Origin of the sequence: Pseudoalteromonas sp. S4492, from assembly GCF_005886115.1 — a bacterium.
In the GTDB taxonomy this organism is placed as follows: domain Bacteria; phylum Pseudomonadota; class Gammaproteobacteria; order Enterobacterales; family Alteromonadaceae; genus Pseudoalteromonas; species Pseudoalteromonas gelatinilytica.
In genome coordinates this window covers 1-57,671 of the sequence record NZ_PNCP01000019.1, presented here as the reverse complement: position 1 = coordinate 57,671, position 57,671 = coordinate 1, and the positions used below count along the sequence as shown (strand labels likewise).

At 41.3% G+C, this 57,671-nt stretch carries 48 protein-coding genes and 1 tRNA gene; 15 read left to right on the top strand and 34 right to left on the bottom strand.

Annotation, left to right across the window (positions count from 1 at the left end):
• Positions 1-249: 249 nt before the first annotated feature.
• The 4 genes from CWC28_RS05740 to CWC28_RS05725 all read right to left on the bottom strand — a co-directional run bounded on the left by CWC28_RS05740 (position 250) and on the right by CWC28_RS05725 (position 4,659).
• Positions 250-2,700, bottom strand: a complete 2,451-nt coding sequence (locus CWC28_RS05740; protein WP_138624863.1) for a carbohydrate-binding domain-containing protein — start codon at positions 2,698-2,700, stop codon at positions 250-252.
• A gap of 151 nt (positions 2,701-2,851) precedes the next feature.
• Positions 2,852-3,421, bottom strand: a complete 570-nt coding sequence (locus CWC28_RS05735) for a hypothetical protein (protein ID WP_138624862.1) — start codon at positions 3,419-3,421, stop codon at positions 2,852-2,854.
• Between the two features lie 5 nt (positions 3,422-3,426).
• Positions 3,427-3,930: an RNA polymerase sigma factor gene (locus CWC28_RS05730; protein ID WP_063529221.1), complete on the bottom strand. Its 504-nt coding sequence runs from the start codon at positions 3,928-3,930 to the stop codon at positions 3,427-3,429.
• Positions 3,931-3,951: 21 nt separating this feature from the next.
• Positions 3,952-4,659: a hypothetical protein gene (locus CWC28_RS05725; protein ID WP_138624861.1), complete on the bottom strand. Its 708-nt coding sequence runs from the start codon at positions 4,657-4,659 to the stop codon at positions 3,952-3,954.
• A 445-nt stretch (positions 4,660-5,104) separates the two neighbouring features.
• On the opposite strand from CWC28_RS05725, the gene CWC28_RS05720 reads away from it, so the two are divergent.
• Positions 5,105-6,421, top strand: a complete 1,317-nt coding sequence (locus CWC28_RS05720; RefSeq protein ID WP_138624860.1) for a tyrosine-type recombinase/integrase — start codon at positions 5,105-5,107, stop codon at positions 6,419-6,421.
• A gap of 66 nt (positions 6,422-6,487) precedes the next feature.
• Here CWC28_RS05720 and CWC28_RS05715 read toward each other — a convergent pair whose 3' ends face one another.
• The 5 genes from CWC28_RS05715 to CWC28_RS05695 form a co-directional block, all read right to left on the bottom strand.
• Positions 6,488-7,237 carry an NYN domain-containing protein gene (locus CWC28_RS05715; RefSeq protein WP_054561141.1) on the bottom strand — a complete coding sequence of 250 codons (750 nt, stop codon included), beginning with the start codon at positions 7,235-7,237 and terminating at the stop codon, positions 6,488-6,490.
• Positions 7,238-7,823: 586 nt separating this feature from the next.
• Positions 7,824-8,585 (bottom strand): replication initiator protein A, encoded by a 762-nt coding sequence (locus CWC28_RS05710; RefSeq protein WP_283206519.1) that lies wholly within the window; start codon positions 8,583-8,585, stop codon positions 7,824-7,826.
• 56 nt (positions 8,586-8,641) lie between these two features.
• Entirely contained in the window at positions 8,642-8,842 is a 201-nt protein-coding gene (locus CWC28_RS05705; RefSeq protein ID WP_033032042.1) for a helix-turn-helix transcriptional regulator, read from the bottom strand.
• A 517-nt stretch (positions 8,843-9,359) separates the two neighbouring features.
• The gene (locus CWC28_RS05700) at positions 9,360-9,737 is read right to left on the bottom strand and encodes a hypothetical protein (RefSeq protein ID WP_138624858.1); all 378 of its coding nucleotides are present in this window, start codon (positions 9,735-9,737) and stop codon (positions 9,360-9,362) included.
• 59 nt (positions 9,738-9,796) lie between these two features.
• Positions 9,797-10,006 (bottom strand): hypothetical protein, encoded by a 210-nt coding sequence (locus CWC28_RS05695; protein ID WP_090493660.1) that lies wholly within the window; start codon positions 10,004-10,006, stop codon positions 9,797-9,799.
• Positions 10,007-10,118: 112 nt separating this feature from the next.
• On the opposite strand from CWC28_RS05695, the gene CWC28_RS05690 reads away from it, so the two are divergent.
• The 4 genes from CWC28_RS05690 (at position 10,119) to CWC28_RS05675 (ending at position 13,486) form a co-directional block, all read left to right on the top strand.
• On the top strand, positions 10,119-10,382 hold the full coding sequence (locus CWC28_RS05690; protein ID WP_138624857.1) for a helix-turn-helix domain-containing protein: 264 nt from the start codon (positions 10,119-10,121) through the stop codon (positions 10,380-10,382).
• A 28-nt stretch (positions 10,383-10,410) separates the two neighbouring features.
• On the top strand, positions 10,411-11,952 hold the full coding sequence (locus tag CWC28_RS05685; RefSeq protein ID WP_138624856.1) for a hypothetical protein: 1,542 nt from the start codon (positions 10,411-10,413) through the stop codon (positions 11,950-11,952).
• A gap of 438 nt (positions 11,953-12,390) precedes the next feature.
• Positions 12,391-12,612 carry a hypothetical protein gene (locus CWC28_RS05680; protein ID WP_138624855.1) on the top strand — a complete coding sequence of 74 codons (222 nt, stop codon included), beginning with the start codon at positions 12,391-12,393 and terminating at the stop codon, positions 12,610-12,612.
• Positions 12,605-13,486 (top strand): site-specific integrase, encoded by an 882-nt coding sequence (locus tag CWC28_RS05675; protein ID WP_138624854.1) that lies wholly within the window; start codon positions 12,605-12,607, stop codon positions 13,484-13,486. The genes CWC28_RS05680 and CWC28_RS05675 overlap by 8 nt, the downstream gene beginning before the upstream one ends.
• A 5-nt stretch (positions 13,487-13,491) precedes the next feature.
• Here CWC28_RS05675 and CWC28_RS05670 read toward each other — a convergent pair whose 3' ends face one another.
• Together CWC28_RS05670 and CWC28_RS05665 are read right to left on the bottom strand one after the other, a co-directional pair.
• Complete coding sequence (locus CWC28_RS05670; RefSeq protein ID WP_138624853.1) at positions 13,492-14,778, bottom strand: hypothetical protein; 1,287 nt, start codon at positions 14,776-14,778, stop codon at positions 13,492-13,494.
• Positions 14,779-14,994: 216 nt separating this feature from the next.
• Positions 14,995-15,071 (bottom strand) — tRNA-Ile (locus tag CWC28_RS05665).
• 273 nt (positions 15,072-15,344) lie between these two features.
• Between CWC28_RS05665 and hemN the strand changes: the two genes are divergently transcribed.
• Complete coding sequence (gene hemN / locus CWC28_RS05660) at positions 15,345-16,718, top strand: oxygen-independent coproporphyrinogen III oxidase (protein ID WP_063702820.1); 1,374 nt, start codon at positions 15,345-15,347, stop codon at positions 16,716-16,718.
• Positions 16,719-16,779: 61 nt separating this feature from the next.
• Here the strand turns inward: hemN and CWC28_RS05655 are convergent, their stop codons facing one another.
• The 3 genes from CWC28_RS05655 to CWC28_RS05645 form a co-directional block, all read right to left on the bottom strand.
• The gene (locus CWC28_RS05655) at positions 16,780-17,295 is read right to left on the bottom strand and encodes a DUF2489 domain-containing protein (RefSeq protein ID WP_063702822.1); all 516 of its coding nucleotides are present in this window, start codon (positions 17,293-17,295) and stop codon (positions 16,780-16,782) included.
• The gene (yihI, locus tag CWC28_RS05650; protein WP_105180098.1) at positions 17,292-17,894 is read right to left on the bottom strand and encodes a Der GTPase-activating protein YihI; all 603 of its coding nucleotides are present in this window, start codon (positions 17,892-17,894) and stop codon (positions 17,292-17,294) included. The genes CWC28_RS05655 and yihI overlap by 4 nt, the downstream gene beginning before the upstream one ends.
• Positions 17,895-18,645: 751 nt before the next feature.
• On the bottom strand, positions 18,646-19,278 hold the full coding sequence (locus CWC28_RS05645) for a c-type cytochrome (RefSeq protein ID WP_063702826.1): 633 nt from the start codon (positions 19,276-19,278) through the stop codon (positions 18,646-18,648).
• A gap of 283 nt (positions 19,279-19,561) precedes the next feature.
• Here CWC28_RS05645 and yihA point away from each other — a divergent pair, with 283 nt between their 5' ends.
• A complete protein-coding gene (gene yihA, locus CWC28_RS05640; protein ID WP_063702828.1) occupies positions 19,562-20,212 on the top strand; it encodes a ribosome biogenesis GTP-binding protein YihA/YsxC in 651 nt (216 codons plus the stop codon).
• A gap of 4 nt (positions 20,213-20,216) precedes the next feature.
• On the opposite strand, the gene CWC28_RS05635 is transcribed toward yihA, so the two are convergent.
• Both CWC28_RS05635 and CWC28_RS05630 read right to left on the bottom strand, forming a co-directional pair.
• Complete coding sequence (locus CWC28_RS05635; RefSeq protein WP_063702830.1) at positions 20,217-20,735, bottom strand: DUF1285 domain-containing protein; 519 nt, start codon at positions 20,733-20,735, stop codon at positions 20,217-20,219.
• On the bottom strand, positions 20,735-21,322 hold the full coding sequence (locus tag CWC28_RS05630) for a YceI family protein (RefSeq protein WP_119853893.1): 588 nt from the start codon (positions 21,320-21,322) through the stop codon (positions 20,735-20,737). The genes CWC28_RS05635 and CWC28_RS05630 overlap by 1 nt, the downstream gene beginning before the upstream one ends.
• A gap of 424 nt (positions 21,323-21,746) precedes the next feature.
• Here CWC28_RS05630 and CWC28_RS05625 point away from each other — a divergent pair, with 424 nt between their 5' ends.
• On the top strand, positions 21,747-22,667 hold the full coding sequence (locus CWC28_RS05625) for a lipase family alpha/beta hydrolase (RefSeq protein ID WP_063702834.1): 921 nt from the start codon (positions 21,747-21,749) through the stop codon (positions 22,665-22,667).
• A gap of 186 nt (positions 22,668-22,853) precedes the next feature.
• On the opposite strand, the gene polA is transcribed toward CWC28_RS05625, so the two are convergent.
• Entirely contained in the window at positions 22,854-25,589 is a 2,736-nt protein-coding gene (gene polA / locus CWC28_RS05620; protein WP_063702836.1) for a DNA polymerase I, read from the bottom strand.
• Positions 25,590-26,099: 510 nt separating this feature from the next.
• On the opposite strand from polA, the gene elbB reads away from it, so the two are divergent.
• The 3 genes from elbB to CWC28_RS05605 all read left to right on the top strand — a co-directional run bounded on the left by elbB (position 26,100) and on the right by CWC28_RS05605 (position 30,091).
• A complete protein-coding gene (gene elbB / locus CWC28_RS05615) occupies positions 26,100-26,750 on the top strand; it encodes an isoprenoid biosynthesis glyoxalase ElbB (RefSeq protein WP_063702837.1) in 651 nt (216 codons plus the stop codon).
• 182 nt (positions 26,751-26,932) lie between these two features.
• Complete coding sequence (locus CWC28_RS05610; RefSeq protein ID WP_063702839.1) at positions 26,933-27,325, top strand: c-type cytochrome; 393 nt, start codon at positions 26,933-26,935, stop codon at positions 27,323-27,325.
• Between the two features lie 201 nt (positions 27,326-27,526).
• Positions 27,527-30,091: a bifunctional diguanylate cyclase/phosphodiesterase gene (locus CWC28_RS05605; RefSeq protein ID WP_063702841.1), complete on the top strand. Its 2,565-nt coding sequence runs from the start codon at positions 27,527-27,529 to the stop codon at positions 30,089-30,091.
• Here the strand turns inward: CWC28_RS05605 and rep are convergent.
• A complete protein-coding gene (rep, locus tag CWC28_RS05600; protein WP_063702843.1) occupies positions 30,081-32,093 on the bottom strand; it encodes a DNA helicase Rep in 2,013 nt (670 codons plus the stop codon). The two genes, CWC28_RS05605 and rep, sit on opposite strands and share 11 nt — an antisense overlap.
• Positions 32,094-32,204: 111 nt before the next feature.
• Here rep and ubiK point away from each other — a divergent pair, with 111 nt between their 5' ends.
• Positions 32,205-32,468, top strand: coding sequence for a ubiquinone biosynthesis accessory factor UbiK (gene ubiK, locus CWC28_RS05595; RefSeq protein WP_036971505.1), 264 nt, complete (start codon positions 32,205-32,207; stop codon positions 32,466-32,468).
• A gap of 45 nt (positions 32,469-32,513) precedes the next feature.
• On the opposite strand, the gene can is transcribed toward ubiK, so the two are convergent.
• The 7 genes from can to ilvG all read right to left on the bottom strand — a co-directional run bounded on the left by can (position 32,514) and on the right by ilvG (position 40,965).
• Positions 32,514-33,176, bottom strand: coding sequence for a carbonate dehydratase (gene can, locus CWC28_RS05590; RefSeq protein WP_063702845.1), 663 nt, complete (start codon positions 33,174-33,176; stop codon positions 32,514-32,516).
• 18 nt (positions 33,177-33,194) lie between these two features.
• Complete coding sequence (locus CWC28_RS05585; protein ID WP_063702847.1) at positions 33,195-34,373, bottom strand: methyltransferase; 1,179 nt, start codon at positions 34,371-34,373, stop codon at positions 33,195-33,197.
• A 50-nt stretch (positions 34,374-34,423) separates the two neighbouring features.
• A complete protein-coding gene (locus tag CWC28_RS05580; RefSeq protein WP_171038292.1) occupies positions 34,424-35,428 on the bottom strand; it encodes an ABC transporter substrate-binding protein in 1,005 nt (334 codons plus the stop codon).
• 128 nt (positions 35,429-35,556) lie between these two features.
• Positions 35,557-37,110, bottom strand: a complete 1,554-nt coding sequence (gene ilvA / locus CWC28_RS05575; protein ID WP_063702849.1) for a threonine ammonia-lyase, biosynthetic — start codon at positions 37,108-37,110, stop codon at positions 35,557-35,559.
• 2 nt (positions 37,111-37,112) lie between these two features.
• Positions 37,113-38,969: a dihydroxy-acid dehydratase gene (gene ilvD, locus CWC28_RS05570; RefSeq protein WP_063702851.1), complete on the bottom strand. Its 1,857-nt coding sequence runs from the start codon at positions 38,967-38,969 to the stop codon at positions 37,113-37,115.
• Between the two features lie 104 nt (positions 38,970-39,073).
• Complete coding sequence (ilvM, locus tag CWC28_RS05565; RefSeq protein WP_054554110.1) at positions 39,074-39,319, bottom strand: acetolactate synthase 2 small subunit; 246 nt, start codon at positions 39,317-39,319, stop codon at positions 39,074-39,076.
• A complete protein-coding gene (gene ilvG, locus CWC28_RS05560) occupies positions 39,316-40,965 on the bottom strand; it encodes an acetolactate synthase 2 catalytic subunit (RefSeq protein WP_063702853.1) in 1,650 nt (549 codons plus the stop codon). The genes ilvM and ilvG overlap by 4 nt, the downstream gene beginning before the upstream one ends.
• A gap of 536 nt (positions 40,966-41,501) precedes the next feature.
• Here ilvG and CWC28_RS05555 point away from each other — a divergent pair.
• Positions 41,502-42,380 carry a TraB/GumN family protein gene (locus tag CWC28_RS05555; protein WP_063702855.1) on the top strand — a complete coding sequence of 293 codons (879 nt, stop codon included), beginning with the start codon at positions 41,502-41,504 and terminating at the stop codon, positions 42,378-42,380.
• A gap of 26 nt (positions 42,381-42,406) precedes the next feature.
• On the opposite strand, the gene modF is transcribed toward CWC28_RS05555, so the two are convergent.
• Positions 42,407-43,864 (bottom strand): molybdate ABC transporter ATP-binding protein ModF, encoded by a 1,458-nt coding sequence (modF, locus tag CWC28_RS05550; protein ID WP_063702857.1) that lies wholly within the window; start codon positions 43,862-43,864, stop codon positions 42,407-42,409.
• A 129-nt stretch (positions 43,865-43,993) separates the two neighbouring features.
• On the opposite strand from modF, the gene CWC28_RS05545 reads away from it, so the two are divergent.
• Positions 43,994-44,617 (top strand): toast rack family protein, encoded by a 624-nt coding sequence (locus CWC28_RS05545; RefSeq protein ID WP_063702860.1) that lies wholly within the window; start codon positions 43,994-43,996, stop codon positions 44,615-44,617.
• A gap of 13 nt (positions 44,618-44,630) precedes the next feature.
• On the opposite strand, the gene CWC28_RS05540 is transcribed toward CWC28_RS05545, so the two are convergent.
• The 5 genes from CWC28_RS05540 to CWC28_RS05520 all read right to left on the bottom strand — a co-directional run bounded on the left by CWC28_RS05540 (position 44,631) and on the right by CWC28_RS05520 (position 50,902).
• Entirely contained in the window at positions 44,631-46,382 is a 1,752-nt protein-coding gene (locus CWC28_RS05540; protein WP_063702862.1) for a response regulator, read from the bottom strand.
• 94 nt (positions 46,383-46,476) lie between these two features.
• Positions 46,477-48,813 (bottom strand): fatty acid cis/trans isomerase, encoded by a 2,337-nt coding sequence (locus tag CWC28_RS05535; RefSeq protein WP_063702864.1) that lies wholly within the window; start codon positions 48,811-48,813, stop codon positions 46,477-46,479.
• Positions 48,810-49,190, bottom strand: coding sequence for a hypothetical protein (locus tag CWC28_RS05530; RefSeq protein WP_063702866.1), 381 nt, complete (start codon positions 49,188-49,190; stop codon positions 48,810-48,812). Before CWC28_RS05530 ends, CWC28_RS05535 begins: the two co-directional genes overlap by 4 nt.
• A 138-nt stretch (positions 49,191-49,328) precedes the next feature.
• Positions 49,329-49,994: an SDR family oxidoreductase gene (locus tag CWC28_RS05525; RefSeq protein WP_119853904.1), complete on the bottom strand. Its 666-nt coding sequence runs from the start codon at positions 49,992-49,994 to the stop codon at positions 49,329-49,331.
• 113 nt (positions 49,995-50,107) lie between these two features.
• Positions 50,108-50,902 carry a VOC family protein gene (locus CWC28_RS05520; RefSeq protein ID WP_138624852.1) on the bottom strand — a complete coding sequence of 265 codons (795 nt, stop codon included), beginning with the start codon at positions 50,900-50,902 and terminating at the stop codon, positions 50,108-50,110.
• 225 nt (positions 50,903-51,127) lie between these two features.
• Between CWC28_RS05520 and CWC28_RS05515 the strand changes: the two genes are divergently transcribed.
• Positions 51,128-53,200 carry a TonB-dependent receptor gene (locus CWC28_RS05515; protein WP_249324947.1) on the top strand — a complete coding sequence of 691 codons (2,073 nt, stop codon included), beginning with the start codon at positions 51,128-51,130 and terminating at the stop codon, positions 53,198-53,200.
• Between the two features lie 65 nt (positions 53,201-53,265).
• Here the strand turns inward: CWC28_RS05515 and CWC28_RS05510 are convergent, their stop codons facing one another.
• From CWC28_RS05510 to CWC28_RS05500, 3 genes are all read right to left on the bottom strand, one after another.
• Positions 53,266-53,982, bottom strand: coding sequence for a hypothetical protein (locus CWC28_RS05510; protein WP_138624851.1), 717 nt, complete (start codon positions 53,980-53,982; stop codon positions 53,266-53,268).
• Positions 53,983-54,055: 73 nt separating this feature from the next.
• Positions 54,056-55,852 carry an alkaline phosphatase gene (locus CWC28_RS05505; protein WP_138624850.1) on the bottom strand — a complete coding sequence of 599 codons (1,797 nt, stop codon included), beginning with the start codon at positions 55,850-55,852 and terminating at the stop codon, positions 54,056-54,058.
• An 11-nt stretch (positions 55,853-55,863) separates the two neighbouring features.
• Entirely contained in the window at positions 55,864-57,453 is a 1,590-nt protein-coding gene (locus CWC28_RS05500; RefSeq protein ID WP_063702877.1) for an alkaline phosphatase, read from the bottom strand.
• Positions 57,454-57,671 lie beyond the last annotated feature (218 nt).

The following is a 57,671-nucleotide window of genomic DNA, read 5'->3' as shown; positions in this document are numbered from 1 at the left end:
AACTTCGTTATTTAGTTGTGCTCGGCAATTGCTCCTGCATTGCTCTACCTTCTGCATCCATGCAGTCGTAAATGAGAAATTTTTAACGCAGTTAGCGACAGGTTTAATCCCTCAAAATGATTAAGTATTATTGCGGGTTGGTATTATAGCGATTCCTTTTATAAAAGCGCTTAGCCAAGGTATGGCGGATTAATATTTCATGCCAGTAAAAATTAAGCCTGCACTAAATGCAGGCTTAATTATAAATCACTAACCACCTGGGCCACCTCGACCACCGCCACCACCTGGGCCAGTTTGCCCTCCTAACTGAGTAACAACATCAGTAAGAGTAAATGACTCTGACAAACTAGCTCCGTCTAATGAGAACTCTCCTGAAGTATACAAACCATTAAAGCTTTCACCGTCACTCACACTGCCGCCAACATAAATATCGTAGCTTTCAGACAAGCTCAATTTGGCACTTGAATAGAGTATGGTCGCAACTTGTTTAGGCACTAAAAAAGTAAGCGCTTCGTCTTGTGATTCTGAGTGAATATGTAAAATACTGTCTTTGGCAACCCCATCGAGCACGATGCTATTTTGTGTGCTTTCGGTTGAGCTTGGTAAACTTGTGGTTCCACCGAGCCCAAGAATTGTGCCCCCTGTGAACTTAATCGTGTTGCTATCTGCATCGATCCCTGCTTCTGGTGCACTGCTACCAATCGCTATCAGAACACCGCCGGTGATAGTAATTTCGCCATTTGAGTCAACCGAGTCATTTGAACTGCTATACGCGTAGATCTGACCGCCATTAATATAAATCATATCGCCAGCATTTATTGCATCGTCATACGCGTTGATCTCAAATTGCCCATCGTTAATGGTTATTTCACTTTTCGCTTCAATTCCTTCACCTTCTGAGGTTGTTATCGTAAAAGTGCCGCCATTAATCGTTACATTAGGAGTGATTGACTCATCCGGCTCGTCTTCTTCGCTAATATCATAAGATGCAGCAATACCATCATCGAGCACGTCAATATTAAAGACTCCATCATTGATAATAATGTAGCCCTCAGATGCATCAATACCGTCGCTTTGTGCTGCAAGCGTAAAACTACCGCCATCAGCAATAAAATAATCATTGGTATGAATGGCATCTTTTACTGCGTCAGTCACAATAATAGTGCCATCACGTACACGGATATAATCATCACTGACAATCCCGTGCTTGTAATTAGCCGTCACGGTTAACTCACCTGAGCCACTAAAAATGAGTTGCCCTTCACTAAAAAAGGTCGCTTTAGCGTCTTCATCGTCAGGAATATCTGAATACGTTGTACCGTCGATAAGAGAGCTCTCACCTTCTAAAATGACGAACACCGTTTTTTTAGACTGAATATTAATGGCAGGGCCATCACTATTTACAAGCTCAAGATCTGATAAACCCAGTTTAAATTTATTATCACTGTAGATCTTTAATGAGCCCTCAGTGCTCGAGCCCTCGACGTCATACGCAACTCCCGAGATGGTTGCCACAACAGTCACATCAGCACCATCAACGCTAATCTCAACACCATTGTCTTCAAACGGATTTGTTACCGACACGCTGGTATCGGCATAACTAATAATAACAGTGCCATCAAAGCTAGCATTTTCAACAAGGTCGTCTTCATCTTCACCTGTGTTGTCAGTATCTCCTTCTGCTGCTCCTGAAGGGTTGTAGTCTAAAATAGTAATGGTATCTGCAGATGATGTACTCGTGGTCGCTGTAATAGCTACCGTATCAGCAGTACTATTTTGCGAGCCATCATTAACGATTAATTGAATGGTATAAACACCGTCTAAATCAGTTGTGAATGAGGGGGATACCGTTGTTGCATTCGTTAATTCGGCTTCACTGTCTGTCGGAGTTGATAACAATGACCATTGATAAGTAAGTGTATCGCCGTCTTCATCGCTACTTGATGAACCATCTAAGGTCACCTCAGCTCCAGTTTCAACGCTTTGACTGTCGCCCGCTTCCGCTATGGGCGCGGTATTAGTTGCAGCTGTCGATGAGGCAGTAATTGTCACTGTATCTGCACTGCTCGACTCTGCCCCATCATTCACTATTAACTGTACTTCATAGTCGCCATCGCTATCTGCAGTAAAAGTAGCAGAGACACTCGTTGCATTTGAGAGGGTTGCTTCGCTGCCTGATGGCATACTTACAAAAGACCATTGATAAGTTAATGTGTCATCATCGTCATCACTACTCGACGCGCCATTTAAAGTGACGAGCGTGCCCGTTTCAACAGTTTGATCAGTACCAGCATCGGCTTCAGGTGCTGTATTTTCAACGCTAGTGGTACTTGCCGTGATAGTAACCGTATCTGCACTACTTGTGTCTTCACCATCGCTTACAACAAGCTGTACTTGGTAGCTCCCCACTACATCTGTAGTAAAAGTAGCAGATGCGCTGGTTGCATTTGTAAGACTGGCGGAGCTGTCCGAAGGTACGCTAACAAAAGACCATTGATAGGTTAACGTGTCACCATCTTCATCACTACTTGATGAGCCATCTAACGTAACCAATGTGCCCGCTTCGACACTTTGATCGACCCCTGCAATCGCAATAGCCGCCGAATTCACCGTTTCTTGATTGTCTGAGCCACTGTCACCACAGGCAACTAAGCTCAGCATAATGATCGATAAAAGCAAACATTTCACAACATGTGTCATAAATACTCCCTATATCTCAGTATTGACATAGGTGTATTTTTAGCCAGTTACAGGGCGCTCTACTATAGGTCGGGAGGCATCTTTATTGTATAAGCACAATACTTCCACACTATAAACACAATTTGGCCACCTCAAGTAGCAACGCCGCTCATCAGCGCATCGCTTGAATACTCTCAAGCGCTACAGCTAGCTGTGCTTTTAGTTTTTTATAGCGTACATAAACAGCCAGCACGATAATACCATTTATACCCAGCTGGATGAGCCATAGGCTGTATGTTTTAAACATAACCATATTAAACAAGGCAACGATTAACAAAGCGCACCAAAGCACAACGCAGCCAATAAAACTCACACGCCAGTAATGAACTTGGTGCTTCAGCTGATTCTCTTTAAAATTAAGCATTGCATTAACGTCTAGTGTTTCTGCTCGCCAAAGCTTTCGTCTTAAACGGTATGACCAAATTCCAAAACCTAGAGGAATAGGCACTAATAGCGCAAACATAATGGTTTCATAGGTGTTTTTTGCCTCAAATAACATGGCGTAAATACAAAATACGGTTACCACAACACCTAAAAATGAGTCGATTAACCCTTTTAGCTTTAACTTAGTTCGCGACTTTTGCGTTTGTGCTATTAACGCTGCACTATCCACTTTCGGCGTTGCTTGCACAAATGCCTGCTGCCACTTAGCTAATTGATCATCTGCTTCGAATCTATCCACTTTATTTACTCCATTAGGCTCGCAATTTGCTGTCTTGCTCTACTTGCACGTTTAGCAACAGCATCTTCAGACAGTCCCAGCGTTTGAGCTATCTCACTTTGATTAAACCCTTCAAGCTGTAAAGCAAGCACCTGCCGATATTTCAGCGTTAATTTACGAAGGGCAGCCATTAAATCTAAACTGTCGTCTGGTGACTTATGCGCACTTAAGGCTTGGGTGTAATCAATACTTTCAGAGCTTGCCACCTCTTTGCGGTTTTGCTCTTTTATCACATGATCAACCGCTTTATTGTGAGCTATTCGGGCAATATAGGTTTTTATGCTGGCATCGCCACGAAAGGCAACATCGGGTGATGAGTCATTACTTTCAAAAGCGCGCCAAACAGCCAGCGACATCTCTTGAATTAGCTCATCTTGTAGCGCTAGATTGATCTCGTAGGTTGCAGCAACACGCGCCAACAGCGGCGCGTATTCATTCAGCAATGTGTTTATTTGAACATCAGCTTTCACTGTACTTCCATGTTTTTATTATTATTTGAACAAACGATTATAGGCACAAAAGTAGGTACATGCTAATACCGGCCCTACCAACAACATAGGTAAAAGACTATAAGGGGCAGCAAAGGTAACGAGCATATTAATCAAACAAAGCATGCTTAATGGTTTAATCACCTTTAGTGCCGTTGCAATGCTTTCTTTAACAGCTGCACTAAGCGAAGCATTGTTTAAAAGTAACAGAGGTACCACAAACATAAGCAACATATTTACAGGAACAATTGATACAAACATGACCCCTACGCGCCAGCGCTCAACATCAACAAACTGACCTGACAATAAAGCCGATAACTGCTCACTACCAATCAAAGTACTCCCAACAGCAAATTGCAACAGCGCCAGTAAAATACCAACAACTGACCACACGGCAACTCTCCCCCACTTCGTCCATGTTGCATTGTGCTTAAATGAAAAACCTTGCTGATTATTCAGGTTAAACAACAATGGCCACACCGTTGCCATTAACATAGGCGCTAACCATTTTGATACTGTTAAACCTGTAGGTGCAGGTAATAGCTGCACTAAACCAGGCACAATAGCGAACAGCGTCATAAGTAAAAAAAGTTTAAACGGTGCTTTTTTAAATAGCCCCCACCCTTCTTTTAACCAAAGAGCAGCATCACTAAATGGTGCATTTGTTGAATCAAGTTTTAGCGTATTCACAGTTGATGTTGTAGTCGTCATGAGTTTGTCCTTTTCGTAAAAATAGATACATAAGACACTGCCTATTGCTACCACCAAATAGAACAACTTCGTGTCATTTGCAGCTATAGACGAGACAAACACAGAAAACCTGACAAAATATTTTTAAAAAATTTAAAATAATTTTATTTCATTGAATTTTAAGGATTAAAAAGAGGTGGAACGCAGCTATAAAAACAGCTGTAAGCTTTAATTTTGGATTTTTACAGTAAGAAAATGGTGGCCCCTCCCAGACTTGAACTGGGGACCTAACGATTATGAGTTGCAAAACAAGGACTTACTACGAGTTACTTTTTGATATAACTATTTACTAATTTTCATAGCTATATCATAGGGTTATTGAATAACCCATACCTCTGATGCATAAATCATTATGTATTTCAGAACGTTAAATTTTACGTTCAAAGTAGCACAGAGGTAGCACCATATGTCTGACACAAAATTTCGCTTCACAGAATTGTCGCTTGAAAAGATTGAATCAAACGGTAAACGCACTCGCTATTATGACAGCCTATTGTCAGGACTGATTTTAGATGTGAGCGTAGCTGGTAAAAAATCATTTAGAGTTTATAAAAAGATCCCAGGGAGAGACACCCCTATTAATGTCACCCTTGGTTACTTTCCATCAATTGCACTCGATGATGCAAGGCGAATGGCTAGAAAGGTAATGGCAGATATCGCTGAGGGTATTAATCCTAATGACCTTAAGCGCCAGTTTAGAGCGGCTTCAGTTACCTTGAAAGAAGCTTTTGATTCATACATCGAATCTAGAGATCTTAAGCCTATAACTGAAAGAGGTTATAAGCAAAAAATGGACTGCTATCTACCGGACTGGCATAACAAGCGCTTAGCCGATATTAATCAAACAATGATTTTAAAACGCCAACGAGAAATCACCTCAAGAAGCCCTGCTCAGGCAAATTATACCATGCGCCTAATGCGTGCTTTATTTAACTTTGCTAAGGCTGAATACAAATCTTCAGAAGGTCGTTCATTATTTCCAGAAAATCCTGTAGATGCTCTTTCTGAAAAACGAAGCTGGAATAATGTAAAGCGTAAAACAACAAGACTGCGTCGTTCAGAGCTCAAACCTTTTGTAGACGCATTATATGAAGTTAGAAATGAAGCTGCCAAATATCGTCAGAATAGCCGCGTTGCGTTTTGTGATTACCTAGAATTTTTAACCTTTTCAGGCCTGAGAAGGTCTGAGCTACTGCAACTTCCATGGTCACAAGTGCACCTTGAAGATAGGATATTCATTTTAGAAGATACAAAAAACGGATTGGACGTTGAGTTTCCAATTACAGAGCGATTAGCTGAGATATTTAATCGACGAAAAGAATATAAGGTATCTGACTATGTGTTTGGGACAAACAGTAAAAAGGGCTACCTCACTGATCCTAAAAAAACGTTAAAACATGTATGCCAAATTGCAGGAGTAAAAATAACTTCGCATGATTTGCGCCGTACATTTACATCAATGGCTGAGAGTAGCGGAGTATCAGGATACCTCCTGAAACGCCTTCTAAACCATATTACAGATAAAAGTGACGTGACTGCTGGTTATTTAATTTTAACCGCTGAGGAGCTTAAAGAGCCTGCAGAAAAAGTAACAGAAACAATAGCCAAATATGCAGGTTTGATTGAGCAAAAACCTGATGATCAAATGAGTGAAATGAAAAGTCTGTTAGCAAGCTTAACTAAAGAACAAAAAGTTGAGTTACTGAGTAGCTTAATGGAATAAAGAGATAAAAAATAACACTATAAATACAAGGGTATGATTACAAGATTATTTACGTAACCGTACCTACTACTCTCTGTTCCACCAATTTGGTCGTTGACTTGGCTCACATTGAAGAGTGTCTTTTAAAATAGAGACAATATCATAAGACCTTTTACCGTCAACATGACATTCTAAATCTTGATCAACATTTCCGTATAAAGGATCTAGCACAACGTCCATTCCATGTGTTCGAGCTAATTTAGCCGCAGGTACAAAATCAGCATCACTTGCCATCAAAACAATTGTGTCTGCAAATTTTCGCAAAGTAACAGTTGTTATATCAATACCGAGACGTGTATCAACACCTTTCTGTTTTACGTCTAAGTAAAAATCGCTCGGAGAAAGATTAGTAACATCGATATCTCCCTTAATTAATTTTTTTTGTGCCTCTTCATTTAAAATCCATCGTTTATGGTTTGCAAGCTTACCCATACGAAGGGCTAACTTTCTAGACGATTGTAACTTAGAGTGAAAACTTTTTTGAAATTCAACACTTGGCTCTCTCTTAAAATTTCTTGTTCTACAAGTTTCTTCTAAGTTTTGAGGTACAGGTTCACGATACTGACCATCAAAAGGAGGAGCATCATAATAATAGATTCTATATGTGTCGGTTCTTTCTAAGTCTTGTTTGTGTTTACTAACAAGTCTGTATAGGACGGATTGGAGTGCGTCGGGTGTGAGTGGAAAATTATCCACATCAAAAAATGTGCGATGAAAGTAAGTTACTCTGCGTTTAAAATACCCACCATCAATAAAGAATGCTATTTTTCGATTCATTCTATCCCTTAAACGTAAAAAGCTCAGGACCGTGGATACTCCTTAATAAATTTGAGCATGCACCGTGCTGAGCCGTGATGTAATCATCGTAAATTACCAGCTACTTGTAAAGAGAAAACAAACTGGTCGGATGAGTTAACTTAATTTGCTCATAAACAAACTAAAAGTATTTTATTACATCGTTCATATCTCATAAAGTAATAAATTAACTACCCTCAATTCAGTAGGTAGTTGAAATTAATTGATTTAGAGGAGCCCGCATCACTATAAATAACACTAAACCCCATATCCGAAACCAAAGTTTCATAGTTACCAAAGTAACTAATCTATAATTTAGCTAAAAACTGAAAAGATAGCTGCAAGGTTTATTTCTTTATTTATAAATACGTTTAGAACTTTTCCTTGTTTAGAACATTGAATATACAGCTAGTACAAGGGCTACAGAGGATATAAAAAATCAAAAGTACGAATCAAAAAAGTTAAAGGTACGACAGCTTTCATCAAAAGTACGATACTATTCAAGATCAAAAGTACGATACTATTCAAGATCAAAAGTACGATGTTATTCAAGATCAAAAGTACGACACTAACCTGTGTTTATCCTTTTCATAAAAAGTTCGGAGTTAAGTTTCGCGAGTTCCATCCTTCCACTTTCAGTATCACGAAAAATAAATAAGCTGTCGCCTTCAACCTTCAATAAGTAATCGAGTATTTTTTCTATTTTTCTAAGCCGCTTTTTTAAATCTGACAATGACGATCTAATACCGATTCTTTCTCGTAAATTATCTAGCTTTATAACTTGCTTAGAAGGTCTACCACAACGCTTCCGGCAGACTTCATAAAGTCTGCGATCAAATGGTTTGGATAATTGAAAGTAATCATCATGTAATGTTAAGACATCATTGTCATCAACCGTCTCAATGAGCCAATCGGGCAATGTTACTTGCCAGCAACTTAAACCACTACCGTCGATTAACTTAAAGCCTTCGATCAGGCCCATACTTTCCAAAAATCTTCGACCATTAAACTTATAATCAGTCGTAATTAAAGTCCCTGCGAGTCGATATAAAGCCTTCTCAACAAGTTTGTATTCTTTTCCTGATGTTCCTCTCCCTGTTGCCTTTAGGAGGTCATAAGTGTTGAAGCGAACCGTGTTACTGAGCTCTAACTTAGCATTTTTTGCAGCCATGATATGACTCAAGCAATAAATGAGCACTTCTTTATCTTTGATGGTTGCTCGACCCAGGACGCTCGGAACAATTTTTATCGATACGCCTTTATATGAAAAATCCAAAACACCTTTAGACTTCCCGTCTAATGCAAACACAGGCCACACCATTGAAAACATATCTGATTTCAAATTGACATGAGTCATTTTGCACTCGAAATACGCCATAACTAACGTTACTTGTTTCTTGGTTGAGAAGCTAACCAGTTGTGAAAATCTTCAACAGGGAAAAGTAATCGAGCACCAATTTTAATATGCGGTGGTAACGGGTAATTTCCACAGCCTTGTTTGTTCTTAGAGATTTGATTAAAAAGAGCTTGTTTACTGATAAAAAGTAAGTCGGCTACTTCTTCTGAACGATAAAATACCTTTTCCATTATATTGACCTCAAAGCGTAAGCGTTGAGCTCAATTATTAGCTCAACACATTATTAATTAGTTGAGCGACAATGGTAATTAAGTGGTAAGAAGCTTGTCCTTGAAAAACAGGGGTAACTTTCGGGGGGTTTTTGACAGTTTAGAGGAAAAGTAACTTAATTTAGTTATTAATAAAATTAAACAACTGATTTTTATATGTATTATTTTTTACATTTGGAGTTAGCTAGTAAAAAGGCCTACAAAAAAATTTGCTTGATAATCTTTTTAGGTAGGCTTTTGGAGAGGTTCTATGCAATATCATTTACAATTGAAATGAAACAAAATAGCGAAGAAGATCACAAGACTTAGAATCAAAGCGCAACCAACTAACAAGGGAGCCATGTCTATACCCTGCCTTCTTTAATTGCTGCAAAAAGATCATTTTTCAGCTTGTCGAAGCGTCGAGTAGCCCGAATCGCTAACACAATTAAAATCCACATTTGAAACCATTCGTATATTGTCATAACTGCAATCTCTGCTAATGCTTTGCACTTGAGTATAGAAAAGATCCTTCCCAATTACACAAAGCAATAATCCACTCACTAATATTTTGTTGCTTCTGCTCATTACAGCCCATGAAGGGGAAAGTGATTTTTTTGCTTCGAGATTTAAAATGACTGAAAGGCTCTAATCTAATATCCCAAACCTCACCTATTTCATTTGTTATATCGAAAGCCAGTGCTTTCTGAGAAATCAAAGCAAAAAAGATTTCCTGCTCTGACTGCACTTTTTTCTCAAATGATAGCCCTAATGGTTCACATTCAGCTTCGATACCAGCTAAGCGGCTTTGAAACTCAGCTACTACAGGTATAAATGGCCTTAGCTCAACATTTTTGTATAGCTCTAAAAGTAACATACATTGCTCCTTAAAATTAGGCATGCCTAATTTTGAACACTGCCCTATTCTTGAAGTGATTAGTAATAGGTGTCGTAAAGCTCTCCACGTGATTGTGCATCTTCAGCTTCTTCACGCGACATAAATTCACCATCAGCGATAATATTGCCCATACCATCATTCAATTGATCTAGTTGCTCGTTTTCGTTCGACGACTGCTCATCGCTTGTAAATATACTTACCAGCAAGTAGATAGCCCCGACCAATACACACACAAACGTTTCAAGCATATTCATTCCTCCAAACTAAATTCGTTACAAAAGCAAAAGCTAAGTATTCCTTAGTATCTAGATTCAATTAAAGCTAAGAAACTCTTAGTTTTCAAGCTAAGAACAATAAATAATGAAAACTAATGACGAATCACCATTTCCAAAACGCTTAAAAGAGGCAAGAAAAGCTAAAGGGCTATCGCAAAAACAGTTGGGAATTTTGGCTGGAATGGATCAATTTGCAGCATCAGCAAGAATGAACCAATACGAAAAAGGAGTGCATTCTCCAGACTTTAAAACAGTGAAAGCTCTGGCTGATATTTTAGAAGTGCCAACTGCTTACTTGTATTGTGTTGAGGATGAATTAGCTAACAAAATTTTGAATTTCATGAACTGACAAGAAGGTTCAAATATTAGGGATTTATATGAAAAACAATCAGAATGAAATAATTAGCTTCATTAATAAAAACAAGGAACTACTCTCAGATATCACCCAAAATAAGTTATTAACAGAATCTCAGATGATAAAATTCGCCCGTGATTGTTCAATTACTGTCGGTGGGGCTGTGACTGGAGACCCAAGTAAATTTAAACGATTAAATTGGATAAGTTCTGATGAATTAGCAGAACAGCACAGGGTTGTGTTTCACCCATTTCGCCTTTTGCCTATTTATATAGCCATAGAACAATGCTCTTTAAGCATAACCCCTACTTCAACAATCGATAGGGATAACTTTTTTGATTTCCTGAAGCAGTATATGAATACGCACCCGAAATTAGAAGCTATCAAAAAAAGAGTCAATGAATACGACTTGATATCTAGTTTAGCAATAATACTGGAACCTTTATATTGGCCTTGTATCACATCACAAAAATCATTCAGTACTTTTTATGATGAAACTAAATTTGATAACCTGGTAAATTCCTATCAAAAGGATGTGCATAATTTACTAAAAAAACTAGATGTAGAGTTTTGGTCAAAAGCGCACACAGAGTTGAGATGTATTGCTGCAAAACTTGATGGCAATGAGAACTTATATGTACTTTTACGCCTATCCCCATGGGAAAAAAGAAAAAAATTAAAAAGTCACATAGCGGCAGCTTTGTGGATAAGACACATTGCAGAAGTAATAAGGCTTGGCTTTGAAAGTATTCATAAAGTTGAGTGGCCAGAGGAAGATATAGCTTTTTCTCAATGGACCTCCGAAGCCCGAGAACGAGCCTATGGCTCAATTTTTCCAATTAAAGATTCCGCAAAAAGCAAACCACATTTAGCTTTTGAGTTTGGGCTACACACAGGAAGCATTGTTCGATGGTACCTAGAGGGAGAAACTGAATACTTCGCTGCTAATCATATGTTACCAGGTGCTTCTAATGTAGGTATTGAACTTATAAACCTCAAAGGTGCTGTAGGGAAAGAGAAAGCTAACGCAGCTCTTAGGCTCTCCGATAACCTAAAACAAGATAGAAAACTGAGGCGTTTAAGCTTTATTACTTTTGATACTGATGTACGTCCAGTAGTAAAAGCAATCAATCAGCAATTAACTAAGAATGTAATAGTTGGTTATGTTAACGCAAATAACCCTGATTTTGAGTTTGGAAACTTCACTCTGAATGAGCTTATCGAGGTAGTTTGCCAATTAGAAATTGAAAATGATAATGATGTTTCAAGAATCAAAGAAGAAGACTGGAGTGAAGTAAAGACTGGTAAAGCATTTGAAGCTAAATATAAATCCTTCTCCTACGTGAGTAATAATGTGCTTAAAGGACCCAAGTGGGGCGTCGCTCTTGCAAAATATATGTTAGAAAAACCCTACATAGCGGAAACTCAAAAAATTCGCCCTTTTTACGAAACTTTCAGAAACTCTTTGATAGCCCTAAGAGTTAAATATGAATATCAAGAGCGATATTTTCGAATCGAACCAGATACATTTATTCTAAAGAATATTAATAAAAGTGAAAGTTAAATTGCACTTTCAATGCTCTAAATCATCAATTATAAACTGAGGCATCATGAGCAATTGCCTCCTCTTTTCTGGGCTTCGCCCATACCCCGCTATGTAGAAGCCTAAAATAGGCTTGCACATAGCGGGGTATGGGCTCTTGAGCACCTTACACGCAGATTTTTATTTGCAGATTGAAATATTAATTAAAGCTGCTAATCTAAATGTTAATCAAGCCCTACGGGCAAGAAAAAAACAGGCGCTTTTCTGCTGCCTTCAACACGTTGTTACATTCTCTGTAACCCCCATTTCAGAAGCTTTTAGCTTCATTATAAAACCAAGTCTTTTGATTTTTAGGCGCGATCAGTCCGAGCCTTACGCATGCGTAAAACAGGGGCGAATAGGCGTTAGCCGCTGAGCTTAATCAGCCAGTTTTTCTTACAATCACATCGGAGAATAACTATGACCTTTAATGCTAAAGCAGAAGCACAGCGCCTAAAAAATGAGAAAAAATTGATCAGTAAAAAACGATTTAAGCCATCCAAGCTCGATAAACATAAACAACGACTTCTGGCTCTTTACGAAGAAGATACGAATATAGCCAACCTACAAAGATGGCTCTTGCGTAAAGGAGTGAGAGCACATTGGACAACTGTAAAACGGTGGGTTGATAAAAATGCCTAAGTTCGCAAAACCAGAAACGCAAGCGGAAAAGCTAGCTAAAAACTTATTTAAGCACAAAATTATTAAATCTCTAGGTACTGCTCGAAGTTATAAAGCTGCACTTATAAAAATAGCTCGGTGGTCAAAAGATATTGGAATTAATGGTGTACAGGGTATGAGCCTTCAAGATGCTTATAAATATCTTGATTACCGCAGTGAGTTTGCTGGTCAAAAAACGTTGGATATGGAACGGCAAGCAATTCAAGCTATGTTTAAACTCAGTGGCAAACTTGGCCCTAAAGAAACGCTGACCGTAATAAAATCCGAAAAAGAGGTAATCGAAAAGTCTCGCGCATATATTCCTGCTCAAGCTCACGCAATCAGTGAACATCAAACTAGAAAATATAATTTATCTACACAAATAGCCTACGCAGCAGGGTTAAGAGCTCATGAACTTTTAACAATTGCCAGAGTATCAGAGCGAAAAGCAGATAGCCGTCCAGCACTAGACAGCAAATGGCTTGGTCGAGAAGGTTGTATTTATACAGTGAAAGGCAAAGGAGGCCTAATCCGTGATGTACTAATACCTAACGCACTGGCTACACAGCTAGAACAAAGGCGCTTAGCGCAGCCTATAACGGTTCGTGATAGGGAAATTAACTATTTGCAACGTTATGATATTGGTGGTGGTCATAAATGGTCATGCTCATTCTCAAAAGCATCTAGCCGCACACTCTTTTTTTCTAATGGCGGGCATGGCCTTAGGCATAGCTACGCGCAAGAGAGAATGGCTGAGCTAAGGAGTTTCGGATTAAGTAGGGCAATAGCTCTCGAAACAGTATCGCAAGAGCTAGGCCATTTCAGGGCTGAAATAACTGAGGTTTATTTAAGGTAAACTCTTTAACCTTCGATCCTTATAAGGCTCTCAAGCAAATCTAATTTTTTTATTTCATCATCAAGTTGCTGGCGAGCTTTTAAGAGTTTAGCCTTATCCGGAGGGAGATCTAGCGCGGACGTTAACTGTTCGATAGATTTACTTTTTCTTATAGCCACCACCAAAAAGAATATGTACTCATGAATAATATTCATTAATAAATAAGCGTACTTTTCTGCCTCTTCAAATTGTTGCCCATTGTGAATTGCCATATTACGTTTCTTTCGCAAAAGCTCTAACTCAAGTCTGAGGTGAAATTTATCCTTAAATAAAATTAATGTTCTTGCAATTGTAACATCATAATTTTCTTTCCCTGTAAATGTTAATGACTCTAATAGTGACCACATAGCTAAAAATGAACTATTCATATTAGCAGTATCAAGAGAAACACAATAGCGATTCAATATTTCAAGAAAAAACTTTCGACTCCCGCAATCCTCAATACCACTAGATAGCTTATGATAAAAAACTTTAGCTCTCTCATAACTTTTAGAGACATTCAATGATGAAGTTTCATAGCTAAAATTTGGATCAAACCAATAAAAAGGAGAAGCTTTATCGCCATTTTCCATATGAAGTGAGTGATATGGATATTTGGTTATCTTGTTGATTGGAGCAGGCTTCCCAAACGAAGTTCTAGTATTGTTATGATTAAAAAAAATATTAAATATTCCACGCCAATAGTCTAGTTGCTCAAGCGCAACCTCTGCTGCAGCGTGTTCGCACCTTGCGCACACTTCTATGACAACCCAAGAGTAACATTTTTGATTAATTTTAGGGTACACCGTATGCACCTCTTGAAAGTCATAACTTTTTTTAAATTTTTTTGGAAAATATTTCGAAATCGTTATTATAGATTTAGGAGTTTTAATCAAGCGCTTGCTTTTTAAACCAGTTATAGATACTGCAGTAATCAAATAGTATTTTTTTGATTCTTTTGCCAAATACTCTGCTTCTAACTTTTTTATTTGACCTCCGATATAACCACTTTGCAACTGTTCCATATCAGCTGCGTGCCAAACAGCATCATGTAATATTTGCTCTTTAACCGCATCAGGAACTTCAGAATCAAATCGGACTAACTCTTTTAGAAGCATTAGGTAATTATCAAACCGTCTCGAATTAAAAGCTGATTTAAAACTTTTTTTAGTTACGATCATTCCACACTGCTGGCCATCTTTTAATTTTAATTTCTCTATTCTGGAAAGAAGTTCATTAACAGAAGAAGAGTCGGTCCATTTTGACTTTGCCATTAAACATTCCTGATGATTATTGAATCTCAGTGTATGTTAATGGATTAGAGCTCTAAATACATAGATACTCAGTTAAAACAATTTGAATAAATAATTTGCAGTTTTCACGTATAAACATTTTTGATATCTAAGATTTTGACTTAATATAAAAAGTAGCACAGAGGTAGCACAGGGTGATTTCTGTTAGTAGGTGTTTACTTAGGAAGCTTGTAAAAATGGTGGCCCCTCCCAGACTTGAACTGGGGACCTAACGATTATGAGTCGTGTGCTCTAACCAACTGAGCTAAGGGGCCATTGTATTAGCGAAAGCTAAATTTTTTGATGCGTTTAGCAGGTTTAACTGACTAAAGCGGGATGCAGTATAAAAAGTTTTTGTAACCTTGTCACTAGCAAAACCCTTTATTTTAACAATCACTAAATCAACTGCTCAAATAGTAAACTCTTTGTTTTTACAACGACCTTAAAGCATGCCGATTAGTTTCTAGCCTCCGACATTGTTCTAGATCAAATAGCTAAATCACTAAACTCGTTAAAATAGCCGCTCAATCAATTGCGGAGCGCTGACTGTGATAAATTTACCTAGCTGGGATCAATCTCTGATCAACAAGTACAATATTTCTGGGCCTCGATATACATCTTACCCAACAGCATTGTCTTTAGCTGATGGTTATAACCAACAAGATATGATTAACGCGATTGCGGCATCGAAAAGCCGTTCTTTATCCTTGTATATCCATATCCCTTTTTGCAGTCAGCTTTGTTATTACTGTGGTTGTAATAAAGTAATCACTCGTCATCAATCTAAAGCCGATTTATACCTAGATAATTTAGCGCTTGAAATTGCTGAGCAAGCAACACTTTTTGCCGATTATAAGGTTGAGCAATTGCATTTAGGGGGTGGTACGCCAACGTTCTTATCGGCAGAGCAAATGAGTCGCTTAATGGCATTGGTTGAACAGCATTTTAATTTTGCTGATGATGCCGAGCGCGGTATTGAGATTGACCCTCGCTCTTTAGCTGATGGCATGCTAGTTCATTTACGTAAGCTTGGCTTCAATCGTGTTTCGTTTGGTATTCAAGATTTCAATGATGCTGTGCAACTGGCGGTTAATCGCCCGCAAAGTGTGCAATCTGTAAAAGGCTTGATTAGTGAGGCTCGTGAACTTGGCTTTAAGTCTATTAATGCCGATATGATTTACGGTTTGCCACTGCAAACACCAGAGAGCTTTAAAGAGACGATTGCACAGCTGATAGAGTTAAACCCTGATCGCGTGTCGGTATTTAACTATGCCCACTTACCAGATAGATTCGCAGCACAGCGTAAAATTAAAGACGCTGACTTACCATCTGCGGGCGATAAGCTCACTATGTTCAAAAATACCCTTGAGCAGATGTTAGCGGCGGGTTATCAGTTTATCGGTATGGACCACTTTGCCCGTAAAGACAATGAACTGGCAATTGCACAAAACGCGGGTCAATTACATCGTAATTTCCAAGGTTATACAACGCATGGCCAATGTGACTTATTAGGTTTGGGTGTGTCGTCGATTTCACAAATTGGCAATGCCATTTTACAAAACGAAAAAGAGTTAAAACACTATTACAAAGCCGTGCAAGAAGGCTTTGGCAGTGCAGTCTGTAAAGGTGTTGCTTTAACTGATGACGATACGTTACGTGCCGCAGTGATCAAACAATTGATCTGCCAGTTTGAGCTGGATATTCCTGCAATCGAAAAGCAGTTTAATATCAACTTTGCCAGCTACTTCTGCGAGGCACTACAAGCACTTGACCCGCTACTGGCTGATGGCTTGGTGTCTGTGAGCCAAGAAAAAATCACAGTAACAGCCCGTGGTAATTTATTTATTCGTATTATTTGTATGTGCTTTGATGCGCACCTACAACAACAAATCAAGCAAACTCGTTTCTCACGAGTTATCTAACCCAACAAAAAGCAGAGCCTAGGCTCTGCTTTTTATTTTGCTTAAATCACTGCACGTATGTTTAATTGAATACGACGTTTTCGCTGCCTGGGGCTGCTTTAAACTCTTCAATGATACGTACGCAATCTGCTTTTATCTCATCGCTAAGTTGCTCTTCAGCACGCCAGCGAGTGGTGTCCATTTTAAAAATCTCTTTTTTAGAGTATTTCTTACGGGCATCATGGGTTGGCATGTCTTTAACTACTTCGTACATTTTAAATATGCCTGGGTAGCGCTCACTTAACTCAAACTCTTCTGCAAAGCTGTATTGAGAGATCAGCACCCAAATGCGCAAGCTGCCTTCTGAGAACTCACATTGCTCTTCATTCATTGCACGGGCAATTAAATGAATGCTATCGGCTAACTTTGCATTACGCTTTGTTCTTGATGCCGCAAGCTTTTGCTCATGCTCAGCTTGCTTCTTGGCGATAAGCTTATTTTGCTCTTTTAGTTTATACAGAAGTTGTCCTGCATAAAACGCAAGCCCTGCGATAATTGCCGCACCAATTACGATGGCAATAATCAAGGTTGTGCTCATCGCTCATCCTCATCTTCGTCATCAAACCATTCGTTCGCTAAATCGTCAGATAAGTACTTATCGAAGTCTGATTCACCTTCATCGTAAAAATCATCTTCAAAGTCATCTTCGTACTCGTCTTCATCATCTTCGATACCTAATAGCTCACATAGAGCTTGGTGACGAGCAATACGACTATTAAAGTACTTAGCGTCTTTACCTGTTAGTAACTCGCCACGCTCATGACGTTCTACCAGTTTCAGAAGACGCTCGTCATTTTCTAGCGCTTCTAGCTCTTGCTCTGGCGTTAACTCAGGCTCAGTTACTTTCTTCAGCTCAACCATTGGCTTTAAGTTGCGTTTCATTTCAACTTTTGGCTCAGCCTTAGGCGCAACTAAAGAAATCGGCTTTTTACTACCAACACGCTTATCTTTCGGTTGATTGTTCGCAGCAGTGTTTTCTGCACTTTGTGCATCTGGCGCATTTCGAGACCCAGGTTTAGCACCTTTCGTCTTTTTAACTCGCTGCTCTTTTAACGCGCGCATCTCTCTAAGCTTTTCTTTACTTAGACGTACAGGACCATTCGATGGAATTTTACGCGACTTTTTCTTTCTACTCATATCTTGATCATCTCACTTAAGAGGTTGTGCACAACGCCTGTGTGGCATTGTAATGCTGGCATAACCAGAAGAATTCGATGTGCGGATGTGGTTGGTCAACTTGACGAACTGCGCACTTTTCATACTTTTAGTACAAACGGTGGCTATTGTAACAGGACAAATAAAAAGGCGGTAGAGAAAACATCTCTACCGCCTACTAATCTGAGCGCCAATTATCTGGACACTTCTCCCTTCGACTTTTTAGTCTTTATTATTTTTATTATTATTGTTTTTCCATTTTGTTATTGTTTTAACCTTCCGTGTAGCATTCCATTTTGTTTTTATTATTAAACTTCCATGAGCTTTTATTATTCTCGGTCAATCCTGACGCTTTTTTGTTATTTCCTTTAGGACACCTAACCAGTGTCAACCCCTAAAGACTTGCCGCAATCACTTTCCTTATTACATTGTCCATGTTGTTTTTGCTGTCTCAGCGACAGTGGTTAATTTACTCATTAATAATTTTGTTACAACTAATTTATATAATTTTTCTTACAGATAAGATATTGCAACAAGATCAAATCAACCAATAACAAAGACTTACAATTAAAAGTGAAATAAAAATAAGATTTAGCTTACAGCTCGATATGGTCAATGTCTCACAAGAGTGTGGGATATTTCGACATGGATTAAATACAAAAAAAGCAGCTTGCGCTGCTTTTTTCACACTAATCACATATTACTGCGCAGTATTACTACTGGCAATCAGACTTTAGTGTAAGCCACCTAAGTATTTTGAAAGTACTTCGATGTCTTTGTCTGTTAACTTTTTAGCGATGTCTTGCATCATACCGTTTAAGTCGTTATTACGCGTGCCATCACGGAATTTTTCAAGTTGTGACTTGATGTATTCTGGATGTTGGAACGAAATTTTCGGGAATTTTGCAAGTGATGTACCGTTACCACGTGGACCGTGACACGCAGCACATGCTGGAATACCACGCTCTGCATCACCGGCTTTATAAAGCTGCTGACCAACTTCTACTACATCTTTAGGTGTTGCACCTTCAGACATATTTAAAGAAGAGAAGTAAGCTGCTAGGTCTTTCATGTCTTGATCGCTAAGCGGCATAGCCATACCACTCATTACTGGATCCATACGACCTTCTTTGCCGCCAGATGTCATACCTAATTTCAAATCTTTTAATTGTTTATAGATATAATCTGCGTGTTGGCCTGCAAGCTTAGGGTAGATATTAACCGGCGCATTACCGTCTGGGCCGTGACAAGCCGCACACGTTGCCGATTTCTCTTTACCTGCGTTTACATCGCCATCAAATGCTGTTGCGTTGCTTGCTGACAACGTACCAAGCAATATAGTTAAAGATAGTGCTATTTTTTTCATGGTGAATTCTCTGTTTCCGACCCTGTATCATCTACAATATGGATGTTGTGATTTCTATATTCTACACGATAATAAATTCTCTGGCACGTTTTCTGCCCACATTAAGCTCATAATTTATAGGGATTTGACTTAGATTAAGTTTCTACCTAGTAATTTTCCTAATTCAAAGCCAATTTAGCACGCTTAAATACGCTTTTGAATGCTGCTTTAATAGTATAAAATACGTGCCTTAAGTGGAAATTAGCCACTGTTCGTTATTATTTATAAAAGACTAGGAGAGCCTGTGCTCAAATCTCGTATCAAATACAATACTGCGTCCTTTGTTACCAGCGCACCTGATATCTCACGCTTACCTGCTGATACGGGGATTGAAGTCGCGTTTGCTGGTCGCTCTAATGCGGGTAAATCAAGTGCCCTAAATACGTTAACAGATCAAAAATTAGCACGTACCTCTAAAACACCAGGTCGTACTCAGTTGATCAATACGTTTGAGCTAGATGCCGACAAACGCCTTATCGACTTACCGGGTTATGGTTTTGCGAAAGTGCCTATCGAAATGAAAAAGAAATGGCAAAAATCGCTAGGTGAATACTTACAAAAGCGTCAAAGCTTAAAAGGTATCGTTGTTTTAATGGATATTCGTCATCCGTTAAAAGATTTAGACCGTGACTTAATCGATTGGGCTGTGGGCAGTGAAATACCTGTGCTTGCACTTTTAACTAAAGCCGACAAGCTCAAACAAGGTGCGCGTAAAGCACAAGTTTTACAGGTTCGCCGTGAGTTAAGTAACTTAGAGGGTGATATTACTGTACATGCCTTCTCTTCACTAAAAGGCACAGGTTTACCAGAAGTTGCTAAAAAGCTCGATGAGTGGTTCTTAGGGCCTATTGAAGTTGAAGCACCTGAGTCTGATGACGAACAACCAGAAGCTTAATCGCTTAGGCCAAGTAATAACGCTTGGCTAATGATTCTATATAGTAGCCCTGCTCGTCTGAGCAGGCTATTTCAGCCCACTGATAATAAACATTTCTCGATACCCTCGCAGCCAAGCCATGCGCTAATTGAAGATAAGGCACACTAACCCCCTCAAATTCTCTTAGTAATAGTGGTTGCTTTGCTGATACCAACCATGCACGCTGTAAATTATCGACACAACAAAGTGCACGGCCTTGCTCTGTCTCTTCAAAGCGCCAATCAACAATAATAAAAGGCACATCAATGACGGTGATTGCCATTTTCTCAACAGGTGTTTTTAAAAAGTAACTATCGGCTTCTTTGCAAAGCACAGAGGCAAAGAGTTTTACCATTGCCTCGCGCTTTATTTCACTGCCGGCATAAAACCACAGCCCTTGCGCATCAATCGTTATTGGCAATTGCCCACAATTTTGTGGTTGCCATTGATCAAAAGGTTTATCGGGCGCTTGAAGTGCGGCTTCTAATTCGGCAAGTGATTGCATTACTTTTCTTTATCTAGCGTCAAAGAAAATGTTACAGGTACAGCTGTCGCAATTGATGGTAAACCCGCAAGTTTTTGTAACTCACTAATACCTTCTGTTACTTTGAAGTCACTTGCATTAATAATCACCGGCGTAAACGATGAAACAGTCACATCGCCTTTCGGTGACATATTGGCAAGCACATCTATTGTTAGCTCTTTCTTGTTGCCGTGAAAATCTAATTCAGCTTTCAAACCTTTAAGCACATGTTGACCAGGTTTTAGCGTTAACAGCGCTTTGCTTAAATCCGCAGTTAACACTGCATTAGGAAATTTAGCTGTTTCGAACAACAATTTCGTCATGCGCTCATTACGGATAGGGATCAGGGTTTCAACCGATGTCAGATCGATCATTAACTTAAATTGACCTTGTTCGTTAAGTGTACCCGACACGTTTTTGAAATGATGCGCTTCTGCAACTGAATTCTTTTTGATAGACACAAAGCTCACATTGCTTTGCTCATTATTAACTTGCCAGTTTGCGCTGGCTAAAGGGGCAACTAAAATACTCGATAATGAAAAGGCAGCAATTGCCATAGATTTAAACATAACGCATTCCTTCGAAAGTAAATAAGAATCACTTTGATGGTATCACTTGCGTTAATTTGTGCAATGAATTGTATGATAAGAGAAAGAAAAAGCGACTCACTCAACAAGGAGTGAGTCGGTATAGCAAACTGGGGAGAAGCTATCAATACGTTGCATCCTTTCAGATGCATCATCAACAGGATGTCCTACAGGATGAGGACGGCGCGGACTTTAACAAATACCAGATTAAAAATAAATTGCCGAGCCGCAGAAACAACACAAATTGATAAACAAATAACGAATCACTAAAACCATCTTTTCTTGTTTACCTAAAATTAACATTACAGCAAGCCAATATTTAGGGTAAAGTGAATCAACAGCACGCAAAAATCAGGCTTTTTTAAGGCTTGTTAGTGATAAAAATTGCAGTAGAAGAGTAAAAGGTATGAAAAAAATCCCCTTAATTTTATTTGCTACCTTACTTTTTTTAATAACTCCCTACTGCCATGCCAAAAAAACAACGACACAATACCCGGTAGTTTTAGTTCATGGGTTAATGGGATTCGATAACCTACTCGGCCTCGATTATTTTTATAATATTGCTGAAAGCCTTAGCCAAGATGGTACCTTGGTGTTTACGCCGGCGGTCTCTGCTATTAATAGCTCTGAGGTCCGGGGCGAACAATTACTCACTCACGTAAAAGCAATTTTAGCACTGACAGGCGCCAATAAAGTAAACTTGATTGGTCACAGCCAAGGCGCGCAAACAGTGCGCTACGTTGCATCTGTCAGACCTGATCTGATTGCCTCAGTAACCAGTATTGGCGGTGCAAACTATGGCAGTGGCATTATTGATCTAATTAGTCAAAAGCTACCTGCGAACTCTCAAGCTGAACATACCGCGCGGTTCATATTTGATGGGGTTGGTGGGGTTATTTCACTGCTCTCAGGCCACAGCCAATTACCGCAAGATACACTCGGTGCTTTAAGTAGCTTAAGTACACAGGGCGCTGACGTATTTAATCAAAAATACCCTGAAGGTTTACCAGAAAATAAGTGCGATCAAGGTCAGTTAGTTGCCGAAAATGGCGTGTACTATTTTTCGTGGAGTGGTACAGCAGCACTTAGTAATATACTGGATCCCACCGATTTGCCCATGCTGCTCGGTTCATTACTTATTTTAGGCAAAGATGATGGCCTAATATCACGCTGCAGCAGCCATTTAGGCCACGTAATTAAAGATAATTATGACATGAACCACTTAGATGAGATTAATCAGTTCATTGGTTTACACAATTTTCGCGAAGTTGACCCTATTGAGCTTTATCGTCAACACGTAAAGCGGTTGCAGGAGTTGGGATTATAAACAAGTTAGCAAGTTAGCAAGTTAGCAAGTTAGCAAGTTAGCAAGTTAGCAAGTTAGCAAGTTAGCAAGTTAGCAAGCCTAAATGACTTAGCTTGCGCGTCAAGTAACTCACTAACTTTACTCTTTCCCCTTGTAACTCGCTAACTTTTAAGCTGATAGCTGACAGCTTTCATTTTTTCGCGACTATTAGTGCGCCTGTTGCCAGTTGTCACCGCTGTCGGCTTCAACAATCAGAGGCACATCAAGAGTCGCGGCTTCTGACATTAGCTTACAAATTTCAGCTTTATAGTCGTCAACACACTCTTCTTTAATTTCGAACACTAATTCATCGTGCACTTGCATAAGCAACTTCACTGAACCTTCAGCTTGCGCATTCACCCACTGATGAACTTTTAGCATCGCTTTTTTGATGATATCAGCAGCAGTACCTTGCATTGGCGCGTTTATCGCAGCACGCTCAGCAGCTTTACGACGAGCACCGTTACGGGCATTGATTTCTGGTAAATGTAAACGACGACCAAAAATCGTTTCTACATAGCCTTTATCAGCCGCTTTTTCACGGGTTGTTTCCATGTACTCAAGTACGCCAGGGAAACGCTCGAAGTATTTATCAATATAATGCTGTGCTTCATGACGTGGTACGTCTAATTGACGTGATAAACCAAACGCCGACATGCCATAAATTAAACCAAAGTTAACTGCTTTCGCTTTACGACGCATATCGCTGGTAACCTCTTCAAGGCTAACCCCGAAGACTTCTGCCGCTGTTGCACTGTGTACATCTAAACCATTCGCAAACGCAGTAAGTAGGCCTTTATCTTGTGATAAGTGCGCCATGATACGTAATTCAATTTGGCTGTAATCGGCAGCCACAATTTTATGGCCTGGTGCAGCAATAAAGGCTTCACGAATACGACGACCTTCTTCTGAACGAATTGGAATATTCTGTAAGTTAGGATCCGTTGAACTTAAACGCCCCGTTGCCGTTACTGCTTGATGATAAGAAGTATGCACTCGCTTCGTGCGCTCATTAACCATCAGCGGAAGTTTATCTGTGTAGGTTGATTTAAGTTTAGATAAACCACGGTGCTCAATAATCACTTTTGGTAATGGATAATCATGAGCAAGTTCTTGCAATACTTCTTCTGCCGTCGAAGGTGCACCCTTAGGTGTTTTCTTGATAACAGGCAGCTCAAGCTTTTCAAATAAAATAACTTGCAGCTGCTTAGGTGAACCTAAGTTAAACTTTTCACCAGCCATATCATAGGCTTCTTGCTCAAGCTCTAACAGGCGTTCGCCTAAACGTTGGCTGTGAGCAGCCAGCATGTTGCTATCAATTGCAACACCAGTACGCTCAATATCAGAAAGCACTGTGACAAGTGGTAACTCAATATCTTCGAATACTGACTTCAACTGGCTATCAGCATCAATTTTTGGCCATAACACTTGGTGAAGACGAAGTGTTATATCTGCATCTTCAGCAGCATAAGGCGCAGCTTTTTCTAGCTCAATTTGATTAAAGGTTAACTGCTTCTTACCTTTACCAGCAATATCTTCAAAGCTGATATTTTTGTGACCAAGGTATTTCAGTGCCAACGAGTCCATATCATGGCGGCTGCCTACACTATTAAAGACATACGACTCCAGCATAGTGTCGTATTTAATACCTTTTAACTCAAAGCCAGCATTCGCTAATACGCTTTTATCGTACTTAAGGTTTTGCCCAACTTTCGCTTTATTTTCGTCCGCTAAAATTGGGCCAATTTTTGCCATTACCGTTTCTAGGCTTAATTGCTCAGGCGCATCCGGGTAATCATGAGCAACAGGAATATAAGCCGCTTCACCCGCTTTTACCGCAAAGCTCATACCAACCAATTGTGCTTGCATATAATCAAGGCTGGTTGTTTCAGTATCAAAAGCAAATAATTCTGCGTCGTTTAACTGCGCCACTAAGGTATCAAGTTGCTCTTCGGTTAAAATCGTTTCGTAATGCGCATCAGCGACTTTTGGTAGTTCATTTGCTTCTGTTGGCACATCTAAATGCGTGTCAGCATCTTTAGGATTATCAAGTAGCTCAGCTAACCAACGACGGAACTCACATTCCCCATAAAGTGCAATCAGTTCATCACGGTTAGGCTCTTGCAACTTAAAGGTTTCAAGATCTGACTCAACCTCAACATCACACTTAATTGTTGCTAATTCATAGCTAAGTGGCAGATGATCCAGCGCTGCGGCAAGTTTTTCACCAATCTTACCTTTGATCTCACCAGCATGGTCCATTACACCTTGTAATGATCCATATTTTTGTAGCCATTTCACCGCTGTTTTAGGACCACAACCATCAACACCAGGGATGTTATCGACTTTGTCACCCATTAAAGCTAAGTAATCAATGATCAGCTCAGGGCCAACGCCAAATTTTTCAACCACGGTTTCAGGATCTGAAATGCTATCTGTCATGGTGTTGATCAGCGTGACATGTTCATTAACAAGTTGCGCCATATCTTTATCGCCAGTCGAGATCAGTACATGACGTTGCTGCTCTGAAGCAATACGCGCAAAGGTACCAATAACATCATCAGCTTCAACACCTTCAATACTAATCAGCGGGAAGCCCATTGCTTTAATAATGTTATGCAGTGGTGCGATCTGTGTGCGTAAGTCATCCGGCATAGGTGGACGATTCGCTTTGTATTCGCTGTACATGTCATTTCTGAAGGTTTTACCTTTGGCATCAAAGACCACCACCATATGTGACGGATCATATTGCTTGATCAAACTCTTAAGCATATTCACTACGCCATAGATTGCGCCTGTCGCTTCACCTTTTGAATTAGTTAGGTGCGGTGGCGAATGATATGCACGGAATAAATACGAAGAACCATCTACAAGAATAAGTGGATTTTCAGGGATCTGAGCCATGGTGAAATTGGATCCTAATTGAATAACATTAAATTGTTTGTAAGCATGCCATAAGGCTTTAAAGAAAACGACTGTGAATTATTAACCAATAATTGTTTCTTCAATAGCAAGCTGTGGATAACTTTGTAGATAACAAACACAGATAAACCTCCCGAAATGTAAAAACATTTAGGAAATTTTAATAAGTTCATGTTTTGATTTAAAAAAGATATTACGACGTTCTTTTTTTATTATTTTTGTCCGATGTGGAAAACGGTTTTAGCAGCGATAACCTTTTGCTTATTCGAAACCGAATTAACATCCCTTTTCATAACCGGAGGAGTATTCTAGCATAATGGATCAAAGATCATAGCGATCCTTTATACTTTTTTTTTCGTTAGTAATTTAGAAAAAGGCATAAACAGCTATTCATCATGCTTTGCGAGTTATTAAGCGGCGAAATTTTTTATTTTGTAGGCTGACTCGTATCCTTGTTAAACTAAAGCAAGTCGCATTAAGGAGAGTTCTAAAATGAAAAAAGTTGCTGTAATTTTAGCAGGTTGCGGTGTTTATGACGGCGCCGAAATCAACGAAGCTGTATTAACCTTATTACATATCGCAAAAGCTGGCGCGAGCTATGAATGCTTTGCACCCGATATCGAACAAATGCACACCATTAATCACTTAACCGGTGAAGAAATGACACCTAACCGTAATGTGTTAGTTGAAGCTGCGCGTATTGCTCGTGGTGAAATTAAAGCCCTTACAGAGCTAGATGTGAATGAGTTCGACGCCTTGATCGTACCAGGTGGCTTTGGGGCCGCGAAAAACCTATCAGATTTTGCCGTTAAAGGCGCAGATGCCCAAGTTCAAAGTGATGTACTTACCACTGCTAAAGCCTTTGTCGATGCCAATAAAGCGGCTGGGTATATTTGCATTGCCCCTGCCATGCTGCCACTTATTTATGGCAAGGGTGTCAAAACCACCATTGGTAACGACGCAGATACAGCAGCAGCAATCGAGCAGCTAGGCGGTGCACATCAAAACTGTGCAGTGAATGATGTTGTTGTTGATCAGCAGCATAAAGTCGTCACAACCCCTGCTTATATGTTGGCACAAAGCATTTTAGATGCTGACGCAGGTATCGAAAAATTAGTCAACAAAGTGTTAGAACTCGCTTAATCATCGGGCAAAAAGCCAGCTACTAATGCAGGCTTTTCTTGCGCTAACGCAAAAAAATGACGGTTTTTCTCAAGAAAAAGCCTTTTAGATCATTTTATAAATTGTGGCTTAGCGTTATAATCGTTCTAATTTCCGTCAGATATCGTGATTGATCACGTTCAAATCGAAGTGAGCAAGGCAAAATGAAAAAACTATCAGCTGCATTATTACTGCTAGCAACAACGGCATATGCACAAGCATATGACAACTCTTTGACTGAAGACGCAATTAAAAAGCGTCTAGCGCCAATTGGTTCTGTATATCTAGAAGGTGATAAAGCTGCGGCCGCTGCTGAACCTACAGGTCCTCGTTCTGGTGAACAAGTTTACCAAGCAGCATGTTTTGCATGTCATGGTACTGGCGCACTAGGTGCACCTAAATCAGCTGATGATTGGGCTCCTCGTATCGCTAAAGGTAAAGATACACTTTTAAACCACGCGCTTAACGGTTTCAACGCGATGCCTCCTAAAGGTACGTGTATGGATTGTTCTGAAGATGAAATCAGCGCTGCTATCGATTTCATGACTAGCAAGTAACAGTCTAAAAACTAATACTAAGGGCTTAATTTTATTAAGCCCTTTTTTTGTGCCTGTTTTTAACCGCTAGGCTAAGGCTGTAGCCAAATTAACCCCATCATAAATTACTATTTTGTTAACACCTGTTACTTGACGATCTAATAAAAAAGTGGAACTATAAAGGACGAAATTTAAACAATAATAAGATCTGGTTCTAAATCATTGGAAGATTCAGCAACACACATTGATAAGCTAGAGCGAAAAAATGCTCGCTTAAAATCGCTTTTACAAAAGTATAAGCAATCACATCACTTGCAACATGCTCTTTTACAATTATCAGAGCAAGCAAGCACTGTTGCCGAATTAACCCTACTCTACCCTGCTATTCATAACATTCTGCAAGACTACATTCCGAGCAGAAACTTCTTCGTTGTGTTACATAACCCGGTTTACGATAACCTTGAGTTATCTTACTTTGCCGATGAAAAAGATGGCCTTTCAGTACCGTTAAAATATGAGCAGTACTTTAAAGAAGGCCTTACGGGTTATGTATTTAAGCACGGTAAAACCAGCTACTTTACCAAACAGCAAACAGAGCAAGCACTAGAACAAGGTTTATTTAAAGCGTTTGGTACACCTGCCGAGCATTGGGTTGGCGTGCCCGTTTACCGTGAGCAAGTCATTATTGGCGTCATGGTCGCGCAAAGTTACGACAAAAAACAAGGCTATTCAGAGCAGCAAATTGAATTGCTAGAAGCGATGTCATTATATTTGGCAACAGCGATTGAACGAGTTAAAAAACGTGAGCTGCTTGAGTCTGAAGTTAAAATTCGCACCCGTGCTCTGACACAAAGCAACCAAGCTTTAAACGACGAAATTCAACAACGTAAAAATGCCCTCGACCGCCAGCAAATCCTGTTCAAAATCTCGGAGCTAGCAACACAAAGTAAAAACCTCGACGATGTATATCAGCATGTCCATAACATTATAAAAACCATTACCTATGCAGATAACTTATACATTGCCCTATACGATGAACAATCGCACTGGCTGAGTTTTCCTTACTGCGTCGATGAATTTAATGATAATGCTCTGCCGCGGCCTTTCGCTAAAGGTTACAGTGAACTGGTGCTCAGCACTGAAAAGTGCCAAGTCATAGACAGTGAAAGAGCAAAAGAACTTATCAAGTTAGGCGTAGTAGAAAGGCCTGTTAATGTACCACCAGAGCGTACCGCCACGAGTTGGTTAGGCGCGCCGCTGAAAACTTCGCAAGGTGTTATCGGTCTCATTGTTTGCCAAGCTTACAATAATAAGCATGAGTTTAGTCAGGATGACTGTGAGTTAATCACCTTTGTCTCGCATCAGATAGCTAACGTTATTCAAACCCACTTGGCCAACCAAGAGTTAAAACTTAGTCACCAAAAACTTGAGCATCGTGTTACTGAAAAAACCAAAGAACTTCGCCAAGCCAATATGCATCTGCAAATGCAAATTGAAGAGCGTAAAAAAATAGAACAACAGCTGTATCACGATGCACACCATGACTCACTGACGAGTTTACCGAATCGCAGTTTATTCTTAACTCAACTTGAAAAAACATTGCAGCATTACCAGCGCTACCCAGAGCAGCAGTTTGCAGTGTTATTTATTGACCTCGATAAATTTAAAGACATCAACGATCACCTTGGTCACCAAGCAGGCGATCAATTTTTAATTGGTGTTGCCGAGTCTTTCTCGCATTGTATTCGTGAGCACGACCTACTCGCGCGCTTAGGTGGTGATGAATTTGTGGTGTTGCTAACTCACTTAACTGAGCAACAGCAAGCCCAAGATGTTGCTAAGCGTATCATCGAAATAATGAGAAAACCTTTCTGTATGAAAGGTCAGTGCATACAAAGTGGCGCCAGTATCGGTATTACCTACTCGAAACCAAGCTACAAGCACACCGATGAAATTATTCGCGATGCCGACGCCGCCATGTATTACGCGAAAAATGCAGGCCGTAATCGCTTTGAATGTTTCCATCCGCTGCTTAATGCAAGCAATGTCCAGCATGATGCTGACAATATGCATCACTTAGATGATTTGCCTATGCACTTTAGAAGTGCCGAAATCATTACCTTGGATGAGCAAACTCGCGAAGAATCTTTACTCGAAGCATTTGGCGAGCACCCTGTACTTGGCAGCACCAGCTTTGAAGTGCTCAAGAAGTTTGCGACCGATAGAGTTCAGCACTTTGAAGTTGAACTCAGCCTACTGAAACAAGCCTTTACCCTAGCAAGCAACAGCAAACTCGAAAAAGTCCTGTTTCCTTGTTCTGGATTAGTGCTAGAGCGTATTAATTTTCAAGCACTGTGTAAGTTATTAAAAGCCCATGATGCAAATAGAATGTGTCTATTATTCAACGAACAAGAAATTCGTTACGCATCAGCGGTGCAAATTGAAAATTTAAAAAACCTGGTCGCTCAAGGGTTTTCAATTGGTTTGAATGAGTTTGCCAAAGATCGCTGTGAGTTAAACTTACTAACTGAGTTCCAATTCGATTACTTGTTATTAAGTTCAACGTTCAGTAAGCGTGTACTACAGCAAGAAAACTATCACTTACAATTGCAAGGTGTACTAGCGATTACTAAGCTGCAAAATATCCAAGTAATCGCGAAAGGCCCGTCGATTTTTAACTACCGCACATTACTCGATAAGCACGGATTGTCGTTGTTTATTGGTAAGCAACATGCGCTGGCGCCCTTCGAACACGAAGCACCAAGCGCACAATTTATTACTTCTTAAGCATCGCTCTTAAGTTAGCTACACGGGCTTGGCCTTTTTCCATACGCTCAGCCTGTGAAGACGGTGGCTTTTTCGCTTCAAAGGCTAAGTCATCTTGTGGTAACTCTTGCACAAAACGACTGAGCTCAGTATCTGACGTTTCACCAAATTGACGACGTAACTTAGCATAGGTCATTACCAACTCTTGCTGAGCACGCGTTATACCTACATAAGCGAGACGACGCTCTTCTTCAACGTTATCTTCATCGATACTGACTTGGTGTGGTAATAGACCTTCTTCCATGCCAACCATAAACACATACGGATACTCCAAGCCTTTTGACGCATGCAGCGTTAGTAATTGTACCGCGTCAGATTCGTCTTCTTCTTCGTTACGCTCAAGCATATCGCGCAGGGTCAGTTTACTGACCACTTCAGCAAGGTTCAGCGGTGGATTATCTGCATCCCCTGTTAGCATGTCGGTGATCCAACGATAAAGCTCTGACACGTTTTTCATGCGCATTTCAGCGGCTTTTGCACTCGGTGATGACTCATATAGGTAAGCTTCGTAGTTAATTTGCCTAACTAACTCTTTCACAGCTTCAAGGGTATCGCCGCGTACCGCATTATCAGAAAGCTCAACCACCCAACGAGCAAAGCCAGCTAAGGCATTAAAACCACGGCCTTTTAAGCGGTGTGCAAGTTCAGGTTCAAAACAGGCTGCAAATAAACTGATGTGCTTTTCATTAGCAAGCGTACCTAACTTTTCCAAAGTGACCGTACCAATTTCACGACGTGGCGTATTAACAATACGTAAAAAGGCATTGTCGTCATCTTGGTTCACCAATAGGCGTAAATACGCCATGATATCTTTAATTTCTGAACGCGAGAAAAATGACATGCCGCCGCTGATCTTATAAGGAATACGGTTGCTCATAAGTGCTTTTTCAAACACCCGCGCTTGGTGATTACCACGATATAGAATCGCGTAATCTTTATAGCTGGTGCGCTTCATGAATTTATGAGAAATGATTTCTGCGACCACTCGCTCAGATTCATGCTCTTCATCACGACAACCAATCACTTTGATAGGCTCACCATAGCCAAGCTCACTGAATAGTTTTTTATCAAACTCGTGAGGGTTGTTGGCAATTAAAATATTTGCCGCTTTAAGAATTCGTCCAGCACTTCGGTAATTTTGCTCAAGCTTAATTAAACGTAAGCCCGGAAAATCTTTACTCAATAGCACAAGATTTTGTGGCTTAGCACCACGCCAAGAGTAAATAGATTGGTCGTCATCACCTACCACGGTAAAACGAGCTCGCTCACCCACTAATAGCTTAACCAGCTGATACTGACTGGTGTTGGTATCTTGATACTCATCCACCAGCAAGTAACGAAAACGCTGTTGCCAACGCTCACGCGCTGTGGCGTTTTGGCTTAGTAACAAAGTAGGGATCATGATCAGATCATCAAAATCAAGGGCATTATAAGCACGTAGTTGATTTTGATAACGCGCATACAGCTGAGCAAATAAGGCTTTTTGCGGCTCACGGGCTTCACGAACGGCACGCTCTGGTAGAATCAATTCGTTCTTCCAGTTACCTATTTGCATTTTTAATAGGTTGAGTAAGTCTTTGTCTTTTTTTAGTTCTTCTTCGGTCAGCTCGGCTAGTAACTGGTTGGTATCTTGATCATCAAACAACGAAAAACCGGGTTTAAAACCTAGTGTCGTTAACTCTTTTTTGATGATCTCAAGCCCAAGGGTATGAAACGTTGAAACCCATAAGCCTTTCGACTCTTGCTTGCCGAGTGTTTGCGTAACACGCTCGCGCATTTCTTTTGCAGCTTTATTGGTAAAGGTTACCGCCGCAATATTGCGCGCTTGATACTCACACTTTTGCACTAAGTAAGCGATTTTATTGGTAATAACACGCGTTTTACCAGAGCCCGCACCGGCTAATACCAGACACGGTCCACTGATATACTTTACCGCTTCATCTTGTTTTGGGTTGAGTTTCATAAGCCCCTAAAGAAATTATCCAAAGACAGGACGGGCAATTTTACCGTAATCACTACACTACGCCTAGCCAATAAGGTAAGATTGTTTTTTTACGTGACTCAAGGGACGAAGATGATCAACCCAGCAAAACTTGAAGAAATCGCTAAGCAAATTACTGATAACATGCCACAAGGCGTAAAAAACCTTGCTGATACAATTGAAGGCAAAACTAAGCAAGCTATTCAAAACAAACTTGCTGAGATGGACTTTGTAAGCCGTGATGAGTTTGATATTCAAAGCCAAGTACTTATTCGTACTCGTGAAAAACTCACTGAGCTTGAAGAGAAAGTGGCTTTACTTGAGCAGCAACTTGCTAGCAAACAAGACGAACAATAAAAAAGGAGAGCGAATTAGCTCTCCTTTTTTCAATCTACTTCGGAATTAGCTTTTTTCAGCAATACGTTCAAATACACGCTTAACTGCCGTGCCATAAGTATCACTTGCTTCTTCTGCACAGGTCACAACCGACTCTAAGTCATTAAGGTGACCATTCGCTAAGCCATACACCCAACCATGAATTGTTAACTCTTGGCCTTTCGCCCAAGCGTCTTGCACAATGTTGGTACGGCACACGTTACGTACTTGTTCAATAACGTTTAATTCGATCAAACTGTTTAAACGCTCTTTTTCAGGTAATGCATTAAGCTGTTCGATGTGTTTTTCTTTTACATCACCTACATGGCGTAACCAGTTATCAATTAAACCAAAACGCGCTTCGTTTAATACTGCTTGAACACCACCACAGCCATAGTGACCAACGACCATGATGTGCTTCACTTTAAGCACTTCAACAGCGTATTGCATTACTGAAAGACAGTTATGATCAGTATGAACAACAACATTTGCCACGTTACGGTGAACAAATAGCTCACCCGGTAATAAGTCTACGATTTCGTTTGCAGGTACACGCGAGTCAGAACAACCGATCCACAAGTACTCTGGATTTTGCTGCATTGATAGAATTTTAAAAAACTCAGGATCATTTTCACTCGTACGCGCTGCCCAACGTCTATTATTTTCGAATAAATTTTTTAACTTTCTCATTGCGCCTCTTTACGGTTTTTAATAATTAGCTTGGATCAAGATATTCCTTGGTGTCAGCTGCTTTTCGCAAAACGTACTAACCGTTACTTGATACCCTTGTTGTTGCAAATATAAAGCACGATCGAGCACGAGCCAAACTTCAATTGCCCTTCTGAACACATGTCGGACGAGTTCAACTCGCTCAGTAACCCTTTTGCGCTTTTTACCTATCTCTAAAAATTTATTGTAATCAATGCCTTCCGGTAAATTTAATGATTTCTTCTCAGCAGCCCAAAAACAAAATGAGCCAAAAGAATCAGAGAAGATCGCTTTGTTCACTGATGGCACACTCACATAGTGCATTTCACCGGTCAATGTTTTACGTAACGCATCAAATCCAAGACGCCATTCAACTTCTGTTTTTCTGACCTTATCAACTCGACTCGGTGCCGTTACGGTTTCTTGCAGCGCCAGTTTTAAATCGCGATGAGTTAGCGCAAGTTGGCTTTGCTTGGCAGGCTCGCTCATTGCTTGATAAGCGTTATCTGTGAATAAATGATAACAGCATGGTGAAAAACTGATTTGCTGAGTTTTCGCTTTGCTTGCTTGCTGCATAAATGTTTGATGTAAACGACCACAGGCATGTAAAGCAACTGCATGCTGCTGGCTTTCAAAAAAGTCATCAGTGTCATCGGTTAATACATCAGCTTGTGAAAACTGCATCGCCAATTGCTGTTGTGTTGCACTGTGTTGACCTTGGTCGCACAAGTGTTGTTGCAGCTCAATGCTATGTACACGTGGCGCTCCATTGAATGCCAACATACGCCCTAAATGCCCTTTACCTGCGCACCACTCTAAAACAGGCTGGTTTAATGACTGCTGACTAATCGCCGCAACAAAGTCTTGTAGTTGCTCAAATTTACGACCTTTAATGCCATTACTTATCCAAAACGGAAATTCTGTACGTGCTAAATTGATAGCTGGTAACTCACAAAGCTGAGCCAACTGGTCGATACCCTCAATTACCTCAGCAAAATAACGATATAAGGCCTGCTGATCGGCATCAAGCTCACTCACTTGTTGGTCATCAAGCGCCCATAATAAATCGGCTAATTCAGGCCAGGGAAGATCATCAAAATCAAATGCGGTACATTGCCAGTATTGGCGGGTTGAAAATAGCAGTGCATCTAAAGCTGCAAAGTGCTCGGCAAGTGTCATAACTACTTAGCGACAAGAAATAAAAAGCAGTATAACAGTTTTTATCTTATTTAACGTCGGTTACTGCTGATCAAACGAATGTACAATGGCACACACGCAATACTTAAGATGATGGCAAGGATCAGCATCCACGATAATTCAATGCCTTCTGTTTGCTGTTGATCATACATAAAGCCATCAAAAGCCTGATCAAATTCATCCTGATCTAAGCCATATAAATCTGCAATCAAGCGCCACTTTGCCATCGACATATTGCCAAGATTAATGCCCGGAGGTTGAATGTAGCTTGCCAAAACATGGGCTTCGTAGGCCAGCTCTTGTACGCTTTTATGGCTGGCATAATGCTGCTTGGTCACATCAATGCTTTCTTCTAAGTGTAATAAGGCATACCGCCACCCTTTTAGGGTTGCACGATAAAAGCGTTCTACAACCTCAGGCTTTTTCGCTAAAAATTGCTCTGAGGTATATAAAATATCGCCATACACATTCAAACCAAACTTTTGCGGGCAAATGAGTCGGTGACCGGCTCCTTGTAATGTCATCGTGTAAGGCTCATTGGTGACATACACTTGCACCGCATCTAAATCACCGGCAAGCCACTCTTTAACGCCGCCTTCATGGCTAGCTGCCATCAAGCTTTCTAGGCTCAGTCCTGCACGCTGTAACATCACCAGTAACTCAGCATTTTCTATTGAACCGATTTTACTTAGCTTCTTACCAGCAAAGTCTCTAGGCTGAAAAATATCTGAGTTATTTTTTACCATCCAGCAGTAAGGCGAAAACTGCAGTATGGCTCCTAGGGCGACAACCGGAGCGCCTTGCTGACGCTTTTGTAATATGCCTGAGTGAGTAATGGCAAAGTCGGCTTTACCGCTTAGTACTTTAGGGAAGGTATCTGGATGGTTTGGATCAGCAGGAATAATAGAGACATCAAGGCCTGCCTCCTTATAAAAGCCTTTTTCTGCAGCCATATAATAGCCTGCAAATTGAAACTGGTGAGTCCATTTTAACTGTAAGCTAACTTTATCAGCACACTGTGCGCTCATAGAAAGCATTAAACAGATTAACCCTAGTAGGCTTTTTATACCTTGCACGCATCATCCTTGCTTGAAACCGTGCATTAACTATAGGAAAAATAGAGAAAAAATCAAGACTGCTAGTGAACAGTCTTGATTATATTAAGCTACTGATTTGCCGCTTTAACTTCGCTAAGTTCTTGACCTTGGCTAGTTAAGAACTGGGTGAAACATGGGTTGTTTGTTTCATCTTGAACGTTGTATCCCAAACGGTTCAAATGCTCATTGAATACCTCATAATCACTCGGTTCAATAGCAAAGGCCGCCAGCACATTACCAACCGATCCACCATGGTTACGGTAATGGAATAAAGTAATATTCCAATTACTACCAAGGGTATCTAAGAATCGTGCCAGTGCACCTGGGTATTCAGGAAATTCAAAGCGTAATAAACGCTCATGAAGCTGAGCTGGCGCTTTACCACCCACCATATAACGAATATGCAATTTAGCCAGCTCGTTATCTGATAAATCGCAAAACGTGTAGTCGTTTTCTGTCAGTGCTGCTTTTAACTCATCGAGCTCTTGCTGCCCTTGTCTTAAGGCAATACCAACAAAAATTTGTGCTTCGCCAGGACCTGCATAACGGTAATTAAACTCGGTGATAGCTCTGCCACCTAATGAGTTACAAAACTGCTTAAAGCTCCCCTTCTCTTCTTTAATGGTCACAGCGAGGAGTGCTTCGTTCTTTTCACCAAGTGCGGTTCGTTCAGCAACATAACGTAAACGGTCAAAGTTTAAGTTTGCACCCGATAAAATCGCAGCAACGTTTAAGCCTTTTACACCGTTTTGTTGGCACCACTTTTTCAGCCCTGCTGTTGATAGCGCCCCTGAAGGTTCAGCTATCGCACGAGTCGAAACAAAGATATCTTGCATTGCAGCGCAGATTTCATCGCCCGTTACAGTGACCACTTCATCACAAAACTTTTGCGCTAATCGAAACGTCTCAGTACCAATGATTTTTACTGCGACACCATCAGCAAAACTGCCAACACGGTCAAGCTCAACAGGCTTGCCTGCTTCAAGTGCTGCTTTTAAGCAGGCACTCTCGTCAGCTTCAACACCAATGACTTTAATATCAGGACGTAACGACTTAATGTACACCGCCATACCTGCAAGTAAGCCACCACCGCCAACAGGAATAAACACAGCATCAAGGTCGTTCAATTGCTGCATTAATTCACGGGCAACGGTACCTTGGCCAACAATGACATCAGGATCATCAAACGGTGGCACAAACACCCCATTACGCTGCTCTGTCAGCTCTAAAGCATGGGCTTTTGCAGCATCAAAATGATGGCCGTGTAATACCACTTCACCACCGAGTGAACGTACTGCATTCACTTTAATTTCTGGTGTTGTAACTGGCATCACAATCGTTGCTTTATGCCCTAAAAATGAGGCACTGAGTGCCACGCCTTGCGCATGGTTACCGGCAGAGGCTGTGATCACATCAGACCCTTTTGGCAACTTGCTCAGTTTATGAAAAGCACCGCGAAGTTTAAATGAATAAACCGGTTGTTGATCTTCACGCTTTAGCCACACATGGTTGCCTAGCCGTGCACTAAGATCAGCCATTTCGCTGACCTCAGTAACTTTTGCAAGCGGTTCCATGTTCGCTTGGATGATAGCGCGAAAATAATCGAGCTCTTGAGAAACCATAATTAACTAAGCTCCTCAAGTTTTGCTAAATCGCGCACTGCCCCTTTATCTGCACTGGTTGCCAGTAATGCATACGCTTTCAGTGCTGGTGATACATAACGGTCACGATCCAGTGGTTTATAAGCATCTTTACCACGTGCAAGTTGCTTTTGTTTACGTGCTTCAAGCTCTTCATCAGACAGCGCTAAAGTGATTTCACGGGTTGCAATATCAATCACTATCTTATCGCCATTTTCAACATAGGCGATTGCACCACCGCTTGCTGCTTCTGGTGAAACGTGACCAATTGATAAACCTGATGTACCACCCGAGAAACGACCATCGGTGATAAGCGCACACTTTTCACCTAAGCCCATTGATTTCAAGTAACTCGTTGGATACAGCATTTCTTGCATGCCTGGGCCGCCTTTTGGTCCTTCGTAACGAATTACAACAACGTCACCGGCTTTTACTTCACCGTTTAGAATGCCTTCAACCGAATCATCTTGTGACTCGTATACAACTGCTGGGCCTTCAAAGTGCAGCATTTCTTCAACTACACCGGCACTTTTAACAATACAGCCATCAAGGGCTAAGTTACCTGAAAGTACGGCTAAGCCACCATCTTGACGAAAGGCATTTTCAACACTGCGGATACAGCCGTTTTCACGGTCATTATCAAGTTCTGGCCAGCGGCACTCTTGGCTCATTGCTTTTGTAGTACGGATACCGGCAGGGCCTGCTTTATAGAATTTTTGCGCCACTTCATTATTCGGATCGGTCGCATCCCATTTAGCCACCATTTCAGCCATACTGTGGCCTGCAACGTGATCCACAGATAAATCAACAAGACCTGCTTTACCTAACTCACGGATAATTGCCATCATGCCACCAGCGCGGTGCACATCTTCAATGTGATATTTATTGGTTGCAGGTGCCACTTTACAAAGGAAAGGTGTTTTGCGAGAAAGCTCATCGATGTGCGACATATCAAAATCAACACCCGCTTCTTGCGCCGCAGCTAATAAGTGTAAAACCGTATTTGATGAACCACCCATGGCAATATCAACGACCATTGCATTCATAAAAGCAGTGCGATTAGCAATTGCACGAGGTAACACTGCTGCATTGTCTTTTTGATAATACTCTCGGCATAAATCAACAATACGCGCACCTGCTTCAACGTAAAGTTGTTTACGGTCTTTATGTGTAGCAAGTGTGGTACCGTTACCCGGCAGTGCTAAACCAATCGCTTCTAATAAACAGTTCATTGAGTTGGCAGTGAACATACCTGAGCATGAACCACACGTAGGACACGCAGAGCGCTCTACTTTTTCTGAGTCTTCATCGCTTACTGTGGTATCAGCGCCTTTCACCATGGCATCCACTAAATCAAGTTTAATGTCGATATCAGCAAGGCGTGTTTTACCCGCTTCCATTGGACCACCTGATACGAAAATAACCGGAATATTTAAACGCAGTGCAGCTAGCATCATCCCCGGAGTGATTTTGTCGCAGTTAGAAATACAGATCATAGCATCGGCACAGTGTGCATTAACCATGTATTCCACTGAGTCAGCAATTAAGTCACGCGATGGTAGTGAATACAGCATGCCACCATGACCCATTGCGATACCATCGTCGATTGCAATAGTATTAAATTCTTTTGGTACACCACCCGCTTCAGTGATGGTTTCAGCCATCAGCTCACTAAGTTGGTTAAGGTGAACGTGACCCGGTACAAACTGAGTATATGAGTTAACAACAGCGATAATTGGCTTACCGAAGTCTTTATCTGTCATCCCTGTTGCACGCCACAAAGCACGCGCCCCTGCACGTTTGCGACCTTCTGTTGTTGTTGCACTTCTTAATTTAGCCATAATTACCTCAGTTGTTGCAGTGGCATGCCACTGACTTCCTCATTCCTAATTTATTTCTCACTAAAGCATTAATCTGATTGCTCTAGTTACCTGTTGATTTTTTACTAGATTGCTTGTTGTTGAAATTGGTTTTCAACATTGACGTGTTTCACATCAACCAATTTATTTAACTGTGATGTTAGTAGATAAATTGGCTTATCGCTGTCTACCGTCATGGTGACATGAAACGCTTCATCAGCCATTTCTAAATTCATGGTTGTTAGGTCAAAGCCGCGATGACGTGCAACGCGTAAAAAGCGCTCTACAGCGACACTTTGATTCTTTAGTGCAATCGTTAGGGTGTGTTTCATTTTACAGTCTCCGTCATCATTTCATCATTAGCTGCACCCGGTGGTACAAGCGGCCATACATTTTCTTTATCATCGATACAGGCATGAAGAATGTATGGACCTTCACTATTAACTAACGCATCAACCGCAGCATCGACTTCATCTGCTTTAGTGATGGTTTGACCTGGAATGCCAAACACCGCTGCTAACTGCACAAAATCAGGATTATCTGAAAGGTTTGTTTCAGAATAACGACCTTCAAAAAATAGCTGCTGCCATTGACGTACCATGCCCAAGCGCTGGTTATCTAGGATTAGAATTTTAACTGGCAGATTGTTACGGCGAATTGTTGCCAGTTCTTGAATGTTCATCATGATTGAGCCATCACCCGACACCGTGATCACAAAATCATTTGGGCGCGCAACTTGGGCGCCGATAGCGGCTGGTAAACCAAAGCCCATGGTACCTGCACCACCACTACTTAAATGGTTGCTTGGGTGGCTAAACTTCATGTGCTGTGCCACCCACATTTGGTGCTGACCCACATCACAGCACACAACACCCGTTGATGGCATTTTTTGGCTTAGCTGGTTTAATAAGTAAGGGGCAAACACTTTTTCGCCCGGATAGTCATAACGCCACGCATGCTCTTTCATCATGCTTTCGATGTGCGTTAACCACTCATCTGGTGTAACAAAACAATCAAGTTGCGGTAATGAGGTTTTTAAATCTGCAACTAAAGACGCTTTTGCAGGCTTACGTTTACCAATTTCTGCGGCATCGATATCAAGGTGTATCACTTTTGCTTTTGCAGCAAATTTACTTAAGTTGCCAGTAACACGGTCGTCAAAACGTGCGCCGATACAAACAAGCACATCACATTGTTGCACAGCTAAGTTAGCCGCTTTACCGCCATGCATACCTAGCATACCCAAATCATATTCATAATCAGGTAATACACTGCCTAGCGCTTTCAACGTTGATACCGCTGGCATATGTGTTTTTTCTAAAAATTGCATAAGCTCGTTTTGCGCATCAGCAGCTTGTACACCACCACCGATATACGCCACAGGACGCTGCGCCTCACTTAAGATTTGATTGGCTATCGCAACTTGGTTTGGGTCTAATTTTGGTAAATGATCTTCGGCGGCTAACCAAGGGTGGAATGGCACTTGCGCCATTTGGATGTCTTTCGGGATATCAACTAACACTGGACCTGGGCGGCCGCTTTGCGCTAAGTGGATGGCTTCTTGTAATATTTCGGCTAAATCTTCAGCTCTTTCAACCATGTAACTGTGTTTAGTACATGATAACGACATACCTAGAACGTCCACTTCCTGAAAGGCGTCGGAGCCTATCGCTGCGGTAGGTACTTGCCCTGTGATTGCAAGTAACGGCACTGAATCCATCATCGCATCAGCAAGGGCTGTTATTAAGTTAGTCGCACCTGGGCCTGATGTTGCAAAGCACACACCTAACTTACCTGTGCTACGGGCAAACCCTACAGCAGCAAAACCCGCTCCTTGTTCATGACGCGTCAAATAATGTTTGACTGGCGCACCGTACAAAGCGTCGTAAATAGGCATGATGGCACCGCCCGGGTAACCAAAAACATCCTTAACGCCATGTTTAGCTAATAAATCGATTGTTAACTCTGCGCCTGTCATCGTAAATCCTCATTCCTCAGTGACATTGTGTATTTGCTGCGACTCAAACCTTAAAACAAAAAAGCCCCCCGGACTGTTAAGTGCGGGGGGCTTTTTAAATGCTTCACTTTTCTCTAAGCACTAACTAGCCCCCGCGGTAATAATAATCACCACGACGTTAATTAGAATTAGAGAAAGTTTGTTAGTAAGCATTTATCTGTAACCAAATTCTGTTCATTTGTAGCGGAAATCTAGCCATCCCGCTGTCTTTTTCTATTAGTACCGCGCTGGGGGCGTTAAGTCAACATAAAATTCAATTCAAAAAACAAGCAAAAAAACGATTTTAAAGAAATAAATATCCAACAATTAGCATTAATAAGATTTATTTTTCACCATTTGCTAAATATTGAAATTTCATACCTCTTTATCTGCCATTCTATGATTGATTAATTTTTAGCAATTAGATGTGATTTTTCTGCTTAAAGCCGATTTAATTTAACGCCTCTTTAAAAAATTAGTTTAGTATTGAAAATAACCACGTTATGAAAAGGAAAGTTATGAAATTCGTCCAGCGTATAAATGCCCTATTTTTTATGGTGCTACTGCTTGGTTTTAGCCAATATGCACTTGCAGAGCCGGGGTTATGGAAAGTAGAAAAAAACGGCGTTGCTTCTTATTTATTTGGTACCGTGCATGTGGGTGACAACAGCATGAAAGGCTTACCAAGTAAGGTAACGAAAGCACTTGATAACTCAGATAAAGTCATTGTTGAGGTCGATATCAGCGCTATTTCACCAATGGAAATGCAGCGTCGCTCATTACCATTTATGATGCTGAAAAATGGCAAAACCTTACAATCAGAATTATCACCTGAAAACTATGCAAAACTGCAAAAGTACTTTGCAGATAAATCAATTGATATTGCGATGTTTAAGAACTTAGCACCGTGGGCGGTGATGGTCACCATGATGCAAATGGAGTTCCAAAGCGTCGGTTTTTCAGATCAATACGGCATCGACAAGCAAGTACTTGCTTACGCTCAAGAACATAAAATTTCTGTTGGTGAGCTAGAAACTCTTGAACGCCAAATGGAAATGTTTGAGCACTTAGCAATTATGAATGACAAAATGATCGAAGAAACATTCGACCAACTTGCAGATGTAGACACCTACTTTTTTGGTCTTATCAAGGCTTGGAAATCAGGTGACATGAAAACACTTACACAGTTTTATAACGAAAGCTTTGATGACACACAGTATGGTCAACTAAGCGAGCAAGTGATGTTGATAGACCGTAACAATGACTGGGTTAATCAACTATCTACTCGCATCGGTAAAGAAAAGCTGTTCATTGCAGTGGGCGCTTTGCACTTACCTGAGCAACACGGCTTATTGAAGCAGTTAACAGACAAGGGTTTTACAGTTACCCGTATCTAAATGATTTCAATCGTTTAAAAAGCGCCTTAAGGCGCTTTTTTTGTGAAATCAGCCATCTCTAAATAGTTGTCGATACCGGCTATTTTGTCACTCGCATGGTGATTAACATACACCACGGTGCTGGTACCTGCAGCGCAGATTTTTTCTATCAACAATAACACACGCTGTCTATTCGCTTCATCAAGACCTAAGCAAGGCTCATCAAGAATCAATAAGTTAGGGTGTTTAACCATAGCCCGAGCAATCAATAATAAACGCTGATCACCAAAAGATAACTGGCTAAATGAGCTGCTTTGTTTGTCACTTAACCCTAATAACGCTAACCATTGTTTGGCTATGGTAAGTTGCTTATCAGTGGCTTTTTGGTAAAGACCAATGCTGTCATAAAAGCCCGAAACAACCGTATTGAGTGCGGTGATACTCACTCGATAATCCATATGCAGCGCGTTGGAGATATAACCAATGTGCTGTTTAATTTGCCAAATACTCTCACCGCTTCCGCGCTGGTAGCCAAACACCTTGATATCGTTGTTGTAACACTGCGGGTTATCACCAGTGATAAGGTTCAGCAAACAAGTTTTACCTGAGCCATTTTTACCTGTTAACTGCCAATGTTCGCCTTGGTTAATTTGCCAGTTGAGTTTTTCAAAAATAGCCTCGCCGCCATAACTTACCGATGCGTTGTTTAATCTTACCAGCATAGAATCAGTGAGCGGAGGCGCTTGATGGTCAATATCTGCCTCAGGTATTTGTAACTGAGTATGCGTGAGATGCAATAGCTTGAGTAAATCATCGCGCTGCTCGGCTGTAGGCTTTGCTAATTGCTCTGTGACATGACCCTCTTTAACGTAGGCGTAGTGATCAACAAAGTCAGGGATCTCAGTTAAGCGATTAAGCACAAAAATAAGGGTCGTCGTTTTACTAAGCTCAGCGAGTAACTGATTCAACCCAGCCGTTGCCTTGACATCTAAGCCATCAAAAGGCTCATCAAGCACAAGTAAATCTGGCCGACCTATTATGGCTTTAATCAGCATCAATTTGCGGGTTTCACCGGTCGATAAATCGCGAAATGCCTTGCTAAGTTTGTCACTAAAATCAAATAGGCTTATTAACTGCTGTAGCAAATCACTATCAAGCTGTTGCTCGTCTCGGCCTGCAATAATCAGCTCATAAACCATACTTGAAGGCGTAACGCCATCAATAATGTCATCTTGATCTTTTGTTAGCTCAGCCGCAAGGAGCTGCTTTTGACTGTCTGGGGAAACCAATGCTATACGCTCAAAGCTATTCTCATACTGGCCTTTTTCTATTTTCGCAAAACCGGCAATGGCAGCTGCCACGGCCGATTTGCCCGCGCCATTGGCGCCAAGAAAAACCCATTGCTGCAATGGCGATACATTGATATTAAGATCATCTAAATAATAAACGTCATTGCCCTGCCCCTTTAGGCTGGCTCTAACATTAACCAACTGCACTTGTTGCACTTTGAATCCTCATTCTAAGTTACCGTTAGCTTGACGTTACCGCATTCGATAAAAAATTAAAAATCGTTTAAACCTTTTTTAAACACAGCTGCGACTAAGGTATAAAAGGTCATTAACAGGAATCAGACAATGAAAAAATTACTTTGTGTAGCGGCATTAGGCTTAGCACTTACAACAACATACGCAATGGCAAAAGACTCACGTGAGCTAAATCATAACTTTGCAGTGAATGGTGCAAGCCAACTTGATATAGATTTTCCGGTGGGCAGCTTAGAAGTCGAAAGCTATGACGGCAGCGAAGTCGTGGTTACAGTTCGCATTGAACCAAAAAATGACAATAGCTGGTTCAGCTCTGATGTTGACTTATCAGATATCGAATTAAGCCACTCGCAAAGTGCCAGCTCTCTTAGCTTAAAACTAGATAACGATGATATTCAACAAAACTGGCATGTAAAAATGCCTAAATCGATGGCAATTGATGTTGAGTTAGGTGTTGGCGATATTGAAATTAACGACGCTAGTAATTCGGTAGATATTGAGTTAGGTGTGGGCGCGGTAAGAATTGATAGTGCGCTTGATGACTACAAACGTATCGAGCTTGATACCGGTGTGGGCGACACTAAAATTCGCGGCTTAAAAAATGACGGTAATACCAGCCGTAAAGTGGTTAGCTCGCATTCAAGCTACCGTGGTAATGGTCAATACAATATTGAAGTAGAAGTAGGTGTTGGCGACATTAAAGTAACGAACTAATTGAATGCTTTGGTTATCCCTGTGAGCTCTTAGTAAATAAAATGCTGAGAGCTTTTTGCACTGAATCTAGCGAGATCGGTTTGTAAACGTGCAAGTTTGCTCCAAGTTCGTATACTCGTTGTAAATCATCATTCGATGTATTGGCTGTCACCACCAAAATTGGCACCTGCTGCCCCTGCTCATTACGAATAATATCAATCGCTTTAAAACCATCCATAACGGGCATATTCAAATCCATAAAAATTAAATCGTAGTGCTTTTCTGACGCTTTATCTGTGGCGATTAAGCCGTTTTCAGCCACATCAAAGCTGTAATTTAAATGGCTAACCATGCGCCCTAAAATAGTGGCGTTTAGCGGGTTATCTTCAACAATTAAGCAGTGTAAAGCTTTCGGCAACGGCGCTGGCATTACTGATTTAGGCGTGCTCTCTAGTTCTAAATTAATTAATACTTTCACACCTTGTGGCTCAGCATTGAGAAATTGGATTTCTCCTTTTAATGCTTTAACAATGTGCATAACCCTAAGCAGCCCCGTTTTTAAGCCTTGAAAGTGTTGCTCTGAGTCATTTTCGTAGCTAAGTAAATCTGTCGGCGGCTTTTCAAACCCCTTACCGTTATCTTGTATTTCCATTACAAAGTGCTGCTCACCTTGGCACGCAGCAGTTACGGCAATACGGCCTTGGCTTGGAGTAAATTTAACGGCATTGTTAATGATTTCAGCAACAATTTGCGTCAACCTTGCATGGTCAGTACTCACCTCTTTATCGAGTGAGTCAGCTAAGTTCACGCTCAAGGTAATACCTTTATCGTTACAGGCATATTCATAGGGTGAGATAGCTTGCTTTAATGTTGATAACAAATTGCTGCTAGTGAAACTTAACTGCCATTCTCCCGAGGTTAACTGCTGTAAGTCCATTAATTCGTCTAGCATGGCCACCAGCCTATTCACGCAATAAAGCGCCTGCTGTTTAGTCAGCTGCTGACTGTCGCTGATATCAAGCGCTTCGATGGATGCGGTTAAACCTTGCAATGGTGTTCTAAATTCATGACTAGTACGGGCAATAAAGCGCTCTTTATTTTTATTAACACGCTCAGCAAACTCTTTTTGTTCTTTGTACTTAGCAATATTTTTAGTGACCAGTTTCTCCATAGGTTTAAAAATGAAAAATAGCTCAATTGCTAGTAACGTCATGGCGAGCAACCAAAACAATAACTCTAGCACTGCCAAAAATGTGACTTTTTGAACTGATTTTTGCTCAAGTAACTTAACCGCTTGGTCTAGCTTTGTGAGTAGTGCTTCAAGCTGATTGCTAACAAATGTTGAGCGGTCCACATAGGCAAAATCATCGGTATTGTTTAATAGCTGCTGCGCTTTACTCACATAGCGCTTCACATGTTCATCTAACGCAGTAGGCGGCGAGAAATAATGGGCCTCAAGCGCCTCATTTAAATGAATATAGTGACCTTGCTCATCTTGTTGAATTAAAAATTGATGCCCTGCAATAAATTGCTCAACCGCTTGTTGCAATAGCCTTCGGTGTTGCTGTTGAAAATGATCGGATTCATGATAAATGAGTGCATTGCCATACAAGGCAATTTTTTGTGACAGCATGCGTTGCTTACCGGCAATATTGATGACCTTGGCATCACCCTTTTGGATATACAAAAGGCTCTGTATCAAGATGGCTGATACAGAGATCAATATGGCAATCGCCAATAACCCCCAGCGATATCGTTTTCGGATATCTGTGACTAGCTGCAACATGCTTTACTCATTATTTTTTTAAAAATAATTGTAGTTCATAGAATACAAGAAAGCCCACTTGAAGTGGGCTTTAAACATGATAGTTAACAGAAATTTATCGATTTTCGAGTCGGTTATAGTCAAATAAACCAAACTCGACGCCGCGATACTCTTTCGCTACACGGTGTAAAATATCGCTGTATTGCCAAAACTGTGGATGTGTTCGGCGAATAGCAAACTCACTTTTCAGATCTCTGTAAGCTGCTTCATCTGTTGCTTTAGCCAGCCCAGCTGCAAAAGCTGCAACCTGCTGATCATTGTGCAAGTACCAAATTGCTTCTGGGTAATCACCTATAAACCCAGGCACAATCGTCACTGTATCTTCGTCATAAGCGCGCTGCCCTTCTTCATTCAATAAGCTCGAAATATTGTAATGAGCATTATGATGGATCAGGGTATAGGCCTTGTGCTTATCTTCGCCATCTTTGACTAACACAAACGAAATTTGCGGTAGCAAGTTCACAGCTTTAACTGGAAGATCGTTAATTCGCGCAAGCGGCTCAGGTACTTTCGTATAGTCGTAACGGGGGCTCAATATTGGCTTCAGTTTCGCTTTTAGCATATTGAATAACTCAGACTGCGGATCCATTGTTTTGTATTCAATGCCAGTAGGTTGACTAAATGACAATTCATCCTCAAAGAAGCTCGTTAAGCTAGGTGGCGATTTACGATACCACTGGGCTTTAATTTCCTTACGCTTAGCTTCTGGTAATAATGCAAGGTAGTTTGCTTCACCTTCTAAGCGTAAAAAGTCCATGTACAAACGAGTTAATAACTGATGACCAATGTTGCCATAGACATCAAACCCCGCCACCAGCAAGTAATGGATACGTTCAAATAACGCATAGTCGAGAATCCAAGCGGTCTTTGGTTGCTGGCCTATCCAACCCTTTACAACCGTTGCGCTATCGAAATGGCGAAATACCGTCAGCGCTGCATTTTGGTTATGACCATCTCCTTGCCAAAGTAAATCGGTTGTAAGGTGCTGACCGTTAGCAAACATCTTATTTGCCAGTGCAACTTTGGCAGACAAATATTTGTTTTGGCGTTTTGAATACTTCACCCAGCTAGAAATCGGCAAAGCATTACTTTCTTCTTCAGCCGGTAATGCTAATGCATCTTCATGTTGTAACAACATTTCACCGACTTTAGGTGTCGCCGCCATTTCAGGCTTCGCAAAACCCACCCAGAACTGGTCGTTAATTACATTTAACGCGATTTGACCACGACAAACCGGCCCTTTAATAAAGCCCATAATAATAAGCTCAGCTTCATCAAGCATAAATTGATAACGTGAGTTTACTGGTATTGCCGCAAAGGCTTTAAATGGGTTTGACGCCACTTCTGGCTTATAGCTTGGCAGTTTATCTACTTGATAATCAGCTTCAATAAATTGCGAATGTAAGCGTGCAAGCTTTTCGTCATTTAATGCTAAAGGTAAATGTGTTTTCGCTAAAATAGTCGAACGATCATGCATTAAACGATAGTAAACACGCTCAACCTTAGGGTCTTCATAGGGGCGACGGGTGCTAATGTGTTTGATCTCTTCACCCGGTGGCGTTGAAGAGCGAACCAGCTTAAAGTAGCTGTGTTTATCGCCATGCTCAGGGAAGTAAATATGCGCTAAATACCAGTGCTCATAAATATAGCGAGCAGCCAGTTGATGCTTTAAACCATCTTGATTTAAAAATGCTTCCCACCGTTCGACCTGTTTGAGTACTCCTTTTTCAGGAGGCTCGATATGAGCTAAATAACCGCCTTTTCGGAGCCACTTAGCAAGGTGCTGAAACTCTTCACTCGAGATACCCGGTAAACCATAAGGCATACCACTATGCGGGCTATCTTTAGCAAATGAGTCAAACTCATTCATTGTGGTACATGTTTGCTCACGGTCGAGTGAAAAATCAAACTCATCGCCTAAAATTGCTTGTTTAGGAAGTGGGCTGCTTTGCTTAAGTACTAAGGCATTATAAAGCACACTACCGGCAAGGTTCGCTTCTTCGGTTTGAGCTCGCTCATTAAGTACTGGGGTAAAGCCTTTTTCACGCCACTGGGCGGTACTTGTCGCATCAAACAGCAAGCGGCTTGGCTCTTGCGCTAGTAAACGTGTGCCGTCATAAACACGCTCTTTACTTAAGCCGCGGTCGATACCTTCCACAGAAGATAACTTAAGCTGACACGGTGCATCATAGCAGCCATGACAAACCACACAGCGACTATCAAGTACGGGCTTTACATCACTTAAAAACTCAGCACCTTCAAGTGTTGATGCTGCAACCACGCGCTGTTGTGGTTGTTCTTTACCAAACAGTTCATCGTAATGAGCGGCACCTAAATATGCACAGCCACTTAATAGAATAAGACCAAATACGGTGGTGAGGAGTTTTCTCATCCTTCCTCCTCGATATCTTCAACGTCATCACCTAAATCGAAGGTTGGCATCATATCGACTTGCGGCGACACAAAGGTTTGGTCGTTGTCGCAGCTAAGCATCGCACTCAACAGTGGTCCACGAACGAGTGTCAGTTGCGCATCGTGCTCACGGCCAATCAATACTTGGTAGTCATCATTTAACGCTTCAAGACGATATTCATTAACGGCGATTGCAACACTGCTATCAACAGCTGGATTTTGACAAAGCTGTGCGAGTAAGTCTTCGCTTAAGGTTATATGTATTAATACATCTGGGGACTCGATGTCACGGCTATGAAGGTTTTCATCGAAATAAAAAAGAGGAAGGGTTAAATCGCTATTTTGCTCTAATTCCATGTGCTGCTCTCTACATCAAAATGACTTTTAATTGTACGAGTATAGCAAACTATAAGTTCAATAATTAGCGAAACTTATCAGCCGTTAGCAGCTTTTTAGCTGCTAACTAACCGAATTATAAAAACAGTGAACAATGCATTACCAAGGTAGCGTTTCGCCGTTTGAATGCCAAAATCCACCAGTGTTGCTAAGGTTTAATTCGTCAATCCGCTTGATGAGCCGCTCTGCAGCAGTTTCTGGGCTGATATCGCCGGCAAAATTAACCATTTGCGTTTGTACAAAGCCCGGATGAAATAACCCTACGGCAATTTTTTTATCTTTTAGCTCATGGGCTAAACTAACACTGGCGGCATTAAGCGCCGCTTTTGACATACGATAACCAATGTAACCGCCCGAGCCATTATCTGCAATTGAGCCCATACGTGATGTGATCATCGCTACTTTGGCATCAATACCTAAGCTTTGCTGTAATGCATGAGTAATACGAATAGGCGCGATACTATTCACGCTAATTTGTTTTTCGATGGCAGCAAAGTCCATGTCAGCTAATGTTTCGTTATGAAAAATACCGGCGTTGTTAACCAAAATATCAATTTTGTCGCCGTGTAAGTAATTGGCAAGGGTTGCAACATCATCGGCATCAGCCACATCAATATCGCTAATAATTTTTACGTCGAGTGCTTTTAGCTCTTCGCTTGGGGTGCGAACCACTGCAGTAACACGGTAACCTTGGGCTAAATACTGTTTACAAAAATTTAGGCCAATACCTTTATTGGCCCCCGTAACCACCACATGCTTAGTCATCAATCTGCTCCTTAGTAGGCTTTTCTATACCCAAACCACTTCAAGGTGCGAGTTTCTGCATCTTGAAGAGGCTTAGCTATATACTTTGGGACAGATTGACAAAAACCAAGGGCTTAAGTTAATTCATCAATGGTTGATTTAAGAATAGAAAATACAGCCCCTTGCGGATCGGTAATAACACTAAAGCGTCCAACATCTGGAATGTCTGTTGCTGGCACACAAATAGCCCCATTAAGCTGCGTTGCTTTAGCGACAGCCTGATCGCAATCTGCTACCGCAAAATACGGCATCCAATGAGATGGAATGTCATCTGGCCATTCATTGGTCATTTCAAGCATGCCTGCAATCGGTTGCTCATCGATGGTAAATAAGGTGTAGTCCATGCCCTCCATGGGTTTCACCTCAAACTGCCATCCGAACAACTGACAATAAAAGTCGCGACTTTTTTGCATGTCTTTCGACACAAGCTCAAACCAGTAAGGCAGGTTGAGCTCTTGCACTCGTTTAGCCCCGATATGCTCACCCGCTTGCCACAAGGCAAATGTTGCACCGCCAGGTTCTTGCAGCATCACCATACGACCCGCTGTCATGACATCATGTGGCCCTGCCAAAACCGTTGCCCCCAATGACTTTGCCTGCTCAGTGCTTTGGTCAACATCATCAACAGCAATATATAATAACCAATGGGTTGGCATCTCACTCATACTTGCTGGCAGTTGATACATAGCGGCAATATCATCACCTTGCTTTTGCAGCATGGTGTAATACATATCTTCGCCTATTGGCTGGTCGTCAAAACCCCAGTCAAAAAGTTGCGTATAAAATTGCTTCGCAGCTTGCCAGTCTTTCGCGCACAACTCGGACCAGCAGAAAGTACCTGCAGGGTGTTTTGTATTTATTTTTGTCATGGCTGTTCCTCCTTCATTAACGGTAATCAACAAGCTGCTTTTTTGCCAATTATTTTTAAAATTTATTTAATTCACGTTTAGAAAAATTAAATAATCATAATCAATAACTTAGGTTTAAATCCTGCTAAAACAGAGAATTGCAGTTATGGCACTATATTGATTGTCACAACAAACGCATGTATAAATGCGAACAATTTTTAATAACAATTGTATAGCGATTTAACTATGACAATGAAATTTGCGCTTCCTTTTTTACTTACTCCTATCGCTGCGTTTGCAAATCAGGCCCAAGATATTGAACGTATTACCGTTTCTACAACTCGTAGTACGGCACCAGTTAGTACTGTACCTGCAACTATCAGTGTTATTACTAGTGAAGACATTGCTGAGCAACTGGCTCATACTCAAGATCTATCGCAAATTTTAGGTAATTTATTACCGAGCTTTTCACCAAGTCGTCAAAAAATGACCAGTGCAGGTGAAACACTCCGTGGCCGTGAGCCGCTATACATGATTGATGGTGTTCCTCAGTCAAACCCGCTTCGTAACGGTTCTCGTGATGGGAATACGATTGACCCTGCAATGATCGAACGCATCGAAGTGATCAGTGGCGCAAATGCAATTCAAGGCATGGGCGCAAGTGGCGGTATTATTAATATCATCACAAAATCAGCTGGCGATTTTAATCACCAAATGAGCGCGGGGTTTAGCACTCCAACAGACGGTGGCAGCGACAGCCAAAGCTATAAAGCCAGCTACTTATTCAGCCAACAACTAGATGATATTAGCTTTATTGGTGGTGTATCGGCTCGTAGTACGGGTATGTATCGCGATGGTAACGGTGACTTTGTTGGTTTAGATGGCACACAAGGTGACACGCAAGATTCAACCAGCCTAGACTTATTTTTAAAAGTGAAATATCAGCTTGATAACGAGCAAAGCATTCAAGCAATGCTGAACCACTACAAAATTGAAGGTAATGGTGACTTTGTAGCTGTAAATGGCGATCCAGCAACAGGCCTTGCAACCTCGGCTGAAAAAGGCGATGTAGAAGGCGACACGCCACGTAACCGTGTAACAACCTTTACCCTAGATTATAACCATAGCAATGTGGCTGGCGGTAACCTTGCTATTCAATTATTTTCGCAAGATTTTGCAGCTATGTATGGCGGTGGCACATTTGCTACGTTCCAAGATCCAGCCTATGGCGAGAGTATTTTCGATCAGTCTCAAAATAAATCACAAAAGTTTGGTAGTCGCGTTACTTACAATAAAGATAACCTGTTAAACAGCCAGTTTGATATTGCGACCGGTATTGATTTACTTTCTGACGAAACATACCAAGAGCTTGCGCAAACAGGTCGCCATTGGGTGCCAAAAACCAAGTTTAATAACATCGCGCCATTCGCTCAACTACGTTATGACGGCTTAGAGGATTGGACGTTCAATGCCGGTGTTCGTTACGAGTACGGCAAATTAAAAGTGGATGATTTTACCACCCTAGCCTCATACAACAGCAGCTTTGTAGAAGGCGGTGAGCCAAGCTTTAATGAATTATTAGAGAACTTAGGTGTTGTCTATCAAGTAACTGATGAACTTCGTCTGTATGCAAGCTACAGCGAAGGCTTTAGCATGGCTGATGTTGGTCGCGTGCTGCGTGGCATTAATCAAGCAGGTTTATCGGTTGAGAGTTTCTTAAACCTAGAGCCGGTTATTTCTGATAACCGCGAATTGGGTTTTGAATATGCCAACGATAGCTTCAATATTAAAGCCAGCTACTTTGAATCTGACTCAGACTTAGGTTCACGTTTACAAGCTGATGCTGATGGTATTTACAGCGTGCAACGTGAGCGTACTGAGATCTCAGGTTTTGAAGCAAATGCACAATATTACCTAACTAACAGCACAACATTTGGTGCAAGTTACGCTGATACAGAAGGCCAATATGATGGTGATGGCGACAATAAAGTAGAAAGCGATTTAGGCGGCAGCAATATTTCACCTACACGTTTAAACCTTTACTGGCAGCAACAGTGGCCAGCGAATCTATCTAGCCGCGTACAAGCTAACAAAGTATTTGACCGCGACTTTAATACTGGGGAAGAGTTTGACGGCTACACAACCGTTGATTTATCGGTACAATATCAAAGTGTTGAGTACGGTGCATTTAGCCTAGGTATCGATAACCTGCTAGATAAGTATTACATCACTTACTACGGTCAAACACGCCCAGCTGCAACACGCTATTTTGCGGGCACGGGTCGTACCGTCAACCTAACTTGGAACTATGCATTTTAGGTTTAAGCTAAGTAATTAAACAATAAAAAAGGCACCTTGGTGCCTTTTTTTGTGGTTGGTACTAATTAGTGATGATGCCCATGCTCACCTTTGAGCTGATTACCTTGCGCATCATAAAAACCGCTCGCGCCATGCTCAACAAACCCTAAGTTGATCATTTTAGCTAAAAATGGATCGCTTTCATTATCACCGATATCTGCGTAATCGGTGGTTTGGTAGTTATCCCATTTCGCAAACTCTGCCTGCACCTTTTGCTGGTTGTGATGGCTGGTTGTTAAAGCAATTTCACGGCTATAAGTGGGTGTTGAAATACGAATTGCTTTAAGTAACTTTTGATTGGCAAGCCAGCTTAGCTCGACTTTGTTTTCACCTTGCTGCTGTGTGTAATATTCTGTTAGTTCACAGCCTTCACCCGTGCTTTTTTGGTGCGTCATTGAGGCTAAAAACTTATCGCTTACTAACTGATATTTGCTATTCCAATCTTGCTCACCTTGCACTTCCGATGGTTGATATTCAATGCCACGCTGCGCTTGCTGGAAATAACGAATTGGGCGAATTTGTTGATTACGTAATTGCTGCCATAGCTCAATAAACTGTGGATTTTGCTTAGCCACCTGATGAGGCGTGCGCCATAGAGTGAAGGTGTCTTCAGAATGCTGCTTATTAGCGACTATGTCTGTGGTGACTTTATAGTCTGCTTGCGTAAAACCGGTGTTCATATCGCATTGCCCTGCAACAGCAAGTGGGCTAAGTAATGAGGCAAGTAAGATGGCTGCTTTCACGGGATTCTCTTTTTATCTTGGTTTTCTTTATAACTGATTGAGTAAGGGAGGCTCAGAGCCTCCCAAACACTCATTATTGTGCTAATTTAGCATCGGCTTGTTTAACAAGGTCAGCGGCATAATCCATAACATGGAAAATAAGGCTTTGCTCATTAGTGCCTGTAACTAAATGTGCACCTGGGCCTACTGCATACACACCCACATCTTCTGCTGCGTGTGTTTCAGAGCTTAATGGCACGAGCGCTTCTTGGTGGAAACCAGGTGCCGTGGTATCAACATCGGTTAAGTCAACACGACCTGTTACTGGCGCATAGTTGTAACCTTCTTCTGCATCAGTCTCATCACCTAAATCGCGGAAACCGCCACCATTGGTATAACCAACCGTTGTGTATGGCATGTTATCTGCGGCAAGAGATGGTTCATCGCTACCCACAGGTACCACTTTACCTAAGATTGGGTTACCACGTTTTGGGTAGCCTGCAATGGTAAATACGTGGCTGTGGTCAGCTGTAACGATGATTAACGTGTCTTCAATGCTGGTTTTATCAAGAGCAACTTGTACTGCTTTTGATAGCTCAACTGTATCGCTTAGTGCATTGTAAGCATTACCAGCGTGATGACCGTGGTCAATACGCCCTGCTTCAACTGTTAAGAAGAAACCATTGGCGTTGTTATCTAGTACATCAATTGCTTTTGCAGTCATTTCAGACAGTGACGGCTCACCCGCTACATCGTTTGCACGGTCTGCTTCGTATTGCATGTGTGATTCATTGAATAAACCAAAAACACGCTCAGTCGTATCTGCATTGATTGCATCAAAACCAGCTTGGTCCATTACATACTGACCCGCAGGGTATTTGGCTTTCCACTCAGCTGTTAGGTCGCGACCATCCGTACGGTCACCTTCTACAGCGCTCATCGCATCAGCTGAGTTATAAGCCGCATCTTTTGGTAAGAAATGACGACGACCGCCGCCCATCACAACTTCTAAACCATCAACATCAAGGCCTTCGTAGCGAGCTTCAAGGTTTGCTTCAAAGTTAACTAATTGCGATGCAATATCTTCACAACCAGCGGTAACTGCTGCCTCTGGCATATCAGATACATCCTCCCAGTTACGGTCAGCCGATTTGGCATAGGTTGCTGCTGGCGTTGCGTGTGTGATTCGAGCTGTCGAAATAATACCTGTCGACTTACCAGCAATCTCAGCAAGCTCAGTCGCTGTGACTAGTTCATTACCTGCAACCGTTGCACAGTTACCACGTTCGATATCTTCATCAACACCAATAACGCCAGCATCCGTTTTTACGCCCGATGCCATTGCCGTCATCGTACCCGCTGAATCAGGTGTTTGTGCATCAACGTTATAGGTTTTAGCAAACCCTGAGAATGGGAGTGTTTCAAAGCTAAGTTGGTGCTCTTCACCCAGCTTACCTTCTAGCTGGCCGGCCATGATACGTGCTGCTGTGACGGTCGAAATGCCCATGCCATCACCAACAAACAAAATCACATTTTTCGCTTTACCTGACTCTTTTACAACAGCCGCAATGTTTTCTTCGCTAGTTGCGACTTTAACTTGTGCTGATTTGAACCACGCATTATCAGTCAACGGCGCTAATTGCGATGCTGTTAACGACGTTGCTGGTGCATTACATGCAACGGTTGTGTCCGTTACTTCTGCTGAGTCTAGCTCACCGTTATCATTGCTATCTGCACCTGTTAGGGTTTCTGTACCACCGTTTACGCACTGCTCAGAACCTACAGCTAACGTGTTTTCAACGGTTAATGTTTTTGGAGAGTTGTCATCGTCATCCGAACAACCCGCTAATGCCACTACTACAGCAAGAGAAATTAAATTTAGTTTTTTCATCGTCGTCGCCATTATTCTTCAATTAGTTCTAGAGCTTGGTTAATGATGTGGAAAATTACGTTTTGCTCCACAACGCCTTGTGCTAGTTGCGCACCTGGACCTTTTGCATGAAGCGAAATATCTTCGCCCGCATGAGTCTCAGAACTTAATGGCACAGTCGTTTCTTGGTGATAGCCAGGTGCAGTCGTATCAACACCGGTTAAATCAACACGACCTGCAACAGCAGCATCGTTATAAGACACCTCTGCATCTGTTTCATCGCCTAAATCACGGAAACCTAAGCCATTTGCATAGCCAACGGTGGTGTAAGGCATACCATCTGCCGCAAGGCTTGGCTCTTCGCTACCAATGGCAACCACTTGACCTAAGATTGGATTACCGCGTTTCGGATAACCCGCGATAGTAAATACGTGGCTGTGGTCGGCAGTAACAAGAATAAGTGTTTCTTCAGGATTGGTATTCTCTACTGCTGTTTGCACTGCTTTGGCAAATTCAACGGTATCGTTTAACGCGTTATAAGCATTACCCGCATGGTGACCATGGTCGATACGGCCTGATTCAACGGTTAAGAAAAAGCCTTTTTCGTTGCTCTTTAAGATATCAATTGCTTTACCTGTCATTTCAGACAGTGACGGCTCACCCGCTACATCGTTAGCGCGGTCTGCTTCGTATTGCATATGTGATTCATTAAACAGTGCAAATACGCGTTTGGTATCGGCATTAAGCGTATCGAAACCCGCTTGATCCATGACGTACTTGCCATCAGGGTACATTTCTTGCCATTCAGCAGTTAGATCACGCTCATCCGTACGGTCACCTTCTACTTCGCTGACTGCATCAGCTGAGTTGAACGTTGCGTCTTTTGGTAAGAAGTGACGACGACCACCGCCCATCACAACTTCAAGACCATCAACGTCAGTGCCTACGAAGCGTGCTTCTAGATTCTTTTCGAAATTAACAAGTTGTGAGGCAATGTCTTCACAACCCGCTTCAACAGCATCAGCTGGCATGTCTGATACGTCTTCCCAGTTACGGTCAGCTGATTTTGCATAGGTCGCAGCTGGCGTTGCGTGAGTAATACGCGCTGTTGAGATAATACCTGTTGCTAGACCTTTGATTTCTGCTAGTTCTGTAGCGGTAATTAACTCGTTACCAGCAACGGTTGCACACTTGCCACGCTCGATGTTTTCGTTAACACCAATAACACCTACATCGGTTTTAACGCCTGAAATAATTGCTGTCATTGTGCCTGCAGAGTCAGGTGTTTGCGCATCAACGTTGTAGGTTTTTATTTGCGCAGAGTAAGGGAATTCTTCAAAGCTTAGTAAGCCTTCTTCGCCCGACTTACCTTCCATTTGACCTGCCATGATACGTGACGCAGTGAGCGTTGAAATACCCATACCATCGCCAACAAATAGAATGACATTTTTAGCTTTAAACGTTTGCTCAGCCTGAGCTGCCGCTTCTTTTTTTGTTAATGTAGCTTCAGCGGCACTATACCAATCATTTTGTTTTTGACTGTCTGGTAACACACCTGCATTGGCCGTCGCTGACAATGCCAACGTTAAACCAATTGCAGTAGCAATTTTATTAATTTTCATCGTTACGTTCCGTTAGTACGTTATTTTAAGAATTTGAGTGCTAACTAAACTGCACTTGGATAATTAGCGCAGTAATACTAAGAACGCATTGTTACTAAAAAAGTGACTTTTCATGACGAAATGATGAAACAAAAACGACTTTAGATATAAGTAAGTATTTAGTTTTAGGGGAAATAATAGGGCTAGGTGCTAGGGGTGAGTTGCGAGTTGCGAGTTGC

Bases quoted from the DNA above. Each gene is read 5' to 3' on its own strand.
- CWC28_RS05635 (WP_063702830.1), bottom strand. From the start codon at position 20,735: ATGCAATCACTTGCCGAATTAGAAGCCGCACTTCAAGCGCCCGATAAA.
- CWC28_RS05625 (WP_063702834.1), top strand. From the start codon at position 21,747: ATGAAAAAAATCCCCTTAATTTTATTTGCTACCTTACTTTTTTTAATA.
- can (WP_063702845.1), bottom strand. From the start codon at position 33,176: ATGAGAAAGTTAAAAAATTTATTCGAAAATAATAGACGTTGGGCAGCG.
- CWC28_RS05530 (WP_063702866.1), bottom strand. From the start codon at position 49,190: ATGGAATTAGAGCAAAATAGCGATTTAACCCTTCCTCTTTTTTATTTC.
- CWC28_RS05545 (WP_063702860.1), top strand. From the start codon at position 43,994: ATGAAAAAATTACTTTGTGTAGCGGCATTAGGCTTAGCACTTACAACA.
- ilvA (WP_063702849.1), bottom strand. From the start codon at position 37,110: ATGGTTTCTCAAGAGCTCGATTATTTTCGCGCTATCATCCAAGCGAAC.
- CWC28_RS05725 (WP_138624861.1), bottom strand. From the start codon at position 4,659: ATGACGACTACAACATCAACTGTGAATACGCTAAAACTTGATTCAACA.
- CWC28_RS05610 (WP_063702839.1), top strand. From the start codon at position 26,933: ATGAAAAAACTATCAGCTGCATTATTACTGCTAGCAACAACGGCATAT.
- CWC28_RS05645 (WP_063702826.1), bottom strand. From the start codon at position 19,278: ATGAAAAAAATAGCACTATCTTTAACTATATTGCTTGGTACGTTGTCA.
- CWC28_RS05690 (WP_138624857.1), top strand. From the start codon at position 10,119: ATGAAAACTAATGACGAATCACCATTTCCAAAACGCTTAAAAGAGGCA.
- CWC28_RS05580 (WP_171038292.1), bottom strand. From the start codon at position 35,428: ATGCTTTCTATGAGCGCACAGTGTGCTGATAAAGTTAGCTTACAGTTA.
- ubiK (WP_036971505.1), top strand. From the start codon at position 32,205: ATGATCAACCCAGCAAAACTTGAAGAAATCGCTAAGCAAATTACTGAT.
- ilvM (WP_054554110.1), bottom strand. From the start codon at position 39,319: ATGAAACACACCCTAACGATTGCACTAAAGAATCAAAGTGTCGCTGTA.
- CWC28_RS05500 (WP_063702877.1), bottom strand. From the start codon at position 57,453: ATGAAAATTAATAAAATTGCTACTGCAATTGGTTTAACGTTGGCATTG.
- CWC28_RS05740 (WP_138624863.1), bottom strand. From the start codon at position 2,700: ATGACACATGTTGTGAAATGTTTGCTTTTATCGATCATTATGCTGAGC.
- CWC28_RS05685 (WP_138624856.1), top strand. From the start codon at position 10,411: ATGAAAAACAATCAGAATGAAATAATTAGCTTCATTAATAAAAACAAG.
- CWC28_RS05505 (WP_138624850.1), bottom strand. From the start codon at position 55,852: ATGAAAAAACTAAATTTAATTTCTCTTGCTGTAGTAGTGGCATTAGCG.
- yihI (WP_105180098.1), bottom strand. From the start codon at position 17,894: ATGAGTAGAAAGAAAAAGTCGCGTAAAATTCCATCGAATGGTCCTGTA.
- elbB (WP_063702837.1), top strand. From the start codon at position 26,100: ATGAAAAAAGTTGCTGTAATTTTAGCAGGTTGCGGTGTTTATGACGGC.
- CWC28_RS05515 (WP_249324947.1), top strand. From the start codon at position 51,128: ATGACAATGAAATTTGCGCTTCCTTTTTTACTTACTCCTATCGCTGCG.
- CWC28_RS05535 (WP_063702864.1), bottom strand. From the start codon at position 48,813: ATGAGAAAACTCCTCACCACCGTATTTGGTCTTATTCTATTAAGTGGC.
- CWC28_RS05700 (WP_138624858.1), bottom strand. From the start codon at position 9,737: ATGTTACTTTTAGAGCTATACAAAAATGTTGAGCTAAGGCCATTTATA.
- CWC28_RS05655 (WP_063702822.1), bottom strand. From the start codon at position 17,295: ATGAGCACAACCTTGATTATTGCCATCGTAATTGGTGCGGCAATTATC.
- rep (WP_063702843.1), bottom strand. From the start codon at position 32,093: ATGAAACTCAACCCAAAACAAGATGAAGCGGTAAAGTATATCAGTGGA.
- CWC28_RS05695 (WP_090493660.1), bottom strand. From the start codon at position 10,006: ATGCTTGAAACGTTTGTGTGTGTATTGGTCGGGGCTATCTACTTGCTG.
- CWC28_RS05555 (WP_063702855.1), top strand. From the start codon at position 41,502: ATGAAATTCGTCCAGCGTATAAATGCCCTATTTTTTATGGTGCTACTG.
- ilvD (WP_063702851.1), bottom strand. From the start codon at position 38,969: ATGGCTAAATTAAGAAGTGCAACAACAACAGAAGGTCGCAAACGTGCA.
- CWC28_RS05675 (WP_138624854.1), top strand. From the start codon at position 12,605: ATGCCTAAGTTCGCAAAACCAGAAACGCAAGCGGAAAAGCTAGCTAAA.
- CWC28_RS05720 (WP_138624860.1), top strand. From the start codon at position 5,105: ATGTCTGACACAAAATTTCGCTTCACAGAATTGTCGCTTGAAAAGATT.
- CWC28_RS05585 (WP_063702847.1), bottom strand. From the start codon at position 34,373: ATGACACTTGCCGAGCACTTTGCAGCTTTAGATGCACTGCTATTTTCA.
- CWC28_RS05680 (WP_138624855.1), top strand. From the start codon at position 12,391: ATGACCTTTAATGCTAAAGCAGAAGCACAGCGCCTAAAAAATGAGAAA.
- CWC28_RS05705 (WP_033032042.1), bottom strand. From the start codon at position 8,842: ATGGAAAAGGTATTTTATCGTTCAGAAGAAGTAGCCGACTTACTTTTT.
- CWC28_RS05710 (WP_283206519.1), bottom strand. From the start codon at position 8,585: ATGTTTTCAATGGTGTGGCCTGTGTTTGCATTAGACGGGAAGTCTAAA.
- CWC28_RS05520 (WP_138624852.1), bottom strand. From the start codon at position 50,902: ATGACAAAAATAAATACAAAACACCCTGCAGGTACTTTCTGCTGGTCC.
- polA (WP_063702836.1), bottom strand. From the start codon at position 25,589: ATGGCTCAGATCCCTGAAAATCCACTTATTCTTGTAGATGGTTCTTCG.
- ilvG (WP_063702853.1), bottom strand. From the start codon at position 40,965: ATGACAGGCGCAGAGTTAACAATCGATTTATTAGCTAAACATGGCGTT.
- CWC28_RS05670 (WP_138624853.1), bottom strand. From the start codon at position 14,778: ATGGCAAAGTCAAAATGGACCGACTCTTCTTCTGTTAATGAACTTCTT.
- CWC28_RS05525 (WP_119853904.1), bottom strand. From the start codon at position 49,994: ATGACTAAGCATGTGGTGGTTACGGGGGCCAATAAAGGTATTGGCCTA.
- CWC28_RS05715 (WP_054561141.1), bottom strand. From the start codon at position 7,237: ATGAATCGAAAAATAGCATTCTTTATTGATGGTGGGTATTTTAAACGC.
- CWC28_RS05630 (WP_119853893.1), bottom strand. From the start codon at position 21,322: ATGTTTAAATCTATGGCAATTGCTGCCTTTTCATTATCGAGTATTTTA.
- CWC28_RS05540 (WP_063702862.1), bottom strand. From the start codon at position 46,382: ATGTTGCAGCTAGTCACAGATATCCGAAAACGATATCGCTGGGGGTTA.